General features: G+C 73.7%; 55 protein-coding genes (1 of these 55 cut by a window edge). 31 read left to right on the top strand and 24 right to left on the bottom strand.

Going from position 1 to position 55,781, the window contains the following annotated elements; genetic code table 11:
- The 3 genes from Q1A09_RS06720 to Q1A09_RS06710 form a co-directional block, all read right to left on the bottom strand.
- On the bottom strand, positions 1-219 hold the beginning of the coding sequence (locus Q1A09_RS06720) for an ATP-binding cassette domain-containing protein (protein WP_299952800.1). 666 nt of this gene lie to the left of the window's left edge; only the first 219 of its 885 coding nucleotides appear in the window; it begins with the start codon at positions 217-219; its stop codon lies off the left edge, out of view.
- Positions 216-1,280, bottom strand: coding sequence for an ABC transporter permease (locus Q1A09_RS06715; protein ID WP_299952798.1), 1,065 nt, complete (start codon positions 1,278-1,280; stop codon positions 216-218). The genes Q1A09_RS06720 and Q1A09_RS06715 overlap by 4 nt, the downstream gene beginning before the upstream one ends.
- A 135-nt stretch (positions 1,281-1,415) precedes the next feature.
- A complete protein-coding gene (locus tag Q1A09_RS06710) occupies positions 1,416-2,033 on the bottom strand; it encodes a hypothetical protein (protein ID WP_299952796.1) in 618 nt (205 codons plus the stop codon).
- Between the two features lie 63 nt (positions 2,034-2,096).
- Here Q1A09_RS06710 and Q1A09_RS06705 point away from each other — a divergent pair, with 63 nt between their 5' ends.
- Complete coding sequence (locus Q1A09_RS06705; protein WP_299952795.1) at positions 2,097-3,383, top strand: adenylosuccinate synthase; 1,287 nt, start codon at positions 2,097-2,099, stop codon at positions 3,381-3,383.
- A gap of 182 nt (positions 3,384-3,565) precedes the next feature.
- On the opposite strand, the gene Q1A09_RS06700 is transcribed toward Q1A09_RS06705, so the two are convergent.
- A complete protein-coding gene (locus Q1A09_RS06700) occupies positions 3,566-4,612 on the bottom strand; it encodes a glycerophosphodiester phosphodiesterase family protein (RefSeq protein ID WP_299952793.1) in 1,047 nt (348 codons plus the stop codon).
- A gap of 95 nt (positions 4,613-4,707) precedes the next feature.
- Between Q1A09_RS06700 and rsgA the strand changes: the two genes are divergently transcribed.
- Entirely contained in the window at positions 4,708-5,751 is a 1,044-nt protein-coding gene (gene rsgA / locus Q1A09_RS06695) for a ribosome small subunit-dependent GTPase A (protein WP_299952791.1), read from the top strand.
- A 9-nt stretch (positions 5,752-5,760) separates the two neighbouring features.
- Positions 5,761-7,014 (top strand): phosphoribosylamine--glycine ligase, encoded by a 1,254-nt coding sequence (purD, locus tag Q1A09_RS06690; RefSeq protein WP_299952789.1) that lies wholly within the window; start codon positions 5,761-5,763, stop codon positions 7,012-7,014.
- 193 nt (positions 7,015-7,207) lie between these two features.
- Here purD and Q1A09_RS06685 read toward each other — a convergent pair whose 3' ends face one another.
- Together Q1A09_RS06685 and Q1A09_RS06680 are read right to left on the bottom strand one after the other, a co-directional pair.
- Positions 7,208-7,603 carry a nuclear transport factor 2 family protein gene (locus tag Q1A09_RS06685; RefSeq protein ID WP_299952787.1) on the bottom strand — a complete coding sequence of 132 codons (396 nt, stop codon included), beginning with the start codon at positions 7,601-7,603 and terminating at the stop codon, positions 7,208-7,210.
- 3 nt (positions 7,604-7,606) lie between these two features.
- Positions 7,607-9,049: an AI-2E family transporter gene (locus Q1A09_RS06680; protein WP_299952785.1), complete on the bottom strand. Its 1,443-nt coding sequence runs from the start codon at positions 9,047-9,049 to the stop codon at positions 7,607-7,609.
- 92 nt (positions 9,050-9,141) lie between these two features.
- Here Q1A09_RS06680 and purB point away from each other — a divergent pair, with 92 nt between their 5' ends.
- The gene (gene purB, locus Q1A09_RS06675) at positions 9,142-10,449 is read left to right on the top strand and encodes an adenylosuccinate lyase (protein ID WP_299952783.1); all 1,308 of its coding nucleotides are present in this window, start codon (positions 9,142-9,144) and stop codon (positions 10,447-10,449) included.
- The gene (locus Q1A09_RS06670) at positions 10,446-11,351 is read left to right on the top strand and encodes a phosphoribosylaminoimidazolesuccinocarboxamide synthase (protein ID WP_299952781.1); all 906 of its coding nucleotides are present in this window, start codon (positions 10,446-10,448) and stop codon (positions 11,349-11,351) included. Before purB ends, Q1A09_RS06670 begins: the two co-directional genes overlap by 4 nt.
- A gap of 3 nt (positions 11,352-11,354) precedes the next feature.
- Here the strand turns inward: Q1A09_RS06670 and Q1A09_RS06665 are convergent, their stop codons facing one another.
- Positions 11,355-12,020, bottom strand: a complete 666-nt coding sequence (locus Q1A09_RS06665; protein WP_299952779.1) for a PilZ domain-containing protein — start codon at positions 12,018-12,020, stop codon at positions 11,355-11,357.
- A gap of 222 nt (positions 12,021-12,242) precedes the next feature.
- On the opposite strand from Q1A09_RS06665, the gene purS reads away from it, so the two are divergent.
- The 4 genes from purS to Q1A09_RS06645 are packed head-to-tail and all read left to right on the top strand — an operon-like array spanning position 12,243 to position 15,939.
- Positions 12,243-12,491: a phosphoribosylformylglycinamidine synthase subunit PurS gene (purS, locus tag Q1A09_RS06660; RefSeq protein ID WP_036336369.1), complete on the top strand. Its 249-nt coding sequence runs from the start codon at positions 12,243-12,245 to the stop codon at positions 12,489-12,491.
- A 10-nt stretch (positions 12,492-12,501) separates the two neighbouring features.
- Positions 12,502-13,173, top strand: coding sequence for a phosphoribosylformylglycinamidine synthase subunit PurQ (purQ, locus tag Q1A09_RS06655; RefSeq protein ID WP_299952772.1), 672 nt, complete (start codon positions 12,502-12,504; stop codon positions 13,171-13,173).
- Entirely contained in the window at positions 13,170-15,509 is a 2,340-nt protein-coding gene (purL, locus tag Q1A09_RS06650) for a phosphoribosylformylglycinamidine synthase subunit PurL (protein ID WP_299952770.1), read from the top strand. Before purQ ends, purL begins: the two co-directional genes overlap by 4 nt.
- Position 15,510: 1 nt before the next feature.
- Positions 15,511-15,939 (top strand): sterol carrier family protein, encoded by a 429-nt coding sequence (locus tag Q1A09_RS06645; protein ID WP_299952767.1) that lies wholly within the window; start codon positions 15,511-15,513, stop codon positions 15,937-15,939.
- A 144-nt stretch (positions 15,940-16,083) separates the two neighbouring features.
- On the opposite strand, the gene Q1A09_RS06640 is transcribed toward Q1A09_RS06645, so the two are convergent.
- Together Q1A09_RS06640 and Q1A09_RS06635 are read right to left on the bottom strand one after the other, a co-directional pair.
- The gene (locus Q1A09_RS06640) at positions 16,084-16,206 is read right to left on the bottom strand and encodes a hypothetical protein (protein ID WP_299952765.1); all 123 of its coding nucleotides are present in this window, start codon (positions 16,204-16,206) and stop codon (positions 16,084-16,086) included.
- On the bottom strand, positions 16,203-17,618 hold the full coding sequence (locus Q1A09_RS06635) for an OFA family MFS transporter (RefSeq protein WP_299952764.1): 1,416 nt from the start codon (positions 17,616-17,618) through the stop codon (positions 16,203-16,205). The genes Q1A09_RS06640 and Q1A09_RS06635 overlap by 4 nt, the downstream gene beginning before the upstream one ends.
- 236 nt (positions 17,619-17,854) lie before the next feature.
- Between Q1A09_RS06635 and Q1A09_RS06630 the strand changes: the two genes are divergently transcribed.
- The 4 genes from Q1A09_RS06630 to purM all read left to right on the top strand — a co-directional run bounded on the left by Q1A09_RS06630 (position 17,855) and on the right by purM (position 22,470).
- Positions 17,855-18,946 (top strand): S-(hydroxymethyl)mycothiol dehydrogenase, encoded by a 1,092-nt coding sequence (locus Q1A09_RS06630; RefSeq protein WP_299952762.1) that lies wholly within the window; start codon positions 17,855-17,857, stop codon positions 18,944-18,946.
- A 76-nt stretch (positions 18,947-19,022) separates the two neighbouring features.
- Positions 19,023-19,634: an MBL fold metallo-hydrolase gene (locus Q1A09_RS06625; RefSeq protein WP_299952760.1), complete on the top strand. Its 612-nt coding sequence runs from the start codon at positions 19,023-19,025 to the stop codon at positions 19,632-19,634.
- A gap of 212 nt (positions 19,635-19,846) precedes the next feature.
- Positions 19,847-21,403: an amidophosphoribosyltransferase gene (gene purF / locus Q1A09_RS06620; RefSeq protein ID WP_299952758.1), complete on the top strand. Its 1,557-nt coding sequence runs from the start codon at positions 19,847-19,849 to the stop codon at positions 21,401-21,403.
- Positions 21,400-22,470 carry a phosphoribosylformylglycinamidine cyclo-ligase gene (purM, locus tag Q1A09_RS06615; protein WP_299952756.1) on the top strand — a complete coding sequence of 357 codons (1,071 nt, stop codon included), beginning with the start codon at positions 21,400-21,402 and terminating at the stop codon, positions 22,468-22,470. Before purF ends, purM begins: the two co-directional genes overlap by 4 nt.
- A 142-nt stretch (positions 22,471-22,612) precedes the next feature.
- Here the strand turns inward: purM and Q1A09_RS06610 are convergent, their stop codons facing one another.
- Positions 22,613-22,828: a DUF3073 domain-containing protein gene (locus Q1A09_RS06610; RefSeq protein ID WP_299952754.1), complete on the bottom strand. Its 216-nt coding sequence runs from the start codon at positions 22,826-22,828 to the stop codon at positions 22,613-22,615.
- 210 nt (positions 22,829-23,038) lie between these two features.
- Positions 23,039-24,094 (bottom strand): Glu/Leu/Phe/Val dehydrogenase, encoded by a 1,056-nt coding sequence (locus Q1A09_RS06605; RefSeq protein WP_299953597.1) that lies wholly within the window; start codon positions 24,092-24,094, stop codon positions 23,039-23,041.
- Between the two features lie 297 nt (positions 24,095-24,391).
- Here Q1A09_RS06605 and Q1A09_RS06600 point away from each other — a divergent pair, with 297 nt between their 5' ends.
- From Q1A09_RS06600 to Q1A09_RS06585, 4 genes are all read left to right on the top strand, one after another.
- Positions 24,392-25,381, top strand: coding sequence for a substrate-binding domain-containing protein (locus Q1A09_RS06600; protein WP_299952752.1), 990 nt, complete (start codon positions 24,392-24,394; stop codon positions 25,379-25,381).
- Between the two features lie 173 nt (positions 25,382-25,554).
- Positions 25,555-26,439, top strand: a complete 885-nt coding sequence (locus tag Q1A09_RS06595; RefSeq protein WP_299952749.1) for an ABC transporter permease — start codon at positions 25,555-25,557, stop codon at positions 26,437-26,439.
- Entirely contained in the window at positions 26,436-27,269 is an 834-nt protein-coding gene (locus Q1A09_RS06590; protein WP_299952747.1) for an ATP-binding cassette domain-containing protein, read from the top strand. The genes Q1A09_RS06595 and Q1A09_RS06590 overlap by 4 nt, the downstream gene beginning before the upstream one ends.
- 108 nt (positions 27,270-27,377) lie before the next feature.
- Entirely contained in the window at positions 27,378-28,697 is a 1,320-nt protein-coding gene (locus Q1A09_RS06585; RefSeq protein WP_299952745.1) for a peptidoglycan DD-metalloendopeptidase family protein, read from the top strand.
- A gap of 62 nt (positions 28,698-28,759) precedes the next feature.
- Here Q1A09_RS06585 and Q1A09_RS06580 read toward each other — a convergent pair whose 3' ends face one another.
- The gene (locus tag Q1A09_RS06580) at positions 28,760-29,305 is read right to left on the bottom strand and encodes a hypothetical protein (RefSeq protein WP_299952744.1); all 546 of its coding nucleotides are present in this window, start codon (positions 29,303-29,305) and stop codon (positions 28,760-28,762) included.
- A 108-nt stretch (positions 29,306-29,413) separates the two neighbouring features.
- Between Q1A09_RS06580 and Q1A09_RS06575 the strand changes: the two genes are divergently transcribed.
- Positions 29,414-30,280, top strand: coding sequence for an MBL fold metallo-hydrolase (locus tag Q1A09_RS06575; protein WP_299952742.1), 867 nt, complete (start codon positions 29,414-29,416; stop codon positions 30,278-30,280).
- Positions 30,281-30,295: 15 nt separating this feature from the next.
- Positions 30,296-31,900 carry a GMC family oxidoreductase gene (locus Q1A09_RS06570; protein ID WP_299952739.1) on the top strand — a complete coding sequence of 535 codons (1,605 nt, stop codon included), beginning with the start codon at positions 30,296-30,298 and terminating at the stop codon, positions 31,898-31,900.
- Positions 31,901-31,925: 25 nt separating this feature from the next.
- Here Q1A09_RS06570 and Q1A09_RS06565 read toward each other — a convergent pair whose 3' ends face one another.
- From Q1A09_RS06565 to Q1A09_RS06550, 4 genes are all read right to left on the bottom strand, one after another.
- The gene (locus Q1A09_RS06565; protein WP_299952737.1) at positions 31,926-32,588 is read right to left on the bottom strand and encodes a hypothetical protein; all 663 of its coding nucleotides are present in this window, start codon (positions 32,586-32,588) and stop codon (positions 31,926-31,928) included.
- Positions 32,588-33,208, bottom strand: a complete 621-nt coding sequence (locus tag Q1A09_RS06560; protein WP_299952735.1) for a hypothetical protein — start codon at positions 33,206-33,208, stop codon at positions 32,588-32,590. The genes Q1A09_RS06565 and Q1A09_RS06560 overlap by 1 nt, the downstream gene beginning before the upstream one ends.
- A gap of 70 nt (positions 33,209-33,278) precedes the next feature.
- Positions 33,279-33,488, bottom strand: coding sequence for a hypothetical protein (locus Q1A09_RS06555; RefSeq protein WP_299952733.1), 210 nt, complete (start codon positions 33,486-33,488; stop codon positions 33,279-33,281).
- 139 nt (positions 33,489-33,627) lie between these two features.
- A complete protein-coding gene (locus Q1A09_RS06550; protein WP_299952731.1) occupies positions 33,628-34,245 on the bottom strand; it encodes a TetR/AcrR family transcriptional regulator in 618 nt (205 codons plus the stop codon).
- Positions 34,246-34,300: 55 nt separating this feature from the next.
- Here Q1A09_RS06550 and Q1A09_RS06545 point away from each other — a divergent pair, with 55 nt between their 5' ends.
- Positions 34,301-35,362 (top strand): DUF3533 domain-containing protein, encoded by a 1,062-nt coding sequence (locus Q1A09_RS06545; RefSeq protein WP_299952729.1) that lies wholly within the window; start codon positions 34,301-34,303, stop codon positions 35,360-35,362.
- Between the two features lie 63 nt (positions 35,363-35,425).
- Here the strand turns inward: Q1A09_RS06545 and Q1A09_RS06540 are convergent, their stop codons facing one another.
- A complete protein-coding gene (locus Q1A09_RS06540) occupies positions 35,426-36,595 on the bottom strand; it encodes a 4-hydroxybenzoate 3-monooxygenase (protein ID WP_299952727.1) in 1,170 nt (389 codons plus the stop codon).
- Between the two features lie 63 nt (positions 36,596-36,658).
- Positions 36,659-37,435, bottom strand: a complete 777-nt coding sequence (locus Q1A09_RS06535; protein ID WP_299952725.1) for an IclR family transcriptional regulator — start codon at positions 37,433-37,435, stop codon at positions 36,659-36,661.
- Between the two features lie 69 nt (positions 37,436-37,504).
- On the opposite strand from Q1A09_RS06535, the gene pcaH reads away from it, so the two are divergent.
- The 5 genes from pcaH to pcaC are packed head-to-tail and all read left to right on the top strand — an operon-like array spanning position 37,505 to position 41,495.
- Positions 37,505-38,272 carry a protocatechuate 3,4-dioxygenase subunit beta gene (gene pcaH / locus Q1A09_RS06530; RefSeq protein ID WP_299952723.1) on the top strand — a complete coding sequence of 256 codons (768 nt, stop codon included), beginning with the start codon at positions 37,505-37,507 and terminating at the stop codon, positions 38,270-38,272.
- Positions 38,269-38,967 carry a protocatechuate 3,4-dioxygenase subunit alpha gene (gene pcaG, locus Q1A09_RS06525; RefSeq protein ID WP_299952721.1) on the top strand — a complete coding sequence of 233 codons (699 nt, stop codon included), beginning with the start codon at positions 38,269-38,271 and terminating at the stop codon, positions 38,965-38,967. The genes pcaH and pcaG overlap by 4 nt, the downstream gene beginning before the upstream one ends.
- Before the next feature lie 25 nt (positions 38,968-38,992).
- On the top strand, positions 38,993-40,309 hold the full coding sequence (locus Q1A09_RS06520) for a lyase family protein (protein WP_299952719.1): 1,317 nt from the start codon (positions 38,993-38,995) through the stop codon (positions 40,307-40,309).
- On the top strand, positions 40,306-41,082 hold the full coding sequence (gene pcaD / locus Q1A09_RS06515; protein ID WP_299952717.1) for a 3-oxoadipate enol-lactonase: 777 nt from the start codon (positions 40,306-40,308) through the stop codon (positions 41,080-41,082). The genes Q1A09_RS06520 and pcaD overlap by 4 nt, the downstream gene beginning before the upstream one ends.
- Positions 41,079-41,495: a 4-carboxymuconolactone decarboxylase gene (pcaC, locus tag Q1A09_RS06510; RefSeq protein WP_299952715.1), complete on the top strand. Its 417-nt coding sequence runs from the start codon at positions 41,079-41,081 to the stop codon at positions 41,493-41,495. Before pcaD ends, pcaC begins: the two co-directional genes overlap by 4 nt.
- 8 nt (positions 41,496-41,503) lie before the next feature.
- On the opposite strand, the gene Q1A09_RS06505 is transcribed toward pcaC, so the two are convergent.
- Positions 41,504-42,937: a hypothetical protein gene (locus tag Q1A09_RS06505; protein ID WP_299952713.1), complete on the bottom strand. Its 1,434-nt coding sequence runs from the start codon at positions 42,935-42,937 to the stop codon at positions 41,504-41,506.
- A 248-nt stretch (positions 42,938-43,185) separates the two neighbouring features.
- Here Q1A09_RS06505 and Q1A09_RS06500 point away from each other — a divergent pair, with 248 nt between their 5' ends.
- A complete protein-coding gene (locus Q1A09_RS06500) occupies positions 43,186-44,241 on the top strand; it encodes a glycosyltransferase (protein WP_299952711.1) in 1,056 nt (351 codons plus the stop codon).
- 3 nt (positions 44,242-44,244) lie between these two features.
- Here the strand turns inward: Q1A09_RS06500 and Q1A09_RS06495 are convergent, their stop codons facing one another.
- The 4 genes from Q1A09_RS06495 to Q1A09_RS06480 all read right to left on the bottom strand — a co-directional run bounded on the left by Q1A09_RS06495 (position 44,245) and on the right by Q1A09_RS06480 (position 49,696).
- Positions 44,245-45,756: a cell wall metabolism sensor histidine kinase WalK gene (locus Q1A09_RS06495; RefSeq protein ID WP_299952709.1), complete on the bottom strand. Its 1,512-nt coding sequence runs from the start codon at positions 45,754-45,756 to the stop codon at positions 44,245-44,247.
- 16 nt (positions 45,757-45,772) lie between these two features.
- Complete coding sequence (locus Q1A09_RS06490; protein WP_299952706.1) at positions 45,773-46,516, bottom strand: response regulator transcription factor; 744 nt, start codon at positions 46,514-46,516, stop codon at positions 45,773-45,775.
- Positions 46,517-46,922: 406 nt separating this feature from the next.
- Positions 46,923-48,689, bottom strand: a complete 1,767-nt coding sequence (locus Q1A09_RS06485; RefSeq protein ID WP_299952704.1) for a hypothetical protein — start codon at positions 48,687-48,689, stop codon at positions 46,923-46,925.
- Positions 48,686-49,696, bottom strand: coding sequence for a hypothetical protein (locus tag Q1A09_RS06480; RefSeq protein ID WP_299952703.1), 1,011 nt, complete (start codon positions 49,694-49,696; stop codon positions 48,686-48,688). The genes Q1A09_RS06485 and Q1A09_RS06480 overlap by 4 nt, the downstream gene beginning before the upstream one ends.
- A gap of 603 nt (positions 49,697-50,299) precedes the next feature.
- On the opposite strand from Q1A09_RS06480, the gene Q1A09_RS06475 reads away from it, so the two are divergent.
- On the top strand, positions 50,300-51,172 hold the full coding sequence (locus Q1A09_RS06475) for a hypothetical protein (RefSeq protein WP_299952701.1): 873 nt from the start codon (positions 50,300-50,302) through the stop codon (positions 51,170-51,172).
- Positions 51,169-51,732: a hypothetical protein gene (locus tag Q1A09_RS06470; RefSeq protein ID WP_299952699.1), complete on the top strand. Its 564-nt coding sequence runs from the start codon at positions 51,169-51,171 to the stop codon at positions 51,730-51,732. The genes Q1A09_RS06475 and Q1A09_RS06470 overlap by 4 nt, the downstream gene beginning before the upstream one ends.
- A gap of 310 nt (positions 51,733-52,042) precedes the next feature.
- Here the strand turns inward: Q1A09_RS06470 and Q1A09_RS06465 are convergent, their stop codons facing one another.
- Positions 52,043-53,323 (bottom strand): M23 family metallopeptidase, encoded by a 1,281-nt coding sequence (locus tag Q1A09_RS06465; RefSeq protein ID WP_299952697.1) that lies wholly within the window; start codon positions 53,321-53,323, stop codon positions 52,043-52,045.
- Between the two features lie 337 nt (positions 53,324-53,660).
- On the opposite strand from Q1A09_RS06465, the gene Q1A09_RS06460 reads away from it, so the two are divergent.
- The 3 genes from Q1A09_RS06460 (at position 53,661) to Q1A09_RS06450 (ending at position 55,772) form a co-directional block, all read left to right on the top strand.
- The gene (locus Q1A09_RS06460; RefSeq protein WP_299952696.1) at positions 53,661-54,269 is read left to right on the top strand and encodes a TlpA disulfide reductase family protein; all 609 of its coding nucleotides are present in this window, start codon (positions 53,661-53,663) and stop codon (positions 54,267-54,269) included.
- Positions 54,270-54,334: 65 nt separating this feature from the next.
- Entirely contained in the window at positions 54,335-54,835 is a 501-nt protein-coding gene (locus Q1A09_RS06455; protein ID WP_299952694.1) for an SRPBCC domain-containing protein, read from the top strand.
- 337 nt (positions 54,836-55,172) lie between these two features.
- Positions 55,173-55,772 carry a M23 family metallopeptidase gene (locus tag Q1A09_RS06450; RefSeq protein WP_299952693.1) on the top strand — a complete coding sequence of 200 codons (600 nt, stop codon included), beginning with the start codon at positions 55,173-55,175 and terminating at the stop codon, positions 55,770-55,772.
- Positions 55,773-55,781: the final 9 nt, after the last annotated feature.

Here is a 55,781-nt window from a genome sequence, read left to right as displayed (position 1 = left end):
GCCGTTCTCCCCGAGCACGCAGGTCACCTCTCCCCGGCGCAACGCCAGCGAGACCCGGAAGAGCGCCGGCACGCTGCCGAAACGCACCGTGACGCCGCGCAGCTCGAGCACGGGCGCGGGCACGTCGGTGGGCCGGTCGTCGGTGGGCCGGTCGTCGGCCGGCTGGTCGTCGGCCGGCTGGTCGACGGGCTCGGGAGGGCCCTGCCACGCGGTGCTCACGATCGGGGCACCGCCCGCAGCCGGCGGCGCACGACCCCGTTGACCAGCAGGGCGACCAGCAGGAGCGCACCGAGGAAGGCCTCGAACCAGCGGGGGTCGTAGCCGGAGAGGGTGATCCCCTCCCGGGAGACGGCGTAGAGCAGCGCGCCGAGCGATGCCCCCACGGTGGAGCCGTACCCGCCGGTGAGCAGGCAGCCGCCGATCACCGCGACCACGATGAACTCGATCTCGGTGCCGAGCGCCGGGGTCACCTGCACCGCCCCCAGCCGTGCCAGCCCGAGGGTGCCGATCAGCCAGCCGGCCGCCGCGGTGCCCAGGAAGAGCAGCACGGTGGTGCGCCCGACGGGCACGCCCAGCTCGCGGGCCGGCCGTGGCGCCCCGCCGCTGGCGAACACGGCGTTGCCGAACCGGGTGCGCCACAGCAGCCAGGTGGTCACGCCGGTGGCCGCGATCCACCACAGCACCGAGACCGGGAACCGTCCGTCACCGAGCTGCGCCGTCGACCCGAAGAGGGCGTGCGCGGAGTCCCAGCCGGGCTCCCCACGGAGGCCACCGACCCGGGGCGCGTCGGCGACGGCGGCGGCGACCGCCTGCGCGGCGCCGGACAGGATCAGGAACGTCGCGAGGGTCACCAGGAAGCTCGGCAGGCCGGTGCTGACCACCAGTAGTCCGTTCACCGCCCCGACCAGCAGCGCCGCGACGAGGGAGAGCAGCAGGGCGGGCCAGAGCCCCAGCCCCAGCTCGGTGACCAGCAGCGCGGTCAGCAGCGAGCTGCTCACCGCGACCACGCCGATCGACAGGTCGAACTGCCCGGCCACCAGCAGCAGGGCGACCGCCACGCCACCGATCCCCAGGGGCGCGGCGACCTCGAGCACGGCGGCCAGGCCCGCGGACGAGATCAGGTCCGGGGACTGGACCCCGAAGAACACCGTCAGCAGGGCCACGCCGACCAGCGCGCTGACCCCCGGGCGGGCCAGCAGGCGGTCGAACGCCCGGCGGCCACGCGAGCGGGGCGCCACCGGCGCGGGTGGGCCGAAGGCCAGGGAGCGGTCGGGGGTCACCGGCAGGGACCGGTCGGGCGACGGGACGACGGCAGCGCGACCTCCTCGGGCGGGACGGTCTCCCCAGTGTCCACGATCCGGCGCCGGGTGCCCGACGGAGGTGGCAGCCGGTGCCGGTCGCGGGTGGGCCGTCCCTCAGGGGCGCAGGCGCCAGCGCACCCGGTCGTCGGCGTACCAGGTCCACTTCGTGACCTCGCGGTCGAACGGCACGCCGTCCCGGACCACCTGGGCGGGGGCGCAGGCGATCTGCAGCGCCCGGCCGGTCGAGCGGCGCACCGGGCGCAGCGGCAGCCGCACCACCGCCACGGACAGCCGGTCCACCGCCGTCCAGTCCGGGCGCACGTCCATCCGGGTGATCTCGCCGTCGGCCACCCGGTCGTCGTCGCAGTACGCCTGCGCGCCGAACCGCCGGCCCAGCGCCCGGCGCGGCTCGCCGGTCGCGGACACCCGGCCGGCGTGCAGCAGCACGCCGCCGTGGTCGTCGCGCACCAGCGGCAGCTCCCGCTCGGGCCCGGTGCCCACGCCCAGCGCGCGGGCCAGCCCGGTCGACGCGGTGTCCTCCGCCGGGGTCCAGGCGACCGGCACGGCGGGCAGCCGCTCGGTCCGCCACAGCCGGGTCAGCACGGCGGAGAGCGCGGGCACCGGGCCCAGCACGCGCACCTCGTGGGCGCCGTCCACCACCGAGGCGACGTGCCGGCGGGAGGGCGGCTGGACCGCCGCCAGGCCGCGCAGATCGAGCTGGGTGGCGGGCATGCGGATACCCTGCCACCTGGCTCGCCGGGACCTGCCGGTGCGACGAACGAGGAGACCCACCGCATGCCCGCAGTCGTGCTGATCGGCGCCCAGTGGGGCGACGAGGGCAAGGGCAAGGCCACCGACCTGCTGGGCGGGCGGGTGCCCTACGTGGTCCGCTACCAGGGCGGCAACAACGCCGGCCACACCGTGATCACCCCGGACGGCGAGAAGTACGCGCTGCACCTGATCCCCAGCGGCATCCTGACCCCGGGCTGCACGCCGGTCATCGGCAACGGCGTGGTCATCGACCCCGAGGTGCTCATCGGCGAGCTCGCCGGCCTCGAGGAGCGCGGCGTCGACACCTCGCGCCTGGTCATCTCCGCCGACGCGCACCTGATCATGCCGCACCACCGCGCCCTGGACCGGGTCACCGAGCGGTTCCTCGGCCAGCGCAAGATCGGCACCACCGGCCGCGGCATCGGCCCGGCGTACGGCGACAAGGTGGCCCGCAACGGCATCCGGGTCGCCGACCTGCTCGACCTGTCCATCCTGCGGCAGAAGCTCGAGGGCACGCTGCAGGAGAAGAACCAGGTGCTGGTCAAGGTCTACAACCGCAAGGCGATCGACGTCGACGAGGTGGTCGAGGAGTACGCCGGCTACGCCGAGGCGCTCAAGCACCGCATCGTCGACACCCGCCTGCTGCTGGGCAAGGCCCTCGACGCCGGCGAGTGGGTGCTGCTGGAGGGCTCGCAGGGCACCCTGCTCGACGTCGACCACGGCACCTATCCGTTCGTCACGTCGTCCAACCCGACCGCGGGCGGCGCGGCCGTCGGCGCCGGTGTCGGCCCGACCCGGATCGAGCGGGTCGTCGGCATCCTCAAGGCCTACACCACCCGGGTGGGCTCCGGGCCCTTCCCGACCGAGCTGCACGACCAGTGGGGCGAGTACCTGCGCAAGCACGGCGGCGAGGTCGGCGTCACCACCGGCCGCGACCGGCGCTGCGGCTGGTTCGACGCCGTGGTCGCCCGCTACGCCAGCCGGGTCAACGGCATCACCGACTACTTCCTCACCAAGCTCGACGTGCTGTCCGGGCTGGAGACGGTGCCGATCTGCGTCGCCTACGACGTGGACGGCGTCCGGCACGAGGAGATGCCGATGACGCAGACCGACTTCCACCACGCGAAGCCGATCTACGAGGAGATGCCCGGCTGGTTCGAGGACATCACCGGCTGCCGCCGCTTCGAGGACCTGCCGGCCAACGCGCAGGCCTACGTCCGGCGGCTCGAGGAGCTCTCCGGTGCCCGCGTCAGCGTCATCGGCGTCGGCCCCGGCCGCGACGAGAACGTGGTGCTGCACGACCTGATCTGAGCTGACGGCGGCCAGCTGGGGCGCACCGCGGCCAGACCTGAGGACGGCGTCGTCCGGCAGGACGACTGTGGCCTGGCGTCGCGGGGCCGGAGGCTCCCGACGTCAGGGCACCCAGCGGCTCACCCGAGGTCGGGACGGCACCTGGCCGCGGTGCGATCCGTGAGGATCGCCGGGTGCACCGCTCAGACGCGGGGGCGGACGGGGGCCATGGCGGCGGCGGAGAGCTCGGCGCGGGCCCGGTAGGCGGTCTCCGGGGCGTCGGCGATCACGCCGTCCACCCCGAGGGCGAAGAGCAGCCGGGCCTCGGTCTGGGCGTCGCCCAGCCCGCTGGGGTCGCTGCCGCGGCGCAGGTGGCTGGGCAGGAACACGTTCTCCGGCCGCAGCGTCCACGGCTCGACGGTCAGTCCGGCCCGGTGCGCCTGGCTGACCAGGTCGGAGACGCCGACCAGGCCACCGGCGGCGTCGTGCAGCAGGATCCGGCCCTTGTGCGGGGCGATCCCGTCGGCGTAGGTGGAGACCTCCCGCAGACCCGAGGGGGTCACCAGGGCGTCCTGCACGCCCTCCTCCTCGATCAGCTGGACCAGGCGCGGTCCGCCGGTGCCCAGGTCGGCCCGCAGGGCGCGCAGCGCCGACTGCTCGAAGGCCATCACGACCACCGGGCCGTCGGGGCGGGCGCCGTCCAGCCGGCGCAGCTCGGCAGCGACCAGCTCGGTCATCGGCAGGCCCTGGGCGGCGAACCAGGCCGGGTACTTCAGCTCCGCCTGCACCCGCACCGGGCGCTCCGGGGTCGACCGGCGCCGGGTGATCTCCACGACCTCGGCGAGGGTGAGCACGCCGTACCGGCCGTCGTAGGCGGTGTTCAGCGGCCGCATCGCAGGCAGCCGCTCGACCGCGCGCAGCGTGCGCACCTCGGCGAGGGTGAGGTCCTCGGTGAACCAGCCGGTCACCTCCTCGCCGTCGACCTCCTGGGTGCGCCGGCGATCGGCGAACTCCGGGCGGGAGGCGATGTCGGTGGAGCGGGAGAGCTCGTTCTCGTGCCGGGCGACGAGGGCGCCGTCCCGGGTGACCACGAGGTCGGGCTCGACGAGGTCGGCCCCGAGGTCGATGGCCAGCTCGTAGCTGGCGGCGGTGTGCTCGGGGCGGTAGCTGGGGGCGCCGCGGTGCCCGATGACTAGCGGGGAGCGGGCCTGGCGAGGCGTACGAACGGCCTTCAGGCCGGTCTCCGACATGACTCCAGGGAAACCCAGTTCGCTGTCCGGGGCCTGAACACGCGCCGACTTCATGCAGACAAATCGGGGGACAGCGGCCTCACCTGGAGAGCAGCATGACCCGTGTGAGTGATCTCTCAGTCCCGGCCGTCGGGGCCACGGCCGTGCCGGGGGTGCCGGACGGCTGCGTCGCGGCCCGGGTCGCCCGCGTCGACCGGGCCCTGCTGACCGTGCTGACCGCCGAGGGCGAGCGCCGGGTGCCGTGGAGCGGGCCGCGCGAGGACGGTGGGCCGGCGGTGGGCGACTGGGTGGCGCTGCGGGCCGAGCGGGCCGTGCGGCTGCTGCCCCGCCGGACGGCGTTCGTCCGGACGGCGGCCGGGCGCACCTCCGCGCCGCAGGTGGTGGCGGCCAACGTCGACCTGGTGCTGGTCGTGGACTCCCTGGTCGGGGAGGCGCGGCTGCGCCGGGTGGAGCGCTACCTGGCGGTGGCCTGGGCCAGCGGGGCGACCCCGGTGGTGGTGCTGACCAAGGCCGACCTGTGCGCCGACGTGCCGGCCGCGGTGGCCGCCGTGGCCGAGGACGCCGTCGGGGTCGACGTCCTGGCCGTCAGCGCGACCACCGGGGCGGGGACGGCGCAGGTGGCGGCGCTGATCGGCCCCGGGCGCACCGCGGTCATGGTGGGCCCCTCCGGGGTCGGCAAGTCGTCGCTGACCAACGCGCTGGCCGGGCGGCCGGTCGCCGGGACCGCCGGCATCCGCGCCGACGGGCGCGGCCGGCACACCACCACGGCGCGGGAGCTGCACCAGCTGCCCGGCGGCGGTCTGCTGATCGACACCCCCGGCATGCGCGAGCTGGCGCTGCCCGGCGGCGACGGGCTGGACGCCGCCTACGCCGACGTCGCCGGCTGGGCCGCGGACTGCCGGTTCCGGGACTGCGCGCACCGCACCGAGCCCGGCTGCGCGGTCGCGGCGGCGATCGACCGCGGCGACCTGGACCCGGCCCGCTTCACCGCCTGGCGGAAGCTGCAGGCCGAGGCGCACCGGCAGGAGCTGCGCGCCGACGCCCGGGCCCGCGCCGCCGAGTCCGCCCGCCTCCGCGCCGTCCACCGGCAGCGCCGCTCAGCCCCGGGGCAGGAACGGCCCGCGCGGTGGAGTGGGTAGGTTCGCCGGGTGCGCGTCCTCGTGATCGGTTCCGGTGCCCGGGAGCACGCCCTGTGCGTGGCTCTGCAGTCCGACCCCGCCGTCACGGCGCTGGCCTGCGCGCCGGGCAACGCCGGCACGGTGACCCTCGCCCAGGCCTTCCCGCTGGACGTCGCCGACCCGGTCGCGGTGAGCGCGCTGGCCACCGAGTGGCAGGCCGACCTGGTCGTGATCGGCCCGGAGGTGCCGCTGGTCGCCGGTGCCGCCGACGCCGTCCGCGAGGCCGGCATCGCCTGCTTCGGCCCCTCGGCCCAGGCCGCCCAGATCGAGGGCTCCAAGGCCTTCGCCAAGCACGTGATGACCGCCGCGGGCGTGCCGACCGCCGGGTTCTGGGCCGTCGGCGGCCCGGCCGAGCTGGAGACGGCGCTGGACGAGGCCGGCGCGCCGTACGTGGTCAAGGACGACGGCCTGGCCGCCGGCAAGGGCGTGCTGGTCACCACCGACCGGGCGGCGGCGGTCGCGCACGGGAAGGCGGTGCTGGACGCCGGCCACTCGGTGCTGATCGAGGAGTTCCTCGACGGCCCGGAGGTCTCGCTGTTCGCCCTCTCCGACGGGACGACGGTGGTGCCGCTGCTGCCCGCGCAGGACCACAAGCGCCGGGACGACGGTGACGGCGGCCCCAACACCGGCGGCATGGGCGCCTACGCCCCGCTGCCCTGGGCGCCGGCCGGCCTGGTCGAGGAGGTGCGGGCCACCGTCCTGCAGCCGACGATCGACGAGATGGCCCGACGCGGTGAGCCGTTCAGCGGCCTGCTCTACGCCGGGCTGGCGCTGACGTCCCGGGGCGTCCGGGTGGTCGAGTTCAACGCCCGCTTCGGCGACCCGGAGACCCAGGTCGTGCTGCCGCTGCTGGAGACCCCGCTGGCCGGGCTGCTGAACGCCGCGGCCACCGGCACGCTGGCCGACCAGCCGCCGCTGCGCTGGCGGGACGGCGCCGCCGTCACCGTGGTGGTCGCCGCCGACGGGTACCCGGAGCGGCCGCGGCTGGGCGACCCGATCACCGGCGCGGACGGCGAGGGCGTGCTGCACGCGGGCACCGCGGTCGGCGCGGACGGGCAGGTGCACTCCGCCGGTGGGCGGGTGCTGTCCGTGACCGCGGTCGGCGCGGACCTCGCCGCGGCCCGGCAGACCGTCTACGAGCGGCTGGCCTCGGTGCGGCTGGCCGGCGCCCACTGGCGCACCGACATCGGCCTGGCCGCCGTCGAGGGCCGCATCACCGTCTGAGCCACCGGCCGGGTGGTTCCCACCGTCGGCCGTCCTCCGCCGGGGCGGGTCGACCCACGCGAGCTCTGGTCGAGCCGCGTCCTGCCGTGGCTCGACGTGGTCCTGGGCGGGTCGATCCGTGCCGGTGGACGTTCGGCCGTGCTCGTCGCCGGGGTGTGGCACGTGCGGACGTCGGCGACGGACGAGGCGGTCCTCACGACCTGATGTCTGCGCTGCCCTCCCGGAACACCGTGACGGTCCGGATCAGCCCACCGCCGACCGTGAAGAAGACGGCGATGTCGAACTCGCGTCGCTCCTCCTGGACCACGAGCACCTCCCGGAGGACTGCGGCTGCTGTCTCTTCCTCGGCGAGCAGCGTCCGTACCGCGAGGGACGGTTGCATGGCCCACAGGCCCTGGTCGAAGACGTCGTCCCGGAGCTGCCGGACACCTTGGAACACGTCGGAACCGGTGGCCCAGACGACGTCTTCGTGCAGGCCGGCGATCAGCCGATCCGTGGAATGGGCGTTGAAGGCGTCGAGGTGCGCGAGGACCGCCGCGCGCGTCGCCGCCGGGGAGGCGGCCCCCTTGCTGTCCGGGTCGACAGGCACGGCTCAGCCCGCTCGGACCATCCGGCGGGCCCGCCGGGTGTCCGGTTGCGGCGGTCGTGGCCCCTCGTGGCGGCGGGACAGGTAGGTGCCGGCCACGTTGCCGCAGGCGATGACCGGGACGGCGATCAGCGCGCCGAAGATGCCGCCGATCAGCAGCCCGGCGCCGATGCCGAGAACCACCGCCAGCGGGTGCACCGAGACGGCGCGGCCCAGCAGCAGCGGCTGGAGCACGTGGCTCTCCAGCTGCATGACCAGCACGATGATGCCCAGCGCGATCAGCGCCCGCACCGGGCCGACCGCGACCAGGGTGACCAGCACCGACACGGTGCCGGCCAGGAACGACCCGATGATCGGGATGAACGCGCCGAGGAAGACCAGCGCGGCCAGCGGCACCACCAGCGGCGTCCCGAGGAAGACCAGCCCGATGCCGATGAAGACCGCGTCGAAGGCGGCGACCCCGACGGTGGCCCGCACGTAGGAGATCAGCGTGCGCCACGACCGGCGGGCCGCCTCGTCGATGTAGGCCTGCGCGTTGGTCGGGGCCAGGCCGACCACCCAGAGCCAGATCTGCCGGCCGTCCATCAGGAAGAAGAACAGGGTGAACAGGGTCAGCAGGGCGCCGGTGAGCACCTCGCCGACGGTGGCGGCGGTGGTGAGCGCCCCGGAGGTCAGCACCTCGCGGTTGTCCACGACGGCCTGGTTCGCGCTCTCCACGGCGTCGGTGATCTGGCCGTCGGTGACCGGGAAGGTGCGGGTGACGAAGTCCTGGACCTGGGTGAGCCCCTCGTCGACCTGGGAGGCCAGGTCGTCGTAGCCGGCGGCGAACTCCTCGACCACCAGCGTCACGATGCCGGCGACCACGCCCAGCCCGACGACGAGCATGGTCATCGCCGCCAGCGAGGACGGCCAGCCGCGGCGGCACAGGAACGCCGCCCCCGGCTGCAGCAGCGCGGCCAGCAGCAGCGCGACGATCACCGGGACGACGACCACCGCCACGTAGCCCGCGGCGCGCAGCAGCAGGTACAGCGCCGCGACCACGGCGACGGTGCGCCAGGACCAGGCCGCGGCGATCCGCAGCCCGTTCGGCACGTCGCGCTCGGCGGCGCGCAGCGCCCCGTCGGGGCCCAGCAGGCTGCCGCGGCTGCGGTCCCGGCCGGGCTCCGGCGGCGGGCCGCCCGGTGCCGGCGGCCCGCTGACCCCGCCGTCGACGTCGACGTCCGGGGCGTCCGGGTGCGGGCTGCCTGCTGCGGGCGCCCTGTCGGCCGGGACCTCCCGGGCGGGCGGCGGGGACGTCGTCCCGGCGTCCTCGACGTGGTCGACGACGGCGCGGCTGCCGTCCTCCATCACCAGCACGGTGCCCTCGGGCCAGGCGTGCGGGTCGTGTTCGGCGGCGGCTCTGATCCGTTCGCGGGCCCGGTCGACCACGCGCTTGGCCCGCTGCAACATCGAGTCCTCCGAGCTGATGGGGGCCCGCCCGCAGCGGTGCGAGAGGATGGGGCCGTGGTGCGACGAGCTGACCGGTCCGAAGCGGTACCCGCATGATCGACAGGTACACCCTGCCGGAGATGGGCCGGGTCTGGAGCGACCAGCACAAGTACGAGCTGTGGTGCCGGGTGGAGACTCTCGTCCTCGAGGCGCACGCGGCCGCCGGGCGGGTGCCCGCCGACGTCGTCGAGCCGGTGCGCAACGCCCCGCCGCCCACGCCGGAGCGGGTGGCGGAGATCGAGGAGACGACGCAGCACGACGTCATCGCCTTCCTCACCGCGTGGGCCGACAACACCGAGCCCCGCTCGGCCGCGGCCTACGTGCACCACGGCATGACGTCGTCCGACCTGCTGGACACCGCGCTCGCCGTCCAGCTCACCGACGCCACCGACGTGCTGCTGGCCAAGGCCGACCGGCTGGTGGCCGCGCTGCGCGACCACGGCCTGGCGCACCGGGACACCATCAAGGTCGGCCGTACCCACGGGGTGCACGCCGAGCCCGACGTCTGGGGCCACCGGGTCGCCGATCTGGCCTTCGCCGCCGCCCGCTCCCGGGACCGGCTGCGCCGCGCCCGCGAGGCCGTGGGCGTGGTCGCCATCTCGGGTGCCGTCGGCACGTACTCGCTGATCGACCCCTCGGTCGAGGTGACCGTCGCCGAGGCGCTGGACCTGCGCGCCGCGGACGCCTCCACCCAGGTGGTGCTGCGCGACGGGATCAGCGAGTGGGTGTCCGCGCTGGGCATCATCGCCACGGTCTGCGAGGCGATCGCGCTGGAGGTGCGGCACGGCCAGCGCACCGAGGTGCGCGAGCTGTCCGAGGCGTTCGGCGCGGGGCAGAAGGGCTCCAGCGCCATGCCGCACAAGAAGAACCCGATCCGCTCCGAGCGGATCGCCGGGCTGGCCCGGGTGGTGCGCGCGGCGATCGTCCCGGTCATGGAGGGCATCCCGCTGTGGCACGAGCGGGACATCTCGCACTCCTCCACCGAGCGGGTCTTCCTGCCCGACGCGGCGATCACCACCGACTACCTGCTGGACCTGACCGCCGGCCTGGTGGAGAACCTGGTCGTGGACGCCGACCGGATGCGGGCCAACCTCGAGTCCACCGGGGGGCTGATCTACACCTCCTCGGTGCTGCTGGAGCTGGTCGAGGCCGGCATGGGCCGCGAGCAGGCCTACGCGCTGGTCCAGTCCGCGGCGATGCGCACCTGGAAGGACAGCACCCCGTTCCGGCAGACGCTGCGCGAACGGGCGGCCGAGGACGGCGTGACGCTGGATGAAGCCCGGCTGGACGAGATCTGCCGCCCCGAGCAGTACGTGGCCAACCTTGGCCCGCTGTTCGACCGGCTGGCCGCCCTCTCGTGAGCGGCGTCCCGTTCGAGCTGGTCGCCCGGGGCAAGGTCCGGGAGGTGTACGCGGTCGACGACGCGCGGCTGCTGCTGGTCGCCAGCGACCGGGTCTCCGCCTACGACCACGTGCTGCCCACCCCGATCCCGGACAAGGGGCGGGTGCTCACCGCGCTGTCGGTGTGGTGGTTCGAGCAGCTGGCGCCGGTGCTGGCCGAGCACGGCGCCGAGCACCACCTGCTGGCCTCCGGCGACGACCTGCTCGCCGTCGGCGTGCCGGCCGAGCTGGCCGGCCGGTCGATGCTGGTGCGCCGGCTGGAGATGCTGCCGGTGGAGTGCGTGGCCCGCGGCTACCTGTCCGGCTCGGGCACTTCTGCGTACCAGCGCACCGGCGCGATCGTCGACGTCCCGTTGCCGGCCGGCCTGGTCGAGGGCTCCCGGCTGCCGGAGCCGGTGTTCACCCCCTCGACCAAGGCCGAGGTGGGCGAGCACGACGAGGCGATCGGTTTCGCCCAGGTCGTCGACGCGGTCGGCGCCGGCCGGGCGGAGGCGCTGCGGTCGCTGACCCTGGCGCTCTACGCCCGCGGCGCGGAGATCGCCGAGCAGGCCGGCATCGTGCTGGCCGACACGAAGTTCGAGTTCGGCACAGCCGGTGGGCCCGAGTTCGGCACGGCAGGGGAGACCCTGGTGCTCGGCGACGAGGTGCTGACCCCGGACTCCTCGCGCTTCTGGCCGGCGATCACCTGGTCGCCGGGGGCGCCGCAGCCCTCGTTCGACAAGCAGTACGTACGCGACTGGCTGACCACGTCGGGCTGGGACCGGGTCTCCGAGCCCCCGGAGCTCCCCGAGGACGTCGTCGCCGCCACCCGCGAGCGCTACGTCAAGGCCTACGAGCAGCTCACCGGGCTGCCCTGGAGCTGACGCTCAGTAGATGGCGGTGAGGCCGCGGGCGCGGGCGTTGCGCAGCGCGGTGAACACGTGCGAGCGGATCAGGTCGGCGGCCGGCTCCGGGAGCGCGGTGAAGCGCAGCGACCACTCGTGCAGGTTGTCCTGCCGCGGCCGGCGGCGCACTAGTGCCACCTCGGTGACGAGCTGGTCGGAGTAGAGGTCGAGGTGCAGCGCCAGCGGCTGGCCGCGCTTGGGGAACGGCACACCGACGCCCAGGTCGCCGTGCGGGCGGAAGACGGCGAGCAGGCCGCCCTCGCTGAGGTCCACGGTGCTGCCGACCAGGGTGGTGCGGTCCCAGGAGAGGGTGACCGACAGCCCGATGGGCGCCCGGACGGCGTCGCGGCGCTGGATCCGGCTGGCCGGCCCGGTGAGCTTGACCTTCCAGGTCCCGTCGTCGGCCACGGCGACGGCCTCCGCCGGCACCGAGCGCAGGCCGTCGTCGGACTGCCAGGACAGCTCGAGCATGTCCCGCTCGACGAAGGGAGCGGTCTCGCCGACGCCGTTGCGCGGGGAGCTGATGAAGAGGAAGGAGTCGGTCTCGCGCCGGACCCGGGCGGTGAGCGCCTCGTCCTGGCCCAGCGGCATCACGCTGAGCGCCGTGGAGGCGACCGGGTGGTCGACGTTGGGCTGTCCCGCGACCATCTCTCCGTGCCTCCGACCTGCTCGGCGACCGCCCGGTGGCGGTCGTGTCCGGCCCCATCATCGGCCGGACGGAGTGGTTCTCCAGTGCAACCGTGCAGGTGGATGACCCGTTGGGATGACCCCGGCGGCGGAGGGCTGGGCGACCGGCGTCGAGTTGTGCACGACCGTTCGGCTTCCCGGCGTGGTGTCGGCAGCCGTTCGGCAGCCGGTACCCTCATCGGCGTGTCCCAGGTGGTCGTCGACGTCGTCCTGAAGCCAGAGATCTCCGACCCCCAGGGGCAGGCCGTCCTCGGCGCCCTCGGGCGCCTCGGTCACACCGGGGTGCGCAGCGTCCGTCAGGGCAAGCACTTCGTGCTCGAGGTCGACGGCGAACCCGACGAGGCCGAGCTGCGCCAGATCGCCGAGACGCTGCTGGCCAACCCCGTCATCGAGGACGTCGAGCTGCACCTGCCCGCTCGCACCACCGACTGAGAGAGACCCAGTGCGCATCGGTGTCATCACCTTCCCGGGTTCCCTGGACGACGTCGACGCCGCACGCGCCGTGCGGCTCGCCGGCGCCGAGCCCGTCGCCCTCTGGCACGGCGACCACGACCTGAAGGACGTCGACGCCGTCGTCCTGCCGGGCGGGTTCTCCTACGGCGACTACCTGCGCGCCGGTGCCATCGCCGCGCGCTCGCCGCTCATGGCCGACGTCGTGGCCGCGGCGCACGGCGGCCTGCCGGTGCTGGGCATCTGCAACGGCTTCCAGGTGCTCTGCGAGGCCGGCCTGCTGCCCGGGGCGCTGACCCGCAACAGCCACCTGCACTTCCGCAACCGCGACCAGGGCCTGCTCGTCGAGCGCGCCGACACCGCGTGGACGACGTCGTTCCAGCAGGGCCAGCAGATCGTCGTCCCGGTGAAGAACGGCGAGGGCCGCTACGTCGCCGCCGACGCCGACCTGGACCGGCTGGAGGGCGAGGGCCGGGTGGTGGTGCGCTACGTCGGTGGCAACCCGAACGGCAGCTCGCGCGACATCGCCGGCGTCACCAGTGCCGACGGCCGGGTGGTCGGGCTGATGCCGCACCCGGAGCACGCGGTCGAGGCCCTCACCGGGCCCTCGGTCGACGGTCTGGGCTTCTTCACCTCCGTGCTGACCGCGATGGTCGCCGCGTGAGCGCCGACGTGACGTCGACCCCGCACGCCGCCGACGGCCCGGCCGACGCCGCCGTCCGGTCGATGCCCGACCTGGACACCGTCGAGCGCGCCGCACGCACGCCGGACACCGCGCAGCCCTTCGCCGAGCTGGGGCTCAAGGACGACGAGTACGCCTCCATCAGGGACATCCTCGGCCGCCGGCCGACCACCGCCGAGCTGGCGATGTACTCGGTCATGTGGAGCGAGCACTGCTCCTACAAGTCCTCCAAGGTGCACCTGCGCCGCTTCGGCGACCTGCCGAAGAGCGACGCACTGCTGGTCGGCATGGGCGAGAACGCCGGCGTCGTCGACGTCGGCGAGGGCTACGCGGTCACCTTCAAGGTCGAGTCGCACAACCACCCCAGCTACGTGGAGCCCTACCAGGGCGCGGCCACCGGGGTCGGTGGCATCGTCCGCGACATCCTCACCATGGGCGCCCGGCCGATCGCGGTCATGGACTCGCTGCGCTTCGGCGCCGCCGACGCCCCCGACACCGCCCGGGTGCTGCCCGGCGTGGTCGCCGGGGTCGGCGGCTACGGCAACTGCCTGGGGCTGCCCAACATCGGCGGCGAGCTGCTCTTCGACGAGACCTACGCCGGCAACCCGCTGGTCAACGCCCTGTGCGTCGGCGTGCTGCGGCACGAGGAGCTGCAGCTGGCCAAGGCCGAAGGCGTCGGCAACAAGGTGGTGCTCTTCGGGGCCCGCACCGGCGGCGACGGCATCGGCGGCGTCTCGGTGCTGGCCAGCGAGACCTTCGACGCCGAGGGCCCGGCCAAGCGCCCCGCCGTGCAGGTCGGTGACCCGTTCACCGAGAAGCTGCTGATCGAGGCCTGCCTGGAGATCTTCGCCGCCGGCCTGGTCACCGGCATCCAGGACCTCGGCGGCGCCGGCATCTCCTGTGCCACCAGCGAGCTGGCCGCGGCCGGGTCCGGCGGCATGGCGATCGACCTGGACGCCGTCCCGCTGCGCGACTCCACGCTCACCCCCGCCGAGATCCTGATGAGCGAGTCGCAGGAGCGGATGTGCGCGATCGTCGAGCCGGGCAAGGTCGAGGCCTTCCTCGCCGTCTGCGCCAAGTGGGACGTGCTGGCCACCGTCATCGGTGAGGTCACCGACGGCGAGCGGCTGACCATCGACTGGCACGGCGAGCGGATCGTCGACGTCCCGCCGCGCACCGTCGCCCTGGAGGGACCGCGCTACGAGCGCCCGATGGCCCGCCCGGCCGACCTGGACGCACTGCAGGCCGACGCCCCGCCGTCGTCTTCGACCGACCTGCGGGCCGACTGGCTGGCGATCGTCTCCAGCCCGGACGGCGCGGACAAGAGCTGGGTCACCGAGCAGTACGACCGCTACGTGCGCGGCAACACCGTGCTCGCCCAGCCCGAGGACTCCGGCGTGCTGCGGATCGACGAGTCCAGCAACCTGGGTATCGCGCTGTCCCTGGACGGCAACGCCCGCTTCGCCCGGCTGGACCCCTACACCGGCGCGCAGCTGAACCTGGCCGAGGCCTACCGCAACGTCGCCGTCTCCGGGGCGAAGCCGCTGGCGGTGACGAACTGCCTGAACTTCGGCTCCCCGGAGAACCCCGAGGTGATGTGGCAGTTCGCCGAGGCCGTCCGCGGCCTGGCCGACGGCTGCCGCGAGCTGGGCCTGCCGGTCACCGGCGGCAACGTGAGCCTCTACAACCAGACCGGTGACGTCGCGATCAACCCGACGCCGGTCATCGGCGTCCTGGGCGTGCACGCCGACGTCACCCGCCGGGTGCCCACCGGCTGGCGGGCCGCTGAGGAGTCCGTGCTGCTGCTGGGCGAGTCCCGTGCGGAGTTCGGTGGGTCGGCGTGGGCCGCGGTCGTCCACGGCCACCTGGGCGGGCTGCCGCCCCGGCTGGACCTGGTCGCCGAGCGGTCCCTGGGCGAGCTGCTGGCGGGACTGTCGGCCGACGGGCTGGTCAGCTCCGCGCACGACCTGGCCGACGGCGGCCTGGCCCAGGCGCTGACCGAGTCGGCGCTGCGGTACGGCACCGGCGCCCGGCTGAGCGTGCCCGGTGACCCGACGGCGGCGCTGTTCGGCGAGTCCGTGGCCCGCGTCGTGGTCACCACGACCGACCCGGCGGCGGTGCGTGCCGCCGCCGAGGCCGCGGGCGTGCCGGTCACCGAGCTCGGCACGACGGGTGGCGACGCCCTGGTGCTGGACGGTCTGCTGGAGCTGCCGCTGGACGAGCTGCGGGCGGCCTGGACGGCGACCCTGCCGGCGCTGTTCGGCAGCCCGGAGGTCGCGGTGGGCACCGTGCCGGTGGGCACCGTCCCGACCAGCTGACGTGGCCGGCGTCCCGCCGATCTCCGCCGAGGACCTGCGGGCCGCCGTGGCCCCCACGGCGGCCTGGCTGGCGGGGGAGGGTGAGCAGCCCTCCCGCGCGGTGCTGGGGGCTGCGGTGAAGACCTCGGCCCGCTGGCTGGCCCAGTTCGTGCCCGGCCGTTCGGTCGAGGTGCGGGTGCCGCCGTTCGTCGCCGTCCAGTGCATCCCCGGGCCGCGGCACACCCGCGGCACCCCGCCCAACGTCATCGAGACCGACGCCGCGACCTGGCTGCGGCTGGCGACCGGGGCGCTCTCCTGGGCCGATGCGGTCGCCGCGGGGCGGGTCAGCGCCAGCGGCAACCGTGCCGACCTCTCCGAGCACCTGCCGCTGCGCCCGCTCTCCTCGCGCCCCTCCGGGCCGCACCGCGGCCAGGGGCCGTCCCCCGGCTGAGCCGAGCCGCTTCCTCCGCTCCTCACGGGAGCCGCCGGCCGCAACTCCTCCCGGAGACGGCCTCCGGCCGGGATCCCGTGCGTGGAACGACAGCACCCCCTCTGCCAGGTGGCAGAGGGGGCGCTGTGGTTGGTGCGGGCTGGGTCAGCCGGTGAACAGCGAGCTGGCCGTGCGGATGGTCTGCACCAGTCCGTAGGCCAGCGGGAGGCCCACCAGGGCCCAGGCGAAGGCGACGAGACCGGTCGGCGTGCTGCTCTTCTCGCTCATCGTGCGGTGCTCCGTTCGGGGTCAGCGTGGGCGGTGGCGGGGTTGGTGGCGTGCGGCTGGTGCCACTTGGCCGCCACCGGCTTGACCAGCAGGTTGGCGACGAAGCCGACGGCCAGCAGGCCGACCATGATGAACAGCGCGGGCCGGTAGTCGGCGGCGACGAGCTCGCCGACGGTGCCCCGGGAGTCCAGGACGCCGTTGACGATCAGCGGTCCGGCGATGCCGGCGGCGGCCCAGGCGGTCAGCAGCCGGCCGTGGATGGCGCCGACCTGGTAGGTGCCGAAGAGGTCACGCAGGTAGGCCGGGATGGTCGCGAAGCCACCACCGTAGAAGCTGATGATGATCGCGGCGAGGACGACGAACAGCCAGACCGCGCTGCTGCCGACGGTGGCCAGCAGGACGTAGAGCACCAGGCCCACGCCCAGGTACACCATGTAGATGCCCTTGCGGCCGATGAAGTCCGACGTGGACGACCACACGAAGCGGCCACCCATGTTGAACAGCGACAGCAGGCCGACGAAGCCACCGGCGGTGGCCGCGGCGACGGCGGAGGTGCCGCCCTCGCGGAAGAAGTCCTGGATCATGCCGCTGGCCTGCTCGAGGATGCCGATGCCGGCGGTCACGTTGCAGAACAGCACGGTCCACAGCAGCCAGAACTGCGGGGTCTTGATGGCGTTGGCGGCCGAGACGCTCTCGGTGGTGACCAGGGCCTTCTGCTTGACCGTCGAGGGGTCGAAGCCGGTGGGCTTCCAGTCATCGGCCGGGACGCGGACGATGAAGGCGCCGAACATCATGAAGACCAGGTAGGCCAGGCCGAGGGTGAGGAACAGGCCGGCGACCGAGTTGCCGCTGGGGGTGGTGCCGACCGTGCCGTCGTAGGCCGGGTCGTACCAGTTCATCAGCTGGCGGGACAGCGGCGAGGCGATGAGCGCCCCACCACCGAAGCCCATGATCGCCATGCCGGTGGCCAGGCCCGGACGGTCCGGGAACCACTTGATCAGCGTGGAGACCGGCGAGATGTAGCCGATGCCCAGGCCGATGCCGCCGATGACGCCGTAGCCGAGGTAGACCAGCCACAGCTGCTCGGTCGCGATGCCCAGCGAACCCACGAGGAAGCCGGCCGACCAGAAGCAGGCGGCGGTGAACATGGCGGCACGGGGGCCGTTGCGGTCGACCCAGGTGCCGAAGACGGCGGCCGAGAGGCCCAGCATGACGATGGCGATGGAGAAGATGACGCCGATCGCGGTCAGGGTCGAGTCGAAGTGCGAGACGAGCGCGGCCTTGTAGACGCTGGTGGCGTAGGCCTGGCCGATGCACAGGTGCACGGCGAGTGCTGCCGGGGGGATGAGCCATCGGTTGAACCCGGGCTTCGCGATGATGCGCTCCCGGGCCAGGAAGCTGGGTACTGCCACGGAGACCTCCGAGGTGACGTGACGGCGCGGCCGGTCGGACGAGCCAGCCGCGCGAGACACACTCCTTGTGACCTCCGTCGCGACCGCAGGGACGGTACGACGCGCCGAGCACATCAGGACGTCGTTCGCCCTCATCCGGGTGAGGACGAGACCAATTCGTTGCAGACGCAACCACCAGGCTCCCGGCCAGTGGGCGCGACGGGCGCCCATCGGGCCGCCGTCCCTAGGCTGACGGCATGCCGTACGAGGTCAAGGGCGTCGTCGCCCTGAGCAAGGGTGCCCCGGTCACCATCGAGACGATCATCGTCCCCGACCCGGGGCCGGGAGAGGCCGTCGTCGACGTCCAGGCGTGCGGGGTCTGCCACACCGACCTGCACTACCGCGAGGGAGGGATCAACGACGAGTTCCCGTTCCTGCTGGGGCACGAGGCGGCCGGTGTCGTCTCCGCGGTCGGCGAGGGCGTCACCAACGTGGCGGTCGGCGACTACGTGGTGCTGAACTGGCGGGCGGTCTGCGGCGAGTGCCGGGCCTGCACCGCCGGCAAGCCCTGGTACTGCTTCGACACCCACAACGCCGCGCAGAAGATGACGCTGGCCGACGGCACCGAGCTGTCCCCGGCGCTGGGCATCGGCGCGTTCGTGGAGAAGACGCTGGTGCACTCCGGGCAGTGCACCAAGGTCGACCCGGCCGCCCCGCCGACGGCCGCGGGCCTGCTCGGCTGCGGCGTGATGGCCGGCGTCGGGGCGGCGATCAACACCGGCGGGGTCACCCGCGGCAACTCGGTGGCCGTCTTCGGCTGCGGCGGCGTGGGTGACGCGGCGATCGCCGGCTCCAAGCTGGCCGGCGCCACCACGATCATCGCCGTCGACATCGACGACCGGAAGCTGGAGTGGGCCCGCGGCATGGGCGCCACCCACACGGTCAACTCGAAGGAGACCGACCCGGTCGCCCGGATCCGCGAGCTGACCGGCGGCTTCGGCGTCGACGTCGCCATCGACGCGGTCGGCCACCCCGCCGTCTACGAGCAGGCCTTCTACTCCCGCGACCTGGCCGGCACCGTCGTCCTGGTCGGGGTGCCCAACCCGACGATGACGATCGAGCTGCCGATGATCGAGGTCTTCGGCCGCGGTGGGGCGCTCAAGTCCTCCTGGTACGGCGACTGCCTGCCCTCCCGGGACTTCCCGATGCTGATCGACCTCTACCTGCAGGGTCGCTTCGACCTGGATGCGTTCGTCTCCGAGACGATCAGCCTGGATGCGGTCGAGCAGGCCTTCGAGAAGATGCATGCCGGTGAGGTCCTGCGCTCCGTCGTGGTGTTCGACGAGTGACCGCGGTGACGACGTGCGAGCGAGCATCGCAGGGAGCGCCGGCGACCGAGGAGCGGAACGAGTGCGGAGTCGAGCGATGAGCGCAGCCCGGATCGAGAAGGCCGTCGTCAGCGGCGTGTTCAGCCTCGACGGGCAGGACTTCGACGTCGACAACAACGTCTGGCTGGTCGGGGACGACGACGAGGTGCTGGTCGTCGACGCCCCGCACCGGGTCGAGCCGATCGTCGAGGCGATCGGCGGACGGCGGGTGACCGCGATCGTGCTCACCCACGGCCACAACGACCACCTCACCGCAGCCGTCGCGCTGCGGGAGGCCACCGCCGCGCCGATCTGGCTCAACCCGGCCGACCGGATGCTGTGGGACGTCGTCCACCCCGACACCGCACCGGACCGCGACCTGGTCGACGGGACCCGGTTCACCGTCGCCGGTGTCACGGTGGAGGCGCTGCACACCCCCGGGCACTCGCCGGGCAGCACCTGCCTGCACGCGGCCGACCTGCGCACCGTCTTCACCGGCGACACGCTCTTCTGCGGTGGGCCCGGGGCCACCGGCCGGTCCTTCAGCGACAAGCCGACCATCCTGCAGTCCATCCGCAGCCGGCTGATGTCACTGCACGGCGACACCGTGGTGCACACCGGGCACGGCGACGACACCACGATCGACGCCGAGCTGGGCAACATCGCCTGACGGAGGACCTCGTCCCTCGGGAAGGACCCCGCTCTCGGTCACCGCGCGCACGCCCGCAGTGAGCCTCGGAGCGGGGCCACCCGGGCTCGGGGCGAGTTCCTGGGCGGGGCCGGGCGGTCCCGGCCGCTGAGCTGCCGTTTCGGACGGCGCCGTCCCCACCCGAGTGATCGGTCCCACCCGGGCGGGGACGGCGCAGCCGGTACTCTCTGGGGGTGCCTCGCGGTGACGGACGGCTGACGCACGACCTCGACCCCCATTCCCCTGGTCCCCAGGACGCCTGTGGCGTCTTCGGGGTCTGGGCCCCGGGGGAGGAGGTCGCGAAGCTGACCTACTTCGGCCTGTACGCCCTCCAGCACCGCGGTCAGGAGGCGGCCGGCATCGCGGTGTCCGACGGCTCCTCCGTCGTGGTCTACAAGGACATGGGCCTGGTCAGCCAGGTCTTCGACGAGCCGACGCTGGGCAGCCTGCGCGGCCACATCGCCGTGGGCCACGCCCGTTACTCCACCACCGGCGCCTCCACCTGGGAGAACGCCCAGCCGACCTTCCGCACCACGGGTGCCGGCACCGGCCTGGCGCTCTGTCACAACGGCAACCTGGTGAACACCGCCGAGCTGGCCAGCGCCGCGGCCGACGAGGGCGTGGCCGGGGCGTTCGTCGCGACCAACGACTCCGACCTGGTCACCTCGCTGATCGCGGCCAAGCCCGACGTGTCGGTCGAGGCGGCGGCGATGGAGGTGCTCCCGCGGCTGCGGGGCGCGTTCAGCTTCACCTTCATGGACGAGCACACGCTGTACGCCGCCCGCGACCCGCAGGGCGTGCGGCCGCTGGTGCTCGGCCGGCTCGAGCGGGGCTGGGTGGTGGCCAGCGAGACGGCCGCACTGGACATCTGCGGCGCCTCGTTCGTCCGTGAGGTCGAGCCCGGTGAGCTGATCGCCATCGACGAGGACGGCCTGCGCAGCCAGCACTTCGCGCCCGCCGACCCCAAGGGCTGCGTCTTCGAGTACGTCTACCTGGCCCGGCCCGACACCACGATCGCCGGCCGTGGCGTGCACGCCGCCCGGGTGGAGATCGGCCGCCGGCTGGCCAAGGAGCACCCGGTCGAGGCCGACCTGGTCATCCCGGTGCCCGAGTCCGGCACGCCCGCCGCGGTCGGCTACGCCGAGGCATCCGGCATCCCCTACGGCCTGGGCCTGGTGAAGAACTCCTACGTGGGGCGCACCTTCATCCAGCCCAGCCAGACGATCCGCCAGCTGGGCATCCGGCTGAAGCTCAACCCGCTGCGCGACGTCATCCGCGGCAAGCGTCTGGTCGTCGTGGACGACTCGATCGTCCGTGGCAACACCCAGCGCGCGCTGATCCGGATGCTCCGCGAGGCCGGCGCGCTCGAGGTGCACGTGCGGATCGCCTCGCCGCCGGTCAAGTGGCCCTGCTTCTACGGCATCGACTTCGCCAGCCGGGCCGAGCTGGTGGCCAACGGCCTGGACGTCGACGGGGTGCGCGCCTCGATCAACGCCGACTCGCTGGGCTACGTCTCCGAGCAGGGGCTGATCGCCGCCACCGAGCAGCCGGCCAACCGGCTGTGCACCGCCTGCTTCACCGGGGAGTACCCGATCCCGCTGGCCGAGCCGGAGGTGCTGGGCAAGCACGTGCTGGAGGGCATCGGCCGCCGGGCGCTGGAGCCCGCGGCCGCGGTCACCGGCTGGACCGGTCAGCAGGCCGGCAGCCCCTCGCTGCCCGGCGGCGCCGACGACGCGCTGAGCCGGCCGTGAGCGGCGAGTACACCTACGCCGCCGCCGGCGTCGACATCGACGCCGGTGAGCGCGCCGTCACCCTGATGCGCACGGCGGTGGAGAAGACCAACCGCCCCGAGGTCGTCGGCGGCCTCGGCGGTTTCGCCGGCCTCTTCGCCCTCGACACGGCGAAGTACCGCAAGCCGCTGCTCGCCTCCTCCACCGACGGCGTGGGCACCAAGATCGCCCTGGCCCGGGCGCTGGACCGGCACGACACCGTCGGCATCGACCTGGTCGCCATGGTCGTCGACGACCTGGTCGCCTGCGGCGCCGAGCCGCTCTTCCTGCAGGACTACGTGGCCTGCGGCCGCGTGGTGCCGGAGCGGATCGCCGCCATCGTCACCGGCATCGCCGCCGGCTGCACCCAGGCCGGTGCCGCGCTGGTCGGCGGCGAGACCGCCGAGCACGGCGACCTGATGGACCCCGACGAGTACGACCTGGCCGCCACCGCGGTGGGCGTGGTCGAGGCCGACTCGGTGCTCGGCCCCGAGCGGGTCCGGGACGGCGACGCGGTCATCGCGATGGCGTCCTCGGGGTTCCACTCCAACGGCTACTCGCTGGTGCGCCGGGTCGTGGACCGCGCCGGGCTCGACCTCACCGCCACCCCCGCCGGGCTGACCCGGCCGCTGGGCGAGGAGCTGCTCGAGCCGACCCGCATCTACGCGCTGGACTGCCTGGCCCTGGTCGAGGCCCTCGGCGTGGAGACGGTGCACGCCTACGCGCACATCACCGGCGGCGGGCTGGCCGGCAACACCGCGCGTGTCGTGCCGGCCGGCCTGGAGGCCGTCCTGGACCGCGGCAGCTGGGCACTGCCCCCGGCCGTCCGGCTGCTGGAGGAGCACGGTGTGCCGCGGGCGGAGTCCGAGCGGGCCTTCAACTGCGGCGTGGGCATGATCGCCGCCGTCGCCCCGGAGCACGCCGACCGGGCGGTCGCGCTGCTGACCGAGCGCGGGGTGCCCGCGTGGGTGGCCGGCACGATCGGTGCCGCGGACGGCCCGGCCGCCGACGGCGCGGACCGTGCCCGGCTGGTGGGCACCTACCGCTGAACCGGCAGCAGCCCCGCACCTGACCCGGAGGTCGGTGCGGGGCTGACGCCGTTCTGAGTGCACACGCAGGACGACGCCGCGGCACCCGGAGGTGTCATGGCGTCGTCCTCGAACGAGTTACCGGGCCCGGGGGCTCAGCTGGTCAACGGCTGGCAGCCCAGTCGTCGTCCTCGTCGTCCTGTGACCAAGCACCGGCATACGGCTCTTCCTCGTCGTCGTCCTTCGGCCCCCGGGAGGGGAACGATGACGGCTGACCAGCGAGCTCGCGCTGCAAGGCCGTGAGGTCGGTGTTGGGTGAGCTGTACTTGAGCTCACGGGCCACGCGTGTCTGCTTGGCCTTCGCTCGGCCGCGCCCCATGGCTCGACCCCCTCGTGACGGAGTTCGGGTCGCCCAGCACTGGGCTGGACGGCCCGTGTGGCGACCCCGACTGAGTGACTGTGTCCTGGGCCGAGCTTACGACACGGATCGGTCACGGGCACGCGTCCCACCCCCCAGCCCCCTCATCCGGAGGTGTTCCGTGACCGGGGTCTCAGTCAGGAGGCGGTCGGAGGCCCGTCGTGGCGGGCTTCAGCGGGGCAGCCGGATGGTCGCCAGCCGGCCGACGGAACGCATCCGCTCCTCGGCGAGCCGGTCGGCGGCGACCGCCGGGGAGACCCCCTCGGCGTCGGCGGCGGCGAACACCCGGAGCGCCACGTCGAAGATCGAGGTGGCCTTCGACTCGGCCCGGGCGAAGGAGAAGCCGTGCCGCTCGTCCTCGACCTGGATGACCCCGCCGGCGTTCACCAGGTAGTCGGGGGCGTACAGCACGCCACGGTCGACCAGCTGCTGCGCCGTCCCCTCGTGGGCCAGCTGGTTGTTGGCCCCGCCGCAGACGATCTGAGCGGGCAGGGCGGCGACCGTCTCGTCGTCCAGGGCGCCACCGAGGGCGCACGGGGCGTAGACGTCGTGCGGGGTGCGCACCAGGGTCTCGGTGTCGGCGACCGCGGTCACCTGCGGGTGGCGGGCGCGCACCCGCGCCACGGCGCCGGGATCGACGTCGGTGACCAGGACCGACGCGCCGTCGGCGACCAGCCGGTCGACCAGCCAGCTGCCGACCTTGCCCACCCCGGCCACCGCGACCGTGCGACCGGCCAGCGTGGGGGCGCCCCAGCGGTGCTGGGCGGCGGCGCGCATGCCCTGGAAGACGCCGAAGGCGGTGAGCACCGAGGAGTCGCCGCAGCCGCCGAACGCCTCGGAGCGGCCGTGCGCGAACCGGGTCTCCCGGGCGACGACGTCCAGGTCGGCGTTGTAGGTGCCCACGTCGCAGGCGGTCAGGTAGCGGCCGCCCAGGCTCTCCACGAACCGGCCGTAGGCCCGCAGCAGCGCCTCGGTCTTGTCGGTGCGCGGGTCGCCGATGATCACCGCCTTGCCGCCGCCCAGGTCCAGGCCGGCCAGGCTGTTCTTGTAGGCCATCGCCCTGGAGAGCGCGAGCGCGTCGGCGACCGCGGCCTCCTCGGAGGCGTAGGGGAAGAAGCGGGTGCCGCCCAGCGCCGGCCCGAGCGCGGTGGAGTACACCGCGATCACCGCGCGCAGCCCCGACTCCGGGTCGGAGCAGAAGACGACCTGTTCATGCCCGGAGGCCATCACGTCCACGACGGCAGCCTAGGCGCGCGGCCGCCGACCCACGCGCGCGTGCGCCCGCGCGGGGCCGGGCCCGGACCAGGAGGGGGCTGCCGGACAACGAGCTGGTGTCGATCGGGAGGTCAGTGCCGTGTCCGGCGGCGCGAGCGGGCATGATCAGGGGCTGACGACAGGCGCCGGCGCACCCTGGTGCCGCAGACTCCCCCCGACGTCCCGAGTCCAGGGGCGCGGGGGAGCAGGACCAGCGGGGCAGTGCTGCGCCGCCACACAGGAGCGACGACATTGAGGAACTGGCACACCATGGCTCGACCCACCCGGCTGCTCGCACTCGCCCTGGCGGCCCCCCTGCTGCTCGTGGGCTGCTCCACCGAGAACTCCGGGGGCGGCGAGGCGGACAGCGGTGGCGACAGTGGTGGCACCTCGGCGTCGGGTGACCTCGACTTCGCCGTCGTCACCCACGGCTCGGCCGGGGACGCGTTCTGGGACGTCGTGCAGAACGGCGCGCAGGCCGCCGGCGAGGACCTGGGGGTCGGGGTCGACTACCAGAGCGACGGCGACCCGCAGCGGCAGTCGCAGCTGATCGAGGCCGCGGTGAACCAGGACGTCGACGGCATCGTCGTCTCGATGGCCAACCCCGACGCCCTGCAGGACTCCATCTCCGCCGCGGTCGACTCCGGCATCCCGGTGGTCACCATCAACTCCGGCGCCGCCCAGTCGACCGAGTTCGGCGCGATCGGCCACGTCGGCCAGGACGAGACGGTCGCCGGCGTGGGCGCCGGGCAGCGGCTGGCCGCCGACGGTGCGCAGAACGTGCTGTGCGTGGTGCACGAGGCCGGCAACATCGGCCTGGAGCAGCGCTGCGCGGGTGCTTCGCAGGGGCTGGGCACCGACGTCCGGCTGCTGCAGGTGGACGTCAACGCCCTGCAGTCCGCGCAGTCGACGATCACCTCGCAGCTGCAGAGCGACGACTCGATCGACGCGGTGCTCACGCTGAACTCCGCGGTGGCCTCGGTCGCGGCGGCCGCCGCCTCCGACGCCGGCGCCGACGTCGAGATCGCCACCTTCGACCTCAACGGCGACGTCATCTCCGCCATCCAGGACGGCACGGTCTCCTTCGCGGTCGACCAGCAGCAGTTCGAGCAGGGCTACCTGCCGATCGTCATGCTCAAGCTGTACGCGGAGAACCTGAACACCGTCGGCGGCGGCCAGGCGGTGCTCACCGGTCCGGGGATCGTCGACAGCGAGAACGTCGACGAGATCGCCGAGCTCGCATCGGCGGGGACCCGCTGAGCGCCACCAGCCAGGCACCGGCCGACCGGACGGCGCGCGCCGACGAGCGGGTCGCCTCCGTCGGCCTCGGGCGACGGCTGCTGGTCAAGCCGGAGATCGGGTCGCTGATCGGGGCGATCGCCATCCTGGCGTTCTTCTCCGCCCAGTCCGACGTCTTCCGCTCGCTGAGCGGGGTGGCGAACTGGCTGGACGTCGCCTCGACGCTGGGGATCATGGCGGTCGCCGTCGCGCTGCTGATGATCGGCGGTCACTTCGACCTCTCCGCGGGCGTGATGACCGGCACGACCGCGCTGACGGTCGGGGTCGTCGCGGTCGAGCTCGGGCAGAACATCTGGGTCGCGATCGCCGCGGCCCTGGTGCTGGCGCTGGCGATCGGCTTCCTCAACGGCTGGCTGGTGACCCGCACCGGCCTGCCCAGCTTCATCATCACGCTGGGCACCTTCCTGATGCTGCAGGGGCTGAACCTGGGGCTGACCAAGCTGTTCACCGGCACCGTCCAGGTGCGTGGCCTGGCCGACGTGCCCGGTTACCACTCCGCCGAGCTGGTGCTGGCCTCCACGATCAGCGTCTTCGGGCAGCCCTTCCGGATCGCCATCGTCTGGTGGCTGCTGCTCACCGCGGTGGCCAGCTGGGTGCTGCTGCGCACCCGGTTCGGCAACTGGGTCTTCGCCACCGGCGGCGACGAGGTGGCCAGCCGCAACGTCGGCGTCCCGGCCCGGCGCACCACGATCGCGCTGTTCATGACCACCGCCGGGGCCGCCTGGCTGGTCGGCTCGATCACCGCCGTCCGGCTGACCTCGGTGCAGGCGAACACCGGCACCGGGCAGGAGCTGATCTACATCGTCGCGGCGGTGATCGGCGGCTGCCTGCTGACCGGTGGCTTCGGCTCGGCGGTCGGCGCCGCGCTCGGGGCACTGATCTTCGGCATGACCCAGCAGGGGATCGTCTACCTGAACTGGGACGCCGACTGGTTCTACTTCTTCCTCGGGGCGATGCTGCTGCTCGCGGTGCTCACCAACCAGCTGGTGCGCCGCTACGCCGAGGCGGCCCGGCGATGACCGGCGCGACCCGCGCCGGCCGGGAGCGCGGGACCACCGACAGCGGGGCGCCACTGCTGGAGCTGCGCGGCATCGGCAAGGACTTCGGCTCGGTGATCGCCCTGGACGGCATCTCCACCGCCGTCCGCGCCGGCGAGGTGACCTGCGTGCTCGGGGACAACGGCGCCGGGAAGTCCACGCTGATCAAGGTGCTGGCCGGGGTGCACCGGCCCACCCGCGGCCAGCTCCTGCTGGACGGTTCACCGGTGGAGTTCGGTGCGCCGCGGGACGCGCTGGACGCCGGGATCGCCACGGTCTACCAGGACCTGGCGATGATCCCGCTGATGGCGATCTGGCGGAACTTCTTCCTGGGTTCGGAGCCGACCACCGGCTGGGGCCCGTTCCGGCGATTCGACGCGACCACCGCCAGGGACGTCACCCGGCGTGAGCTGGCCGCGATGGGGATCGACATCCGCGACCCCGACCAGCCGGTCGGCACCCTCTCCGGCGGGGAGCGGCAGTCGGTGGCGATCGCCCGGGCGGTGCACTTCGGCGCCCGGGTGCTGATCCTGGACGAGCCGACCTCCGCGCTGGGGGTGAAGCAGGCCGGGGTGGTGCTGCGCTACATCGCGCAGGCGCGGGACCGGGGGCTGGGCGTCGTCTTCATCACCCACAACCCGCATCACGCCCACCCGGTCGGCGATCGGTTCCTGCTGCTCAACCGAGGACGCAGCATGGGCGACTTCGCCAAGGGCGAGCTGACCCGCGAGCAGCTGACCGAGATGATGGCCGGCGGCGACGAGCTGACCGAGCTCGCCGAGGAACTGGAGCGTCCGCCGGGCGACGGATGATCACGCGGCGTGATCTGGAGATCGCGCCGCGTGTTGTCTTTGGGACTGGTGGTGCAGGTGCGACCCTCAAGGTGCTCACCCCTCCATCCCCTTCTCCAGGGAGCGACCATGTCGCAGCCTCCGCTGCGCCCGACCCGGGGGCTCGCCGTGCGGGCCACGGGACGCCCGCGCCGGCGGCGCACCTCCCGGCTGGCGTCGGCGACGCTGGCCACGGTGGTGGCCGCCGTGCTGCTCGGCGCGGGCGGTGGGACAGCGCTGGCCGACCCGGAGAACCCGAGCGACGAGCAGATCACCGGCGCGCAGGCGGCGCAGGACGCCGCGGCCGCCGAGGTGGGTCGGATCGCCGCGCTGGTCGCCGAGACGGAGTCCCGGCTGCAGCAGGTCCAGTGGCAGGCCGAGGCCGCCGGCACCGCCTACCTGATCGCCGAGGAGGCGCGGCTGGCCGCCCAGACCGCGGCCGACCAGGCCGCGGCGCAGCTGCAGGCGGCGACCGACGCCGTCGTCGCGGCCCAGGCCCGGATCGCGGACTACTCCCGGGACACCTACAAGAACAGCGGTGACCTGCCTCGCGGGATGGCCCTGCTGGACGCCGAGGGCCCGTCCGAGCTGGTGCAGAAGGCCGCCCTGCTCGCCTACGTCGGCGACCACCAGGTCGACGTCCTCGACGCGCTGGAGTCCGCGCAGGTGCAGCAGGCCACCGCCGAGGCGGCGGCACGGTCGGCCCGCGACCAGGCGGCCGGTGCCGAGGCGGCCGCCGCGGCGGCGAAGGCCGAGGCGGACGCCCAGCTGGCCGGTCAGCAGGCGGCCCTCGACGAGGTGGCGGCGCAGAAGGCGCAGCTGGACCAGCAGCTGCAGGAGGCCCAGGTGGCCCTGCTCGAGCTGCAGGGGGCGCGCAACGCCTACCAGACCTGGCTGGCCCAGAAGGCGGCCGAGGAGGAGGCGGCCCGGGTAGCCGAGGAACAGGCCCGCGCCGCGGCCGCCGCGGCAGCCCGCGAGGAGGCCGCGACCGCCGACCCCGGCGGCGCGGGATACGTGCGCCCGGCGATCGGCCGCACCAGCAGCTGCTACGGCGCCCGCTGGGGCGTCACCCACTACGGCGTCGACATCGCCGCCCCGATCGGCACGCCGATCTACGCCGCCACCTCCGGTCTGGTGATGCGCGCCGGCCCGGCCACCGGCTTCGGGCTGGCGGTCTACATCCGCGGCGACGACGGTGCGGTCACCGTCTACGGCCACGTGAACACCTACGCCGTCCGCGCCGGTGAGCGGGTCTCGGCCGGCGAGCAGATCGCCGAGGTGGGCAACCGCGGCCAGTCGACCGGGCCGCACCTGCACTTCGAGGTGCACCCGGGCGGGGCGATGTACGGCGGGCAAATCGACCCGGTGCCCTGGTTGGGCTCCCGCGGGATCAACATCAGCGGCTGCTGACGCGACGACGGCCCGGCACCTCCGCGCGGAGGTGCCGGGCCGTCGTCCGTTGCCGGGGCGGGTCAGCTGGTCGGGCTGGCGGCTGCTCCCGGGCAGTTGGTCGTCACGTACTGCTCCACCTCGCCCTGGGCGGCGGCGGTCTCGGTGGTGGTCGCCTCGTACTGCTGCTGGAACTCGGCCAGCCCCTCCGGGGTGGTCAGGTCGTTGCTGCCGGCGCTGTCGGCCAGGTCGCCGAGCGAGGCGGAGAAGGTCGTCCACGCCTCCTCGACCTCCGCCGGCGGGTCGACCGACTCGAAGGCGTCGGTGGCCTGCTGCAGCAGGGCCGGCAGCTGGGCCGGGTCGCTGGCCCCCTCGAAGGTCGTGTTGAGCTCGGTGAAGACCGTCTCGGCCTGGCTGCAGAACGCCTGCACGTCCTCGTCGCTGGAGCCGGCGCTCGACCCGGCGTCCGAGCCGGACCCGGGCGTGCTCGAGCCGGCGGCGGCGGAGCTGGAGCCCGCGGCCGACGTCGTGCTGGCGGCCGACTCCTCGGAGTCGCCGCCGCAGCCGGTCAGCAGGACGAGGGCCGCGGCGGCGGAGACCCCTGGGGCGAGGGCGTGGGGGAGGCGCATGGGTCCACGCTAACTGCCGGGGGCGGACGGCCGGACGGCTGCGGGGGGACGGCGAGGTGACCGGCCGGGGACACGCGGGCGGCGGCCGGGGCGGATACCGTCGCGCGGGTGAGCGCCCCCGTCGACCCGCGGACCGGCTGGGACCTGCCCGCACCGGGTGACATGGCGCGGGTGGCGCAGCCCGAGCCCCTGGTCACCCGGGTGCTCGCGCCCAACCCCTCGCCGATGACCCTGGACGGCACCAACACCCACCTGGTGGGCGAGCCCGGCTCCGGTCAGGTCGTGGTCGTCGACCCCGGGCCCGACGACCCGGCGCACCTGGCCGCCGTCGAGGCCGCCGCCGCCGCACGCGGTGCCCGGGTGGTCGCCGTGCTGGTCACCCACCACCACGGCGACCACGCGGAGGCCGCGCTGCCCTGGGGCCGCCGGTTCGGTGCCCCGGTGGCCGCGGCCAGCGTGCAGGTCGCCGGGCCCGGCGGGCGGCTGCTGCAGCCGGGGGAGACGCTGCGGCTGGCCGGCACCACCCTGGACGTCGTCCCCACCCCGGGGCACACCGCCGACCACCTGGCGTTCCGGCTGGCCTCCGGCGCGGTGCTGGTCGGTGACCACGTGCTGGGCCGTGGCACCTCGGTGGTCACCCACCCGGAGGGCGACGTGCTGGCCTACCTGGAGTCGCTGCGCCGGGTGCACGACCTGGGGCCCTCGGCGCTGTACTGCGGTCACGGTCCGGAGCTGACCGAGGACCCGGCCGCGGTGCTGCGCTTCTACCTGGACCACCGGGCGCACCGGGAGCAGCAGCTGCTCGAGCTCCTGGCCGGCGGGCCGCGGACGGTGGACGAGCTGGTCGCCACGGTCTACGCGGCGGTGCCGCGCAGCGTGTGGCCGGCCGCCGCCCAGTCGACGCGGGCGACGCTGGCCAAGCTGGGGGCCGAGGGCCGGGTCGAGGTCGAGGGCGACCGGGTGCGCCGTGCCTGACCGCCGGACGGCGCGGTGACCACCGCCGGGTGGGACGTCGTGGTCGTCGGCGCCGGGTCGTCGGGGTGCCCGCTGGCCGCCCGGCTGGTCGACGCCGGGCGCCGGGTGCTGCTGCTGGAGGCCGGCGCCGACCACCGCCGTCCCGAGGACTTCCCGGCGGTGCTCCGGGACGCCGCCACGATGGGCGCGGCCACCCCGGGGCACCCGGCGAACTGGGAGCTGACCGGCGAGCTCACCGACGAGCTGCGCTGGCCGGTGCCGCGCGGCCGGGTGCTGGGCGGGTCGAGCGCGCTCAACGGCACGTACTTCATCCGGGCCACCCGGGCCGACCTGGACGGCTGGGCCGCCGCGGGCAACGACCTGTGGTCCGCCGATGCGCTGCTGCCCGCCTTCCGCCGGTGCGAGGCCGACGCGGACTTCGGCCACGAGCCCGGGCACGGCGCGGCCGGCCCGCTGCCGGTCACCCGGGTGCACCGGCCGCACCCGGTGACCGACGCGTTCGCCGGTGCCTGCGACGCGCTGGGCTTCCCGGCCGAACCGGACAAGAACGGTGACGCCCCGCCGGGGCACGGGCCGGTGCCCTTCACCGTGGCCGACGGGGTGCGGGTGAACACCGCGATGGCCTACCTGTCCCCGCGCCGGGACGCACCCGGGCTGACCGTGCGCGGCGGGGTCCGGGTGACCCGGGTGCTGGTGGAGCGCGGCCGGGCGGTCGGGGTGCAGACCGACCACGGGCCGGTGTACGCCGGTGAGGTGGTGCTCGCCGCCGGGGCGGTGGGCTCGCCGCACCTGCTGCTGCTGTCCGGGATCGGCCCGGCCGACCAGCTGCGCTCGGCGGGGGTCGAGGTCGTGTCGGACGTGCCCGGGGTGGGGCGGGACTTCACCGACCACCCGGACGTCTACCTCACCTGGCGGCCCGCCCGGCGCACCCCGATGCCGCGGGACCTGCTGCCGCTGGCCACCGCGCTGAACACCGCCGACCACCTCGAGGTCATGCCGTGGCTCAAGCCGTTCAGCCGGGTGATGCTGTCCCGCACCGCGGGGCGCTCGGGCGCGGTCGACCTGCTGCGTCGCCCGCGGGCGACGGTGCGCGCGCTGCGCGGCGCCTCCCCGGCCCGGTTGCTGGAGACCGCCCGCCGGCGCGACGACCTCTACCTCGCCGTCGCCCTGCAGCAGGAGGAGAGCCGCGGCGAGATCAGCCTGGCCAGCGCCGACCCGCTGGTCCAGCCGCGGATCCGCTACCACTACCTGACCGCGGCGGCGGACCGGGAGCGGCTGCGCGCCGGCGTCCGGCTGGCCGCCGAGCTGCTGCGCACCCCGGCGTTCGCCCCGCTCGTCGCCGAGCGCACCGGGCTGCCCGACGACGTCCTGGCCGCGGACGGCGAGCTGGACCGCTGGGTCCGGACGCACCTGGCCACCGCCGTCCACCTGGCCGGCAGTGCCCGGATGGGGCCGGCGTCGGACCCCGGCGCCGTGGTCGACCAGCACCTGCGGGTACGCGGGGTCGAGGGCCTGCGGGTGGTGGACACCTCGGTGCTGCCCCGGGTGCCGTCCCGGGGGCCCGCGGCGACCGCGGTGGCCGTCGGCGAGCGGGCGGCCGAGCTGATGACCGGCGGGTGAGCGGTGACCGGCGGGTGGGCGCGGGTCAGCCGCCGGCGTGGCGGGCGGCGTCGGCGACGGCCAGCGAGCGGTCCAGGTAGACGGCGTTGCCGCACAGCAACCCGTGCAGCTCTCGGAACAACCGGTCGAGCACCGCGACCGGATCGGCCTGGTGCCGGGTGTGCTGCGGGTCCCGGGCGGCCATCTCGGCCAGCCCCTCGGCCGCCTCCGCCAGCGTCGGCCACAGGTGGCCCCACTGCCAGAACTCGTACGTCGCCGGGTGCACCTGCGCCAGCGGCGGCATGCCCAGCAGCCCGATCCCGTCGACGCCGGGCCGGTCGGCCGGCTGGCCGAGGCCGAGCAGCAGCGACTGCACCCGGTGGGTGCGGGCGAACTCGGCGGCCTCCGCCGAGCCGGGGGACAGCTCCACCACCAGGCCGCGCTCGACCAGGGTGTCCAGCACCGTGTCGCTGTCGGTCATCCCGGCCTCCAGCGCCGCCTCGCGCAGCGCCGAGCGGGTCCACGGCTCCTCGTGCACCCGCTCGGGGAGCCCGTGCGCCAGCCGCCAGACGTCGGCGCTGGCCTGGTCGGGCAGCAGCGGGCTGTCCCAGCCCAGCCGCACCACCCAGTAGGCCGGCGGCTCGCCGCGGTGCTGGTGGAAGGGGCCCATCGGGTGGCCGAGGGGGAAGACCAGCGGCTCGGTGAACATCAGCTGACCGCCCAGGTGTCCAGGTGCACCGCGTTCGGCGTGAGCAGCCGGTGCAGGTCGCCCAGCAGCGAGCCCAGCAGCGCCTCCGGGTCGGTGGCGGTGGTGTCGGTGATCCCGACCCGGGCGGCGGTGGCGGCGGCGCCCTCGCAGGCGTGCCAGAGGCTGGTCTCCATGTGCGCCCACTCGAACAGGTCGTAGGCGGCGGCCGACAGCACGGCCAGCGGGCGGCCGGGCAGGCCGACGGAGTAGGCGTCGGGGGCCTCGGCGCTGTTGCCCAGCCCGAGCACCAGCGGCACCATCCGCACCCGGTCGGCGAGCGCCCGGGCCGACGGCGTGCCGGGCGCGGCGAGCGCGACGAGCCCCTGCTCGGCCAGCTCGGTCAGCCGGCGGCCGCAGTCGGGCAGCCCGACCGAGGCGGCCTGGTCGGCCAGGGCGTCGGGTGTCCAGGGGCGGGCCACGTGGTCGGCGGGGCCGTGCGCCATCGCCCAGACGCCGAACTCGGCGGAGGTGAGGCTGTGCAGGGCCGCGCCGACCCGGACGTCGAACTGGTCCACGACCGCGCGCACGCCGATCAGCTGCCCGATCGGGTAGACCTGCAGCGGGGGCGAGTCGCTGGTCATCGGGCGGAGCCTAACTGCACGGACGAGGTGACTCAGCCGGGACGGCGGTGACCGCCGGTGACCGCCGGGGTCAGCGGATCGTGCGGATCTGGGTGCTGGTGGTGGACAGCGGCGCCCAGGCGTCGGGGTGGGGCTGTCCGGCGTCGGCCACCCAGGGGGTGGTGCGCGGGCCCGTCGTCCCGGTGCGGGTCGCCGGCCGCGCGCTGAGGCGCACGATCAGGGAGAGCAGCACGAACAGCCCTCCGCACACACCGGCGATGACCAAGAGCGTCGAGAGCATGCACTGGAAGTTAGTGGGGAGGACCGGTCCGTGTTCGGACCTGCGCCGGGCAGAAGTCACCGAAGCTGGGGCCGGTAGTCCGGGGAGTCTGACAGTTGACGAGTCGACTCGTCGACCTCCGGAGCGAGATGTGCCAGGGTCAGAGCTGCTCGGGGTCGACCAGGTCGGCCAGCACGCGGGTCAGCAGCCCGTCCGGGACGGCGGCCGGGTCGGGCAGCGCCTCCACCGCCAGCCCGTGGGTGAGGGCGATCAGCACCACGGTGAGCGACTCGGCGTCCCACCCGGTGCGCACCGGGTGGTCGGCGAGGAAGCGCTGCACCACCTCGGCGATCCGGGCCCGCAGGTCGCGGCGCGAAGCGACGAAGGTGCGGCGCACCTCCGGGTCGCGGACGGCGCGCTGCCAGAACTCCAGGAACAGCAGTTGCCAGGTGGTGTCCCGGGCGGTGAGCTGGGCGCCCACGGCGGCCAGTGCGCCGGGCAGGTCGGTGGTGGCGCGCAGGGCCGCCTCGACCTCCTCGACCCGCCGGGCGACCTCGGCGTCCATCAGGGCCAGGAACAGCTCGTCCTTGCTGCCGAAGCTGGAGTAGACGGCGCCCTTGGTGAACCCCGCGGCCGCCGCGACCTGGTCCAGGCTGGCGGCGGCGAAGCCGCGCTCGGCGAAGACCTGGCCGGCGGCGTGCAGCACCCGGGCGCGCACCTCGTCCTTGCGTGGCCGGGGTGTGCGCGGGGTCGCACCCGGGGGGCTCGTGCTGGTCACAGCAGAAGAGCATACTGGCCGGTATCCAATACCCCTGAGTATCGAGGAGGCCGGGATGGCCGGCGCACATGGACTGCACGAGGCGCCCCGGCGAGAGCTGCTGCCCGGGGTCACCCGCCGGGCCGCCGTCCTGGTCGTCGGGGTGCTGCTGCTCCAGCTGGGCTTCGTGCTCAGCTACGTCGGGGCGTTCCACGCACCCACCCCGCGCGAGGTGCCGCTGGCCGTCGTCGCGCCGGACGGCGCACCGGCCGGGACGGCGGAGTCCGTCGTCACGCAGCTGAACGGGCTGGACGGCGACCCGCTGGACGCCCGGGTGGCCGGCGACGCGGCCGACGCCACCGAGCTGCTGCGCGACCGCGAGGTCGACGGCGTGCTGCTGCTCGGCACCGGAACCGAGGACACCCTGCAGGTCGCCGGCGCCGAGGGCGGTGCGGTGAGCTCGGCGCTGGAGCAGGTGCTGACCGCCGCCGACGCCGCCCAGCAGCGCACGCTCACCACCGACGACGTGCTGCCCGCCGCCGAGGGCGACGCCCGCGGCCTGTCGGCCTTCTACCTTGCCGTCGGCTGGGTGGTCGGCGGCTACCTGGTCGCCTCGATCATCGGCGTCAGCGCCGGCTCCCGGCCGCTCACCCGGGGCCGCGGCGCCGTCCGGCTCTTGGCGCTGGCGGTCTACGCCGTCGTCTCCGGCGTTGGTGGCGCACTGATCACCGGGCCGGTGCTCGACGTCTTCGACGGGCACCTGCTCGCCCTGTCGGCGTTCGGTGCGCTGCTGGTCTTCGCCGTCGGCGCCTTCACCATGGCGTTGCAGGTCTGGACCGGGCTGCTCGGCATCGGCCTGGCGATCCTGCTGTTCGTCGTCCTGGGCAACCCCAGCGCCGGTGGCGCGTACCCGGCGCCGCTGCTGCCGCCGTTCTGGGCGGCGATCGGGCCGTGGTTGCCGCCGGGCGCCGGCACCGACGCCGTCCGCGGCATCGTCTACTTCGGCGGCGCCGGGGCCGGGCAGGCCTGCCTGGTGCTCGCGGCCTACGCCGTCGTCGGCCTGGCCGCCACCCTCGCCGGCTCCGGCCGCCACACTCCCGCCGCCCCCGAGCCCGCCGCGGCCCCCACCCCAGCCTGACCCGAGCCAGGCCCCAGGGGCTTCCTGTACCGAAAGCCCCAGGCTTTCGGTACAGAAAGCCCGTCAGAGGTCGAGGGGGAGGCCGGTGTAGTTCTCCGCGAGCTCGCGGGCGGCGGTCTCGGACGTGCAGAGCCGGCGCAACTGGGACAGCTGCAGCTCGGCGTCCAGGTCGTCGCCGGAGCGGTGGAACGTCGAGGTCATCCACCAGGAGAAGTGGGTGGACCGCCACACCCGGGCCAGTGCCCGGTCGGAGTAACTGTCGGCCAGGTCGCTCCGCCCCTCGGCGAGCAGCCGCACCAGGGCCTGGGCGAGCAGCGTGACGTCGGCGACGGCGAGGTTCAGCCCCTTCGCCCCGGTGGGCGGCACGATGTGCGCGGCGTCCCCGGCGAGGAAGAGCCGGCCGTGCCGCATCGGTGCGCTGACGAACGAGCGCATCGGCAGGATCGACTTCTCGGTGACCGGACCGGTCTGCAGTTCCCAGCCGTCCAGGGCGAACCGGGTCGACAGCCCGTCCCAGATCCGGTCGTCGGACCAGTCCTCGATCCGCTTGTCCGGGTCGACCTGCAGGTAGAGCCGGGAGACCGACGGCGAGCGCATGGACAGCAGGGCGAAGCCGTCGGGGTGCCAGGCGTAGACCAGCTCGTCCTCGCTCGGTGCGACGTCGGCCAGGATGCCCAGCCAGGCGTAGGGATAGGTGCGCTCCCACGTGCGGCCCCCGGCCGCTGCGACCAGCGGTCGAGAGACCCCGTGGAAGCCGTCGGTGCCGGCGACCACGTCGCACTCGAGCACCTGGGCCACGCCGTCGGCGTCGGTGAACCGGATCCGCGGGGAGTCGGTGTCGACGTCCTCGGGTGTCACGTCGGAGACGTCGAACAGCAGCGGCGGGCCGTCGTCCAGCTGGGCGGCGATGAGGTCCTTGGTGACCTCGGTCTGGCCGTAGACCCACACCCGGCGACCGCACAGCGACGGGAAGTCCAGGTGGTGGCGGACGCCGGGGTGCTGCAGGTGGATGCCGTCGTGCGGCAGGCCCTCCCGCTGCAGCCGGTCGCCGACGCCGGCGTCGGTGAGCGTCTGCACGGTGTGCTGCTCCAGGATGCCGGCCCGGATCCGGGCCTCGACGTACTCCCGCGAGCGGTTCTCCAGCACGACCGTGTCGATGCCCTGCAGCTGCAGCAGCCGGGACAGCAGCAGCCCGGCCGGCCCCGCTCCGATGATCCCCACCTGGGTGCGCACGGTCGGAGTGTGACCCGGGCTCCCTGCCTCCGGCGACCTGCTGCTCCCGCTGGGCAGAAGCCGTCAGCGGAACTGCTCGCTGCCGCGCAGCGCCCGCCCGATGCCCCGGGCGGCCACCTGGAGCACCGGGGCCAGCCGCCCGACGTCCCGGCGGTGCGCGGGGACGACGACGCCCAGGGCCGCCACGACGACCGGGCCGGACGGTCGGTCGACGGTCACCGGGACGGCCACCGACGCCGCGCCCAGGGACATCTCCTCGGCGGTGCGCGCCAGGCCGCGGCGGCGAACCTCGGCCAGCTCGCGGGCGAGCAGCCGGCGGTCGACCACGGTGTGCCGGGTCTCCCGGCTGGGCTGGGTGAGCGCCTGCTCCACCACGTCGTCCGGGGCCGAGGCCAGCAGCACCTTGCCCACGCCGGTGGCGTGCAGCGGGAGGCGGCTGCCCACCTGGCTGACCACCGGCACCGACTCGCGGCCGGAGATCCGCTCCACGTACAGCGCCTTGGTGCCCTCGCGCACGGCCAGGTGCACGGTCTCCCTGGTGGCGGTGTGCACGTCGAGCAGGAAGGGGCTGGCCACCTGGCGCAGCTCCAGCTGCACCGGCGCGAGCAGGCCGAGGTCCCAGAGCTTGCGGCCGATCTCGTAGCGGCCGTCGGACCGGCGGGCGAGCGCGCCCCAGGCGGCCAGCTCGGCGAGCAGCCGGTGCGCGGTGGTCAACGGCGTGCCCGAGCGCTCGGCCACCTGGGAGAGCGTGAGCCGGGGGTGCTCGGCGTCGAACGCGTCGAGCACCCCGAGCGCGCGTGAGGTGACCGACCGGCCGCCTGCTCCTGCTCCACCGGCCACGTCGCCGTCCTTCCCCTCAGCGGAAGTCCCCGCTTGGGCACGGTAGCCCGGGGTCCTACGGTCCGGAGCATGACGGGGGACACATCTCGCGCGCCGCGGTCCACGGCGACGAGCGCGCTGCTGCCGCCGGGCTACGTCCGCGAGCCCGCGGCGAGCCGCACGCCGGTCGCCTTCGCCGGTTACCGGAGCACCGCGCTGCGCGCGCCGCTGCGCACCCCGGTCGACCTCCCGCACCGGCTCACCGAGGTCACCGGCCCGGTGCTCGGCGAGGACCGGGTGACCGCCGCCGACGCCGACCTGACGCTGCGCGCGGGCGGCGAGGCGCAGGGTCAGCGGGTCTTCGTGCACGGCCGGGTGCTGGACAGCGACGGCCGGCCGGTGCCGCACGCGCTGGTCGAGGTGTGGCAGGCCAACGCCGCGGGTCGCTACCGGCACGTGGTGGACAACTGGCCGGCGCCGCTGGACCCGCACTTCGACGGGCTGGGCCGGGTGGTCACCGACAGCCTGGGCCGGTACGAGTTCACCACCGTCAAGCCCGGCGCCTACCCGTGGGGCAACCACCACAACGCCTGGCGCCCGGCACACATCCACTTCAGCCTCTTCGGGCAGGCGTTCACCCAGCGGCTGGTCACCCAGATGTACTTCCCGGACGACCCGCTGTTCGGGCAGGACCCGATCTTCAACGCCATCCCGCCGGCGGCGCGGTACCGGGCGATCAGCCGCTTCGACCTGGAGCGCACGCAGGCCGACTGGGCGCTGGCCTACCAGTGGGACATCGTGCTGCGCGGCCGCGACCAGACCCCGTTCGAGACCGACGACGACGGGGACCTGGCGTGAGCAGCGACCGAGGAACAGATCGAGGAGCGGGCATCGAGCACCCGTCGCCGCTGGTCCGGACGGCGGACGAGACCAACGACCGCCGTCCCGGCACCCCCCGGCGTGGCAGCGGTGCCCTGGACGGGCCGTTCCGGTTGGGCACCACCCCGAGCTCCACGGTGGGCCCCTACCTCGCCATCGGGCTGACCTGGGACGACGGACCGTACGCCGTCCCGGCAGGCACCGAGGGCGCCGTCTGGCTGCGCGGGCGGGTGTTCGACGGCAACGGCGACCTGGTGCCCGACGCGATGATCGAGACCTGGCAGGCCGACCCCGACGGGCAGTTCGACCACCCCGACGCCCCGGCCGGCGAGCGCCGGTTCCCCGGCTTCCGCGGGCTGGGCCGGTCGCACACCGTCGAGCCGCACGGCGAGTTCGGGGTGCTGACCCTCAAGCCCGGCCGGGTGCCCGACGGCGCGGGCGGCTGGCAGGCGCCGCACGTCGACGTCTCGGTGTTCGCCCGCGGCCTGCTCGACCGCCTGGTCACCCGGGTCTACTTCGCCGACGAGGCGGCGGCCAACGCCGAGGACGCCGTGCTGCGCAGCCTCCCCGACGACGCCTCCCGCGCGACGCTGATCGCCGACCCCACCGAGGACGGCTACCGGCTGGACATCCGCCTGCAGGGGGACCGCGAGACCGTCTTCTTCGCGGTCTGAGCGGCGCGACCGACAGGATGGCCCGGTGATCCTCGACGCGACGTTCGCCCGCGGCCCCGTGCCGGCCGGGGACGCCTGGCTGGTGGCCCTGCTGGAGGTGGAGGGCGCCCTGGCCCGGGCCGCCGCCCGGGTGGGCCTGGTGGCCGGTGCGGCGGCCGAGGAGGTCAGCCGGGCCTGCGCCGACCCGGCCCGCCTCGACCTGGCCACCGTGCACCGGCACGCCGGGGACGCCGGCAACCCCGTGCCGCCGCTGGTGCGCGCGCTGCGCGACGCGGTCGGCCCGCACGCGGCCCGGGCGGTGCACCCCGGCGCCACCAGCCAGGACGTCGTGGACACCGCGGCGATGCTGCTGGCCCGCCGCGGCCTGCAGCTGATCGACCAGGCGCTGGCCGAGTCGGCGTCGACCTGCGCCCGGCTGGCCACCGAGCACCGGGACGACGTGCTGATCGGCCGCACGCTGCTGCAGCAGGCGCTGCCGGTGACGGTGGGGCTCAAGACCGCCACCTGGCTGGCCGGCCTGGACGGCGTCCGCAGCCGGATCGCCGCGGTGTCGGCCGGGCTGCCGGTGCAGTTCGGCGGGGCGGTCGGCACGCTGGCCGCCAGCTCCGGCTCCGGGGTCGACCTGCGCCGCGAACTGGCCGCCGAGCTCGGCCTGAGGAGCACCGACGTCCCCTGGTCCACCGTCCGGCTGCCGATCGCCGACGTCGCCGGGGTGCTCGGCGCGGCCGCCGGGGTGGTGGCGACCATCGCCCTGGACGTCGTCCTGCTGGCGCAGACCGAGGTCGCCGAGGTGACCGAGGTGGCCGAGGGGCGCGGCGGCTCGTCGGCGATGCCGCACAAGGCCAACCCGGTGGCGGCGATCTCGGCCCGGGCCTGTGCCCGGCGGGCGCCCGGGATGGTGGCCACGCTGTTCGCCGCGATGGAGCAGGAGCACGAGCGCGGTGCGGGTACCTGGCACGTGGAGTGGCCCACGCTCACCGACCTGCTGGGCACGGTGGGCTCGGCGGCCGCGTGGCTGACCGAGTGCCTGGCCTCGCTGCGGCTGGATCCCGACCGGATGGCCGCCACCGTCGCCGCGGCGGGCGACGCGCAGCTGGCCGGAGCGCTGGCCGATGCGCTCACCCCGGCGCTGGGGGCGGACGCGGCGCACGACGCGGCGGCCGCCGCCGTCCGGGAGGCCGCCGCCGCGGGCCGCCCGCTGGCCGACGTCGTGCTCGAGCGTGCTGACGTCGACGGGGCGGCGCTGGTCGCCGACAGCGCCCCCGACACCGGGGAGGCCGGCGCCCAGACCGACGCCGCGCTCGCCGCCCACACCATCGCCGTCCAGGGAGGACACCCGTGACCGCTGTCGAGGTGCACGCCGTCGTCGAGGGGCCGGCCGACGCGCCGGTGCTGCTGCTGTCGAACTCGCTGGGCTCGGACCTGTCCATGTGGGACCCGCAGCTGCCCGCACTGGCGCAGCGGTTCCGGGTGGTGCGCTACGACACCCGGGGCCACGGCCGGTCGCCTGCCGTGCCCGGCGACGCCACCATCGACGACCTGACCGACGACGTGGTGGCCCTGCTGGACCGGCTCGGGGTCGAGCGGGCGCACGTCGCCGGGCTCTCCATCGGCGGGATGACCGGGCTGCGGCTGGCGGTGCGCGAGCCGCACCGGGTGGCCAGCCTGGCCGTGCTGTGCAGCTCGGCGCACACCGGCAACGCCGAGGCCTGGCGCGAGCGGGCGCACACCGCACGCACCCGGGGCACCGCGGTGCTGGCCGAGACGGTCGTCGGGCGGTGGCTCACCCCGCCGTACGCCGCCGCCCACCCCGACCTGGTGGCCCGGCTGCGGGCGATGATCGCCGCCGCCGACGACGAGGGATACGCCGGCTGCTGCGCCGCGATCGAGCGGATGGACCAGCGCCCCGACCTGGGCGCGATCACCGTGCCCACGCTGGTCGTCTCCGGCGCCGAGGACCAGGCGGTGCCGCCGGAGCACCAGCGGCTGATCGCCGACGGCGTCCCCGGGGCCAGGTTCCTCAGCCTCAGTCCGGCCGCGCACCTGGCCAACCTGGAACAGCCCGAGCAGGTCACCCGGGCGCTCATCGCCCACGCGACCGGAGGCACCGCATGACCGAGCCAGGGCAGACCGGGCCGCTGGAGACCGACGAGCAGCGCCGGGCCGCCGGGATGCGGGTCCGCCGCGAGGTGCTCGGCGACGCGCACGTCGACCGGGCGGTCGCGGCGGTCACCCCGCTGACCGCGGACTTCCAGGACTTCATCACCCGGGTCGCCTGGGGCGACCTGTGGCAGCGGCCGGAGCTGGACCGCCGGGAGCGCAGCATGCTCACCCTGGCCATCACCGCCTCGCTGCGGCACTGGGACGAGTTCGCGCTGCACGTGCGGGCCGCGGTGCGCAACGGCCTGACCGACGCCGAGATCGCCGAGGTCTGCCTGCACACCGCCGTCTACGCCGGGGTGCCGGCGGCCAACCACGCGCTCGCGGTGGCCCGGCCGATCCTGGCCGAGCTGCGCGCCGAGGGCTGAGCCGGCGCTCAGCCGGCGGGGAGGGTGACCGGGAAGGTCAGCCGTCCGTCCCCGAGGTCGATCGTCACGTCGGCGTCGGCGGTCACCGACCCGCTGACGACGAGGTCGGCACCGGTCAGGTCGGCCGGCACGTCGAAGGCGATCAGCACGCGGTCGGCGGCGTCGTCGAGGTCGACCGGCCGGACGACGGTGCCGTCGTCCAGCCGCAGCGACAGCAGCTCCAGCGGCACGGCCCCGGGCTGCAGCCCGGGGACGGCGAGGGTGACCCCGACGACCAGCAGTGCGCGGTCCGGGCCGGCGGGCCGGTCGGCGCCGTCCGGGCCGGCGAACCACTGCAGCGAGCCGCCGGAGACGGTGACGGTGAGGTCGAACTCGGCCGACACCCGGCCCGGTGCGCTGAGCGTGCCGGGCAGCCGGCGGCTGTCGTCCAGGCCCAGCTGCCGGTTCGTCCGGGCCAGCACCTGCAGGTTGCCCGCGCCGGGCGCCCCGGTGAGCAGGGACAGCCGCTGCTCCACGCCGTCGTCGACGACGACGAGGTCGGCCGCGGCGGCGTCCGCGGGCACCGAGACGACCGCCTCGACGGTGGTGCCCGGCGCGACCACCGAGGCCGGGACGGCGACCGGCGCCGCCCCCTCGGCCTGGTAGGTCAGCACCGGCGGCGTCGCGGACCGGCCCTCCCCGCCGCCGATCTCGTAGGTGACGGCGAGGAAGCGCTCACCCTCGGCGGGGCGCCGGGCGGCGTCGCCGGTGCCGATCCGGTCGGGGGCGGCGAGCCCCGTCACGGTCACGGCGGCGGCCGGGCCGGCGAGCCGGCTCGGCCCGGCCGGGGCGGTGTAGTCGACGCCCGGGAAGGGCCCCAGCGCGGAGAACCCGGGCTCGGCGCGGGCCGGCGGCGGCACCTGCAGCCCACCCGAGCCCTCGGGCGGGCTGCCGCCGTCCGGCCGGCGGAGCAGGTCGGGGTCGGCGAGCTGCTCGGGGGAGGGGTCGACGGGCAGGGCGGCGACGGCCAGCCGGACATCGCCGCCGGCCGGCCTGGCGGTCAGTGGGAACCGCAGCCAGCTGCGCGCCGGGTCGCCGTCGACGAAGAGCGCCGGGCCGCAGAGCAGCGTGGGCTGCACGTCGTCGCTCTCGGCGCCGACCCGCTCGAACCAGCAGCGGCCGTCCTCGGCCAGCACGCCGCCCCGGCCGGACACGTAGCCCGCCAGCTGCCGGTCGGCCTCGGCGAGGGTGACCGCGGGGTCGACGACGAAGTCCCCGCCGAACCGGATCGGGTCCTCCCGCAGCGACAGGACGACGAACAGCGCGGCCCCGCCGAGCAGCACCAGGACCAGCGCCGCCAGGGTCAGCACCGGGCCGCGGGAGCGTCGCCGCCGTCCGGCCGGCACCGGGTCGGGCGCCACGGTGGGCAGCACCGCCGGGCCCCGCTCGCCGTGCTGGTCCACTCGTCCGCCTCCTCCTGGTGCCCCGGTCCACCGCCCCGGGGACGGGTCGGCCGCGCGGAACGTAGCCGACCGGCAGGCCCGGGGGCACGCACCACGCTCGCCCGGGGCCACCCGCACGGGTGAGCGGTTCCTTGCCTGTCGGTTCGACAGCGACTACACCGGGTAGGGGAGATGGGCTGACCACACCCCGTCGAGGAGCACCGCCCCTGCCGCGTCGCAGTGCTCGAGCGCAGGAGGCGTACGACCGCGTGACCGCAGTGCCCGACGAGCCCTCGCAGCGCCCGCTGCGGGTGGCCACCGTGCCGAACGCCGGCGCCTACGTGGACGCCGTGCTGCCGGAGACCGCCCTGCGGGTGGGCCCGGCCGGCTCGCCCAGCCCGTGGCTGGACCCCGAGTACCTCACCGCGCACGCCGGGGAGATCGACGTGCTGCACCTGCACGGCGACCACGACTCGCTCACCGTCCCGGAGATGGACGCCTGGACCATGGCCGTGCGGCGCACCGGCGTCCCGCTGGTGGTCACGGTGCACCACCTGGACACGCTGGAGGGTGCGGACACCGGCACCCACCCCGGTGCGGCGCGCACCCGGCACCGGGCACACCTGCGGGCGCTGCTGGCCACCGCCGAGGTGGTGCTCACCCTCACCCCGGGCGCGGCCGACGAGATCGCCGATCGCTTCGGCCGGACGGCGATCGTGGCCGCCCACCCGTCGCTGGCCGAGCCGACCCCGGGCATCGGCCGGGAGACGCGGTCGGTCGGGCTGCACCTGGGCCGGCTGGGCCCGGACGTGCCCGAGCCGCTGGAGCTCGTTCGGGCCACGCTGTCCGGCGCGCTCTCCGGCGGCGGACGGCTGCGGGTGGACGTGCACCCCGACGTCGACCTGGCCGCCCGCCTCCCCGAGCTGACGGAGCTCGCCGACGCCGGTGACCTGGACCTGGCCCGCAGCTGGCCCGGCGACCCGGCCGCCTGGGTGCGGCACCTGCAGGAGCTGCACGTCTCCGTCCTCGGCCGCCGCACCGGCTCCCACTCGGGCTGGGTGGAGCTGTGCCGGGACGCCGGCACCCGGCTCGTCGTCCCGGCCGGTGGCTGGCACGCCCAGCAGTGGTCCGACGTGGTGCTCTACGGCAACGACCCGCAGCACGGGCTGGACGCCGCCTCGCTCACCTCGGCCGTGGTCGCCGCGCTGACCCGCCCCGCACCGGCCCGGGTCGACCGCGGCTGGCGGGCCGAGCAGCGCGCCGCGGTGCGCCGGGTGCACGCCCAGGTCTACGAGCAGGTGGCCGCCGACTCCGCGGTGGCCTGACGCTCAGCCGACGTCGGCCTGGCTGGCGTGCGGCAGCCGCACCGTGAACGCGGTGCGCCCCGGCTCGCTGGCCAGCTCGACGGTGCCGCCGTGCGCGGTGACGACGGCGTGCACGATGGCCAGGCCGAGGCCGGTGCTGCCCGCCGTCCGGGAGCGGGAGGCGTCGCCGCGGGCGAACCGCTCGAAGACGTGCGCCTGCAGGGCGGCCGGCACGCCCGGCCCGTCGTCGACGACCTGCAGCACCGCCCAGCCTTCCTCGGCCCGCAGCCGGGTGGTGGCCGTGGTGCCCGCCGGGGTGTGGCTGCGCACGTTGGCCAGCAGGTTGGCCAGCACCTGGTGCAGCCGGTCGGCGTCGCCGGGCGCCAGCACCGGCTCGTCGGGCAGGTCGACCTGCCAGTGGTGGCCGGGTCCGGCGACGTGGGCGTCGCTGACGGTGTCCACGACCAGGGCGGTCAGGTCGACCTCGGCCATCGCCAGCTCCCGGCCGGCGTCCAGCCGGGCCAGCAGCAGCAGCTCCTCGACCAGCGAGGACATCCGCAGCGCCTCGGACTCGACCCGGCCCATCGCGCGGCCGACGTCGGCGGAGACCTCTCCTCCCTGCCGGCGGACCAGCTCGGCGTAGCCGCGGATCGAGGCCAGCGGGGTGCGCAGCTCGTGGCTGGCGTCGGCGACGAACTGCCGGACCCGGGTCTCGGACTCCTGGCGGGCGGCCAGCGAGCCCTCCACGTGGTCCAGCATCCGGTTCAGCGCCGTGCCGACCTGGCCGACCTCGGTGCCCGGGTCGGTGTCCTCGGGCGGGACGCGCTCGGCCAGCCGCACCTCGCCGGTGGCCAGCGGCAGCTCCGACACCCGGGTCGCGGTGGCCGCGACCCGGTCCAGCGGGCGCAGCGTGCGCCGGATGACGAGCATGGCGGCCAGCGCGGCGGCGACCAGGGCCAGCAGGCCGACGAGCAGCTCGACGGCGACCAGCCGGCGGACGGCGTCGGCGGTGCCGCGCAACGGCAGGCCGGAGACGAGCACCTCGCCGCCGGGCAGCTCGGTGGCCACCAGCCGGTAGTCGCCGAGGTCAGCGCCCAGGTCCCGGGTCACCGGCTCGCCGTCCGGGGTCAGCGCGTCCAGCACCTCGTCCTGGGCGGCACTGAGCTCGACGACGTCCCCCTTCGCGCCGATCACGCCCGAGACCGTGCACCCGGCCGTGACGATCTTGGCGCCCAGCGTGCCCTCGCCCTGACCTCGAGCGTCGAGGAAGCCCGGGCCGTCCGCCGCGGCACAGGGGTCGGTGTCCACCTCGGCCGGCGGGCTCGGCGCGGGGCCGTCGCCGGGCTTGGGGGAGTAGTCCTTGGACCGGCTGAAGGTGGCGGCCAGCCGGTCATCGACCTGGTCGACCAGCTGCTCGCGCAGCGCGGTGACCGAGACGACGCCCACCAGGGCCAGCACCGCGACCAGCGGGACGACGAACGCGACCAGCAGCCGCGTGCGCAGCGAACGGCGGGACCGGGTGGGGCCGCGGCTCACCGCGGGTGGGCAGACGTCATGCGGCGGGCTTGATCACGTACCCGGCGCCCCGGAGCGTGTGGATCATCGGGGCCCGGCCGGCGTCGATCTTGCGGCGCAGGTAGGAGATGTACAGCTCGACGATGTTGCCCTGGCCGCCGAAGTCGTACTGCCACACCCGGTCGAGGATCTGCGCCTTGGACAGCACCCGCTTGGGGTTGCGCATCAGGTAGCGCAGCAGCTCGAACTCGGTGGCGGTGAGCCGGATGTCGTCGCCGCCCCGGGTGACCTCGTGGCTCTCCTCGTCCAGGCTCAGGTCGCCGACCACCAGCAGCCCGTCGTCGGCGACGACCCGGCTGGTCCGGCGCAGCAGGCCGCGCAGCCGGGCGGCGACCTCCTCCAGGCTGAAGGGCTTGGTGACGTAGTCGTCGCCACCGGCGGTGAGGCCGGCGATCCGGTCCTCCAGCGCGTCCTTGGCGGTGAGGAAGACGACCGGCACGAGCGGGGTGTTCGCGCGCAGCCGGCGCAGCACCTCCAAGCCGTCCATGTCCGGCAGCATGACATCCAGGACGACGGCGTCCGGGCGGAACTCGCGGGCGACGCGGACCGCGTCGGTGCCGTCGTGCGCGGTGCGCACGTCCCAGCCCTCGTAGCGCAGCGCCATGGACAGCAGCTCGCAGATCGAGGGCTCGTCGTCGACGACGAGCACCCGCAGGGCGCTGCCGTCGCGGCGGGTCAGCTGGGCCCGGGAGCCGGACGTGGGGGAGGCGGTCGTCGTCATGAGCCGACTGTGGGCCGCGATCCTGAGAGTTCCCTGTGCTCAGCACGGGAAGTCGCTGTGTCCCACCCAGGCGGGTGACCGGACCAGCAGGGAGGAGATGAGGGTGAGAGGTTGAACGATACAGGTCGCTTCGCGGGTTCGCGCGAGTTGCCAGACATTAAGAACCGCAGATTCCAGAGGTTTTCTTGGGTCCTCGTCGGGGGGTCTGGCAGGATCGCCAGCGCCCCCTGAGTGTCCACTGGCGCCTTGTGTGGACCTCGGGGGGCGGGACGGATGACCATTCACGACAGGACGATAAAGGGCATCCGTCCCTAACTGGGCCGTTGTTGTCAGACATTAAATGGATACAGAAAAAGGCGCCACCCCGACCGCCATGTTCGGGGGTGGCGCCTTTGTGTCGATCCCTTTATGCAGCCATGGTGGAATGGTTGTCGGGACGGCGCTTCTGTCGGAATGAACGCTGCATTGCCTGATTGGTCTCTGCCACCGCGAGCGCGATGATGACGCCGATCCGCTCGATCCCCAAGGTGTTGAACACATTGCCGTCGATGCCGCCGGTGTGGTCGGCGCGCAGTTGCGAGTGCCACTGCTCGTTGAGCGAGCGGGCATAGGAGTACAGCGTCTGGTGGTCCGTGCTCCCGAACAGGTGGCGACCGTACTGCTTGAACTGCTTGTCCGTCAGCAGGACCGGCGAGGTCGTCTTCGCGCAGACGTAGGGCAGGTTGTCCAAGCGAGGCGGGCGCGGGACGGTGGGCGTTCCAGCGTCCAGTTCCAGGCTCGCCGGAACGAGCGGGCAGCGACACTGCATGGCGGCAGCCGGGCACTGGGCTTGGATGCGCATCCCTACCCCTGCCTCGGAGCCCGTCCTGGGACGGCCGCGACCGCCTTGCCGGGCGACCTCGGGCCGGCCATTGGTCGGCATCCGACCGGCGAGGAGTTGCTTCTCGCGCTGCTCGTGTTCAAGTCGCTCGGCCTTCGATGCGTTTGCGGGGAGCGGGTCGAACGCGGTCAGGGTCACGGAGTCGAAGCCGGGACAGATGAGCACCCCGTTGAAGAGGGTGGGCCCTGTGTCCGTCACGACTGCGGTTGGTGACTCGTTCGCGGTGGTGTCGGTCGCCTGCGACGGGCGGCTGATGACGCTGCGACGGCCGAGACGCTCGTCGTAGTCCTGGACGAGGTAGTAGCCGCGGTCGACGAGCGCCTTGTTGAGGCCGTCCTTGCGAGTGAAGCCCATGTCGGCGATGGCGTAGTGGCTCTTGCCGCGGCCGTTCCAGGGCCGGAGGAGGCCGGAGCGTTGGGCCTCGTCGACGGCGAGGAGGGTCTCCGCGGTGCTCCCGCCGGTGGGCTTGCCGAGGCTCATCCCGACCACGACGGTGGGGATGCGCTTCTGGCCGGGACGGTGGGTCGCCATGACGAACGTGGCGCCGTGTCCCCAGCGAGGAGTGTCCTTGTCCCCCTTTTGCCACCAGCCTGCGTCGGGGTTGCCGGCGTGCAGCCGGTTGGCGCTGGTGCCGGTGTTGCCGAGTGTCTTGGCGACCTGGATGACGACCTCGTCGAACATGATGTCGCCTCGGTGGGGAGCCATGGCGTCGCGATCGACGCTAGCGGCGATCAGGGTGTTGATCAGGAGGTCGTGTCGGTCCTTCTTGGTCTGCAGGACCGCCAGGTCCTCCTCGGTGAGCGTCTGCACTCGCTGCTTGAGGGTGCCGTTGGTCTTCTTCCCGGTGCGGTCGTGAGGGCTCCACCGGATCGTGGAGAACATCCGGTCGAGGGACCGGGTGAGCCGTGCGTACTCCGACTGCTGGGCCCTCAGTGCCTCCCGAGGCCACGTCGCCTCCACGTCGTCGGCGTAGGACATCAGCCAGCGCTGGCGCGCCGGGTCGATGGTGCTCTCGAGCCCGAGGCTCACCGCCTGCTCGCGGTCGAGTTGGAACCAGAGCAACTGGAGCAGAGAGGCCCAACTGATCGGCTGGCGCGTAACGATCAGCAGGTACAGGCCGATGAGGAGAGCGCGGATGGGATAGGCGCCGGTTCCGGACGACGTCGTGCGCTCGTCGTCCTCCGTCAGCCACTCGTCCAAGAGGGCGACGCAACCGGAACGGTCGATGAGTGCGGCGGCGTACGAGAGGGTCGGGGTCAAGATGTTGAGCCGCGCCTGCGGTGGGCGGATCATCGCCAGGTCCCCCTGACGTACTCGAGGATGTCCTGCGGCTTGGGCAGCGTGACGAAACGGGCCAGGTCCTGTGCGGTGTGACCGCCAGGGTTGAGGTCGGCGAGATAACAGACGACGCCGAAGGGGATCGGCTGGGCCAGCAGGTCGACGATGTATCGGTTCCGGGCCGCGATCAGGTCGAACTTCGCATGAGGCGCGTGCTTGACGACCGTTTCGAAGAGGCGGTTGATGAGGTTCTGGCGCGCCTTGGTGGGACGGACGAGAAACTCCTCCGGCTCGCGGTCGGCACGCAGGATCCGCTCGGTCACGTACGGGCCGATGGGCACGTCACGGGCGACGCCGTGCTGGCTCGTCACCCGCATGCGTCCTTCGCCGTGCGGGAGGAGGTAGAGGTCGTCCCGGCGCGCCCGGCCCACCTCGTCCCGACGCATGCCGACGCCGAAGGTGAGATCGGCCAGCATGGTCACGTCCGTGCGGAGGGGCTGCTTGAGGCGAGCAGCGTTGTCGAGGACTCGACCCCATGCCTGCTTGTCAGCCGGCGCGCCGGCCACCCCGCGGGGGGCGTCGATCCGCTCGGAGAGGTGCGGGGCGTGCCCGGTGTGCCGAGCCACGAAGCGCACCTGCGAGGCGTAGTCCCCCTGCGAACGGGGACTGACCCCGCGGGCCTCCAGTGACTCCTTCCGCCAGCGCTTGATCACGGCTTCGGACAAGGCGTGCGCGGGGTCGAACACGCGGGTCACGTTGTAGTCGTAGGTGACGAGATCGGTGAGCGAACGGATCAGGTCCAGGTCGCGCCCGGTCGTCTTGAAAGGGGTAGCGGCGACCAGGCCGATCAGGTCCTCGCGGGCGGACGCGGACAGTCGGTGTCCCTGCACAGGGGTGAAGGCCCGCAGGGCTGTGGTGCGCTCCGGTGCCTGGATGTGCGGCAGGTGAGGTGAGCGGTCCGCCTGGGCGATCTGGGTCGGGGACGGGGTGAGGGCCCGCGCCAGTGCTCGTGCCTTGGGCATCAGCGGTTCACCGGCCCGCCGGTGAGCGCGGTTGCGCGGGGCAAGCGGGCGGCAGCGTGGGCAAGGTGGCGTGCTGGCAGCGTGCCTGTCGTCTTGTCACTCCTCGGGGCGGGCGCCCAGAGTCGTGGCGCGGGGTCGTGTAGCGAATACGCTACACGAATCCGCGGCGTGTCGGCTAGCGGTTCGGACGTGTCCGGACGGTTCTTCGTGGTCATGGGCGGTGCCATCGGCAGCCCAGAAGCGCCACTCGCCCAAACTGGGCCACCCGATCAGGTGACTTTCGATCCCGAACGGGTGATCCGGGGGGCGACTGGCCGGCGAGTCGCCAGGCGACGGACACCTCCGGGCCTGCCCGAGGGGTGGAACCGATCGCAGGCGATGCGTCCGTGCTGTGGGCATGGTGGTCCATGTCAGTAGCCCACTCTGTGATCCACCCATTGCTACAGTGACGCAATCCCCAGCCTCTGAGTCGCGCAGTCGCAGGGAGTCCTGGTCGGCGAAAAGAAACTTGTCCCCGGGCATCCAGTCATCGCCAGACGCGCCGATGCCACAACGGTGACTCTCGAATCTTCCACACACTGGCCCAGTCGGGCGCTGGCTCAGGTGTTGCCCCGAGGCCTGCCGGTCGGCACGCTCATCACCATTCTCATGTCACCGCAGGGGGGCATCCAGTACGGCCCTTGGTCGACACTGGTCGGCCAAGTCTGCCTGGACACGATCGACCTGTGTCGACCGGTCGTCTACACATACGCAGAAGCGCCATACGTCTACGGCCCCCTTGACGGAATCTACGACCTCACCGACATGTACCTGCACGTTCTCGACGTTCCCGAAGTCGACGAACACGGCGTGCCTGCTCCGCTCTATCGCGGCGTTGCCGGACGAGTCGATGGTGTCGACAGCACGCTCGGCGCATTGCGAGGGGGCTTGGAGGAGCACGAAGCGCAGTACGGGCCGGCGCTGGCCGTCTTGGACAATGCCGAGGGTGCGCATCCATACGCACGAGCCGCCCGCGTCGCGGGCGGCGGGAGTCACGAGCACGGTGCAGTTCCGTCGGCGGAAGCCCACCGATCGCTTGCCCGGTCGTGGGCGGCGGAGTTGCGGGACTTCGCTACGGCTCGGCTGGAGGCCCCCACTGTCGCAGTGTGGGTGGCCGACAGCAAGGACGACCCGGGTCCGCGCGCTCTGGCTGAAGCGTCGACGGTGGTCATCACGGCCGCCCATGTGCCCGGACGACGCGAAGTACCCGTGCGCGTCCACCACCGGGCAGACCTGATGACCCCCTGGGGGCCTCCCGTCGTGGCATCCCTTCCACGCTTCGACTGGGGCTTCATGACCAACAGGGGTGAGGAGGCCCCCTTCGAGCGGGACGAGGTCAGGCTCCCGACCCGTGGCCTGGACTGGGTGGTCGACCTGGGCGGGTCCGCCGACTCGGCTCAGCCCACGGCCAAGCCCACTGCGGAGGCGGCAGCGTGAACATCCACGACGACCTGCGGTCGATCGGCCTGGACTTCTCCCCCGACGGTGAGACAGTCAGAGTCTCGGAACGGTGCCAAGCGCCGTTGTTCGGCCGTAGCGGGTGGCGCCCGTTCAACCTGACCATGACCACGCGAGACCTGCAGCGCATAGGTGCCCTGCTGCTGGAAGAAGGTGGACGAGGTCACTTCCCAGTGGCCGGATGGGTCACGACAGCGGATGAATCCATCGAGGAGACCACGCGCCTGTCCGTACTGAAAGACCCCTGGGGCGACGCCTGGTACCTCAGTGTGACGCATTGGCATGAGAGCGCCGCCCATTCCGCGAGATGGATGGAGACCAGCGACATCGGCTACATCCCGTCGTCGGCGGTCCGGCATCTCGGGCTGGTCCGCCACATGTGGCGGGGTGGGCTTCGTCCGCTCGACCTGGCCCCGCTGTGTCTCAACGCAGGATTAGGAGTGGAGGAGGCGATCAATCTGGCAGCCTCCCGAGCGGTCGACGACGTTCGCCAGCGGCTGGCAGTGCTGTGCTCACTGCGCGCCGGGGAACGTGGCTGACGGCGATGAGCGGCTTGGCAGGACGACCTGAGTCGGCGGTAGCGGCGGCTCGAGCGTCAGCCGGCTTGCGGCTGGAGGGTTTGTTGTCGAGTCCACCGTCGCGGTTTCGTCGACCGGCGCGGCTTGGCAACCCGCACGTGTGGCGGGATAGTAGAACCAATCATTGAGGATTTCGACCAATAAGACGCCCGTGATGTGTCGACATCGGATCGCGATGAATGGCCATCTAAAATGGACGTTGCCGATCATCGTGGAGTGGCGAACGTCGCGGATTGATGGCTCTCGTGGAGGTTCCGCCAGCGCAGGATCGTTAACGGCAGCGGCCGCCCATGGACACCCCGTACTGGGCCAGCCAGGTCACCGGGTTGACCGCCCCGGCGTGTAGTCCGTCGGTGTTGACCTGGAAGTGCAGGTGAGGGCCGGTCGACTGGCCTCGGTTGCCGACCTCAGCGATCAGTTGCCCGGCAGAGACCCGTTCGCCGGCCGTCACGAAGAAGTCGTCGATGTGTCCATAGACGCTGACGGAGCCGTCGTCGTGCTGGATGTACACGGCGAGGCCATAGCCGGTTGCGCTGCCCGCCCGAATCACTCGGCCGGCCACCGGTGCGTAGATCGGTGTGCCGATCGGCGCAGCGATGTCCAGGCCCTTGTGCATGACACCCCAGCGTGTCTCGAAGCAGGTGCTGAACTGACCGCTGGTCGGGGCGACCCCTGAACCGATGACTACAGGTGTCCGGACGCCGTTGGCGGGCGTGCTGCTCGACGAGACCGGGGCCGGGGCCTGTCGCGCACGGGCGGCAGCCTCCGCGGCAGCCTGCGTTGCCGCGGCTGCCCGAGCCTGCTCGGCCGCCCGCTGTCTCGACTGCTCGTCCTGCCACGCCTGGTAGGCGTTTCGCTGTCCCTGCAGCGCCAGGAGCGCGACCTCTGCCTCCTGCAACTGCTGCTGATAGGCGCTCATCTGGGCACTTGCGGTCTGCATGGCCGACTGGAAGACGGCCATCTGGGCCTCGGCCTCAGTCTTCGACTCCTCAGCCTCTGCGGCCGCGGCCTGGTGCTCCGTGACAGTGGCGCGCGCCATTGCATCCGCATCGGCCTGGCGAGCCTCGGCGACGCGAAGTCCCTCCAGGGTGTCGGTGCGCTGGTCGCCCAGCAGGCGCAGGGTGGCTGCTCGGTCCAGGAGTTCCGTCGGACCGTCGGCGCTGACGAGCGCTGCGAGGCTGTTGATCGAGTCGCTGCGCATGTAGCTCTCGCGACCGAGTGTCGCGACGTCGGCTTGAGCCGTCGTCACCTCCGCTTGTGCGAGTCGTAGTGCGTCGGCTGCGGCGGCTGCAGCGGCGGTTGCCTCATCGAGTCGCCCTTCGGCTTCGCGGTAGGCGTCGTTCGCAGCCTCCACCACCAAGCCGGCCCGCTGGAGATCCGTCTCCGCCACGGCGACCAGTGCGGAGATCCTCCCGACCTCGGCCGCCGCGGCATCCTGTGCTGAGCGGGCGGCGGACAGGCTGGCGTCGCTGGGATTCGCCGGTGCGGCGACAGCGGGAGCCTGGGGCAGGGTGAGCAAGATGGCGATGGCCGCCGTGAGGCCAAGGGTCATCGCGGACCCCCGTCGTGCCGCGCTGCGTCCTCGTGCCCACCCGAACATGTCGCTCCCTCGTGCACTGCTGCCGTTGTCCTACATTCCCTAGTAGGAACGGCAGGCGCACGAGTTCCTTGAACGCTCCGGCCGACCAAAAGGTCGGGTGGGCGCGCCCCAGTCGTCGAGAGGTCGACCACCCTCCTAAGCTGATTCGTAGAAACCCGCCTGATGCGGGCCGACGGCCTTGCCGGCTGCATGCAGGGCGACGAGGAGGGTGCGTGACGATCCGGTGCCTACTGCAAGCGCGCCGACGGGGCCGTGCAGCGCTGCGCGACCCGCGGCGAGGGGTGTCACGGTGAGCAGCCACCTCACTCGCAGGCACGCTCTTGGGGTGCTCGGCTTGGCTGGTCTCGGCGTCTTGATCGGCTGCTCGAGTCCTCCGGACGGGAACGCGGCCGACGAAGGGGGGTCGGGGGAGTTCGACTTCACCGGCAGCACCCCGCTCGGTCAGGTCATCCCAGAGGCGGAACGGCGGTCAGCGCCCTCCTTCGCCGGGGAGTTGTTGGACGAGTCCGAGTTCGACTCGGCTTCGCTGGCGGGCTACATAACAGTTCTGAACTTCTGGGGCTCGTGGTGTGCGCCCTGCCGGCTGGAGATGCCCGAGTTCCAGACCGTCTACGGTGAGGTCAAGGACGAGAACGTCCAGTTCCTGGGGGTCGACGTCAAAGACCAACGTCAACTCGCGCAGGCCTTCGTCGACTCGATCGGCGTCGAGTACCCGTCGATGTTCGACCCTCGCGGCGAGGTCGCCCTGGCGTTTCGTGGTTTCCCGGCCAACGTCGTCCCGACGACGATCGTGCTCGACCGGTCGGGACGCGTGGCCGCGGTGTACATCGCGACCGTGTCTGAGGCCGACCTTCGAGCTGCCCTGGACACACTGCTCGCTGAGGGGGACTCGGAGTGACCGCGCGAGGCGACCGCCGGCCACCTGCTGGATCGGCCGGCACGGGAGCATCGCAGGCTGGTGGAGTGCCGGGCTGGCTGACCGTTGCGCAGGGCACAGGCCGCGTGCCCTTCTCCCGCGCACGCGTCTGGCGGGCGCTGGCCGTCCTGCAGCCCTACTGCGCAGTCTGCGACGTGTCTTATGTCGTCGACGGCTCCGGAACGTCGCAGGGAACTGAGTTCCGCTGCGTTCCCGGACGTCTCGATGGCCAGCAGCCACCCAGCGGTGCACCCCGTGGTCGGGTAGTCGAGTGGGAGCCTGAGCACCGGGTCGCAACCCGGCTGGAGCTCACCCCAGAGGTATGGGTCACGACCATCGACCTGGCGGACGCTCCGGACAGCGGCACGGACGTGACCATCACGCTCACACACGAGCCACTGGCCGGCGGCCTGTTGCAGCGCCGCCGTCAGCGCAAGGTCGTCCGAAAGGTCGCTCAGGACACGGTCGAGTCCGAACTGGCAAAGGTGCCTGAGCACATCCAGCAAGCCGAGCGGGCGCCCGACGACACGGCGACCCCGTCAGCCTGACCGACGGTCACACCGCCCTCATCTGACACGCGCTGCGGACAGCCGGACGTTGTTCGCCTGCAGGCCAGCGGCACACCCGCGTCCCGACGGTGGTGGGGGCTCGGCTGTTGGCAACGGTGGGGGACGGCCGGTAGCCGGTCGGCTGACACGCCGGCTACTAGCTTCCTTAGGGGATGGGTCGACTTCTCGTAGCCTCGTCAGCGCTCACGGTGACGGATGAGGAGGGCGCATGAGTCGACAGCCGCTGGCTGCGAGGGCACGCCCGCGAAGGCGGCGGACCGGCCCACCAGTGGGTCGCCGGGGTTCCCTCCTCCTCACCGCCCTCGCGCTGGGGGCTGTGGTGGCGGGCCTGTGGGAGGGCGGCTACGGGCTCGGCACGCCCCTAGCGCACGCGCACGAGCCGGCCAGCATCGCGCCCTACGAGGGCTCGGCCATCGAGGCGCCCACCGAGCCTGACGCCCGGTTGCAGATCAACGAAGCAGAGGTCGCTGAGCGCCTCGATCAACTGGCCGCCAGCCGCGCCGCTCGAGAGGAAGCAGCCCGCCCCAAGGCCGTGCTCCCCGTCAACGGACGTTTGACCAGTTCTTATGGCGCCCGCTGGGGGACGACCCACTACGGCCTCGACTTCGCCGCCCCCATGCTCACGCCCGAGTACGCCGCGGCCGACGGGGTGGTGCTGCGGGCTGGCTCGGCCAGCGGTTTCGGGCTGGCCGTCTACATCCTCCATGACAACGGGGACGTCACCGTCTACGGGCACATGGAGAAGATCCTCGTCAAGAAGGGCCAGTACGTGGACGCCGGCGAGACGATCGCACTGCTGGGCAACCGCGGTCAGTCGACGGGGCCTCACTTGCACTTCGAGGTCTTCGAGGGTGGCCTCGATGGCAGCCGCGTGGATCCGAGGGCCTGGCTTGCCGAGCGCGGGGTCTATATCTAGGGCATGTGC

This window comes from uncultured Modestobacter sp. (genome assembly GCF_947486615.1).
GTDB lineage: Bacteria > Actinomycetota > Actinomycetes > Mycobacteriales > Geodermatophilaceae > Modestobacter.
The sequence above is the reverse complement of the archived record's forward strand: the minus strand, read 5'-3'. Positions and strand labels throughout refer to the sequence as shown.

Coding starts and splice junctions, on each gene's coding strand:
- Q1A09_RS06710 (WP_299952796.1), bottom strand. CDS start 2,033: ATGCCCGCCACCCAGCTCGATCTGCGCGGCCTGGCGGCGGTCCAGCCG.
- Q1A09_RS06705 (WP_299952795.1), top strand. CDS start 2,097: ATGCCCGCAGTCGTGCTGATCGGCGCCCAGTGGGGCGACGAGGGCAAG.
- Q1A09_RS06700 (WP_299952793.1), bottom strand. CDS start 4,612: ATGTCGGAGACCGGCCTGAAGGCCGTTCGTACGCCTCGCCAGGCCCGC.
- rsgA (WP_299952791.1), top strand. CDS start 4,708: ATGACCCGTGTGAGTGATCTCTCAGTCCCGGCCGTCGGGGCCACGGCC.
- Q1A09_RS06680 (WP_299952785.1), bottom strand. CDS start 9,049: ATGTTGCAGCGGGCCAAGCGCGTGGTCGACCGGGCCCGCGAACGGATC.
- purB (WP_299952783.1), top strand. CDS start 9,142: ATGATCGACAGGTACACCCTGCCGGAGATGGGCCGGGTCTGGAGCGAC.
- Q1A09_RS06665 (WP_299952779.1), bottom strand. CDS start 12,020: ATGGTCGCGGGACAGCCCAACGTCGACCACCCGGTCGCCTCCACGGCG.
- Q1A09_RS06640 (WP_299952765.1), bottom strand. CDS start 16,206: ATGAGCGAGAAGAGCAGCACGCCGACCGGTCTCGTCGCCTTCGCCTGG.
- Q1A09_RS06630 (WP_299952762.1), top strand. CDS start 17,855: ATGCCGTACGAGGTCAAGGGCGTCGTCGCCCTGAGCAAGGGTGCCCCG.
- Q1A09_RS06625 (WP_299952760.1), top strand. CDS start 19,023: ATGAGCGCAGCCCGGATCGAGAAGGCCGTCGTCAGCGGCGTGTTCAGC.
- Q1A09_RS06610 (WP_299952754.1), bottom strand. CDS start 22,828: ATGGGGCGCGGCCGAGCGAAGGCCAAGCAGACACGCGTGGCCCGTGAG.
- Q1A09_RS06605 (WP_299953597.1), bottom strand. CDS start 24,094: ATGGCCTCCGGGCATGAACAGGTCGTCTTCTGCTCCGACCCGGAGTCG.
- Q1A09_RS06600 (WP_299952752.1), top strand. CDS start 24,392: ATGGCTCGACCCACCCGGCTGCTCGCACTCGCCCTGGCGGCCCCCCTG.
- Q1A09_RS06590 (WP_299952747.1), top strand. CDS start 26,436: ATGACCGGCGCGACCCGCGCCGGCCGGGAGCGCGGGACCACCGACAGC.
- Q1A09_RS06585 (WP_299952745.1), top strand. CDS start 27,378: ATGTCGCAGCCTCCGCTGCGCCCGACCCGGGGGCTCGCCGTGCGGGCC.
- Q1A09_RS06580 (WP_299952744.1), bottom strand. CDS start 29,305: ATGCGCCTCCCCCACGCCCTCGCCCCAGGGGTCTCCGCCGCCGCGGCC.
- Q1A09_RS06565 (WP_299952737.1), bottom strand. CDS start 32,588: ATGTTCACCGAGCCGCTGGTCTTCCCCCTCGGCCACCCGATGGGCCCC.
- Q1A09_RS06560 (WP_299952735.1), bottom strand. CDS start 33,208: ATGACCAGCGACTCGCCCCCGCTGCAGGTCTACCCGATCGGGCAGCTG.
- Q1A09_RS06555 (WP_299952733.1), bottom strand. CDS start 33,488: ATGCTCTCGACGCTCTTGGTCATCGCCGGTGTGTGCGGAGGGCTGTTC.
- Q1A09_RS06545 (WP_299952729.1), top strand. CDS start 34,301: ATGGCCGGCGCACATGGACTGCACGAGGCGCCCCGGCGAGAGCTGCTG.
- pcaH (WP_299952723.1), top strand. CDS start 37,505: ATGACGGGGGACACATCTCGCGCGCCGCGGTCCACGGCGACGAGCGCG.
- pcaC (WP_299952715.1), top strand. CDS start 41,079: ATGACCGAGCCAGGGCAGACCGGGCCGCTGGAGACCGACGAGCAGCGC.
- Q1A09_RS06490 (WP_299952706.1), bottom strand. CDS start 46,516: ATGACGACGACCGCCTCCCCCACGTCCGGCTCCCGGGCCCAGCTGACC.
- Q1A09_RS06485 (WP_299952704.1), bottom strand. CDS start 48,689: ATGATCCGCCCACCGCAGGCGCGGCTCAACATCTTGACCCCGACCCTC.
- Q1A09_RS06480 (WP_299952703.1), bottom strand. CDS start 49,696: ATGCCCAAGGCACGAGCACTGGCGCGGGCCCTCACCCCGTCCCCGACC.
- Q1A09_RS06465 (WP_299952697.1), bottom strand. CDS start 53,323: ATGACCCTTGGCCTCACGGCGGCCATCGCCATCTTGCTCACCCTGCCC.